Consider the following 45,962-nt stretch of genomic DNA (forward strand, 5'->3'; position numbering starts at 1 on the left):
GCCCTGCGCGAAGGCTATGACAATGTGGAACATGTCAAGCGCTACACGACCGGCGGCATGGGGATCGATCAGGGCAAAACCGGCAATATTAACATCATCGGCACTGTTGCGATGCAAAAGGGTGTGCCGCTGCAAGAGGTTGGAACAACCACCTTTCGATCCCCCTACACGCCTGTTTCGTTTGGTGCGATTGGCGGATTACGGGAAGGCTGGCGGCTATTCCCCTATCGCCATACCCCTGTAACCCAATGGAATAAGGACAACGGCGCTGTGATGTATGAAGCCGGCGCGCGCTGGCGGCGTCCGGGCTATTTCCCAAAACCGGGTGAAGGCCTGCAAGAGGCGGTAAACCGCGAATGCCGCGCTGTCCGTGAAGGCGTCGGCGTCTATGACGGCTCGCCTCTTGGCACGTTTGAACTGAAGGGGCGGGACGTTCCGAAATTCCTAGATTTCATCTACTCCAACATTATGTCCACGCTGAAACCGGGTGACGGGCGCTATGGATTGATGTTGTCTGAAGATGGCTTGATCCTGGACGATGGCGTGGCCTTCCGGCTCGATGAGCACCGCTGGATGATTTCAACCTCGACCGGTCACGCGGATGCGGTGAACCAGCATATGGAAAAGCTGTTGCAAACCGAATTCCCCGACTGGCAGGTGCTGATTACCACTGTCACCAGCCAGTGGAATAATACCACTATCTGTGGTCCCAAGGCGCGTGAAGTTTTGCAGGCGGTAGGCTCGGATATCGACCTCGCGCCCGAGGCGTTCCCTTTCATGTCTTTCCGCGAAGGCACCGTCGCTGGTTTCCCGGCGCGGGTGGTGCGGGTGAGTTTCACCGGTGAACTGTCCTATGAGGTCAACGTCGCCCCGCGCCACATGGCGGCCCTGTGGGATAAGGTGATGGAGGTTGGTGCGCCCTTTGGCATCCTGCCTGTGGGTTCGGAATCCAGCCATGTGCTGCGGGTCGAAAAAGGGTTCCTGTCGTTGGGGCATGAAGTCGACGGCACGGTGGATGCCTATGATCTGGGAATGGGATGGGCGATGTCCAAGAAGAAGCCTGACTATCTGGGTAAACGCTCGGTCCAGCTGCGCAGGTCAGGCGGCGGTACCCGGCGCGAACTGGTCGGAATTCTGGCGGATGATCCCAACCAGCAAATCCCCGAAGGTGCACCACTGACGCCCGGAGGTCGGAAAGAAGCCACCGACGGGTTGGTCACTGCCTGTGTATGGAGCGTGGTAAACAACCGCTGGGTTGGGCTGGCGTTGCTGGAAGATGGCCACGCGCGGCAGGGTGAAACCGCCCATGTCCGGCTGAAGGATGACGTGATCCCGGTCACAGTCACGAAACCGGTCTTTCACGACCCCGAAGGTAAATTGCTGAGGTCCTGAGATGAGTTATGACGTCACAATTGAACGGTGCGGCCTGAAGGCTCTGTTCGACCTCAAAGGCGCGCCAGACGCAGTATCGAAATGGGCTGGGGACGCTTTACCTAGTTTGCCGTACAGCCCTAACAGCCGAGCAGAAAAGGACGGTGTCGAACTGTTTCACATCGGTCGTGACCACTGGATCACCCGCGCCCCTCTGGCGCAGGAAGACGCGATGGAAGCCCGGCTGAAGCCCACGGACAGCCCGGCAGATATCAGTATTGTTCGGGTCTCGGACACGATGACCTTCTTTCGCATAGTCGGCCAAGATGCAGGTCAGGTGATGTCAATTGCTTGCCCGATGGATCTGCATGACAGCGTGTTCGGGACGGACGCGGTTTCCTATACCGAAGTATTTGGCCTCAAGGCTTTGGTGATGCGGTGCCAGGATGGTATTGAGTTCGCGGTCGAACAAAGCTTTGCGGATATGGTCGAAGACTATCTGATCCGCGCAACGACTTGAGGGGAAGATCGGCATGGCGCGAACGCACATCCACAAGTACCAGACGCGCTATCACGCGAAAGCAACCTATTCCAAGGCGATCCGCGCCCGGGGTGACTTTGTCTTCATGCAGGGTCAGGTCGGCACGCTGATGGATGGCACACTGGTTGGCTTAGGCGACCCGGGCGCGCAGGCAGATCAGGCCTGCCGCAACATCCAGCGCTGGATGGAAGAGGCCGGGGGAAGCTTGACTGATGTTTGCAAGTTGACAGTCTACGTGACCGATATTTCGTACCGTCCAGCCGTTTACGAGGCGATCAATCGCTGGTTCGAAGGTGTTCATCACTGTTCGACAGGCGTAGTTGTGCAGGGGCTTGCCGATCCGTCGCTTTTGGTCGAGATCGACGCGATGGCTGTCATCGATGATGATGCTGATACCCCCGGCTGAAGGAGTCGGGTCTATCCGGCATCGCATTGCGTAGAAACGCCAGTCATGACAGTGTCCGGTCGAGCCGGTCCGGTTTTGTCTGCGAATTGTAATGCTTTCGACACTCACCTCGATACTGCCGATCTTTTTGATCATTGCGCTGGGCTTGGCCCTGCGCAAAGGCGGCATTCCCAGTACGGATTTCTGGAACCTGAATGACAAACTTGTCTATTGGGTTCTGATGCCATGCCTTCTGTTCAGCAAAATTTCCCTGTCGCCGTTGGACAAGTCAGCGCTGGGCCTTTACTCGGTTGCCATTCTGGGCGGGTTTGTTGTGGCGCTTCTGTTTGCGCTTCTTAGTGCTCGTTTGATGGGTTTTGCGCCTCCGCAGGCCACCTCGATCCTGCAAGGCAGCGCGCGACATAACTCATTCATCGGGCTTGCGCTGGCTGCCAACTTGTATGGGCCAGCAGGGCTGGATATCGCGATTCTGGCGACCGCAATTCTCGTGCCCACCACCAATATTGTTATGGTGGTTCTGATGGTTGGTGCGCTCAAAGGCGATCGGACCAACAGCCTGGCCGTTGCAATTCTGCGGGAACTCGCGCGCAATCCCTACGTGATTTCGATCTTTCTGGCGGTTTGTGCCAACCAGTTGGTCGGTGACAGGATAGCGGTCGTGCATGATGTGACGGATGTTCTGGGTGCAGGCGCTTTGCCGATCACATTGCTGGCTGTCGGTGCAAATCTGAGAGTCCGGGCAATGGCCGCAAGTGCGCTGCCCTTAATTCTGGCCTTCACGGGCAAGATGATTGTCTTCCCTCTGGCAGTTCTGGTGATCGGACTGCTGGTGGGGTTGCCACGGGAGGTTCTGCAGATCGCCGTCGTCTATTCGGTAGTTCCCACCGGCGCGTCTTCTTACACGTTGGCCAAGCACCTGGGTGGAGACGCGCCGCTGATGGCGGCCATTGTCACGTTGCAGACGTTGATAGCAGCCGTTAGCATTCCCGTATCACTTGCTTTGCTGCTGCCCCTAATTCCTTAAGCGGTCATTTCGACAAGTGTTCATGGGCCCAGACCGCGATGTCCAGCAGGCGGGCGTCATCACCCTTTCGTCCGATCAATTGAATACCCAGCGGCAGGCCATTCTGGTCGGTCCCGAATGGCAAAGCGACCGAAGGCACCTGCAACAGGTTCCACATCCGGGAAAAGAGAGGATCTCCAGTGGCATCCAAACCGGCGGGGGCTGGTCCGGGGGCCGACGGGACCAACAGAGCGTCCACATCGCGGAACATCTGATCCAGCATCGCGCCCGCCCGGTCGCGCAGGTCCAGCGCAGCTTGGTATTCTGCGTCGGTGACCGCCAGTCCCGCTGTGACAAGGTCATGAAATTGCGGGCTGATGGTGGGCATGCCGATAGCGTATTCCGCAGCGCGCTGCCGCGCGACCTCATAGTCCATGACGGTGATCTGAGCCTGTGTGAGTTCGGCAAAAACGGGTGGAAAGGCAATTTCTCCGGTCTCTGTCCCCGTTGCGGCAAGGGCAGCCAACGCGCGCGTGCATGTGTCCCGCATCTCGACCGAACCGTCCCGCCAGTGCGGGCCGCGCATTAGGCTGATCCGAGGCAAAGCTTCGTCGAACTTAGCTGGCGGTGCGGGGTCAGTTTGACACATTACGGCATCGGTCAGCACAAAATCGCGGGGATCACGAGCCAGAAGGCCGAGTGTATCCAGGCTTTGGGACAAGCCCATGACACCCGTCAGATCGTATCGCCCGGTGGTTGGCTTGAACCCGCAGACTCCGCAATACGCTGCTGGTCGGATCAGCGAGGCTGCGGTTTGCGAACCAAATGCGAGCGGAGCCATGAAATCGGCCACAGCTGCGGCAGAGCCGGATGACGAGCCACCCGGCGTATGCACGGGATTCGCCGGATTGGCAGTTTTACCGGGTTTGAAGTAGGCGAATTCGGTGGAGATGGTTTTACCGATTGGGATCGCGCCCGCGTCCAAAAAAGCCTGAACGCAAGCTGCATTGCGGTCGGGGCGGCGTCCGGCATACAGGTCGCTACCCCATCCTGTCGGCATGTCATCGGTGTCGATGATATCCTTGATCACAAATGGCACGCCATGGAGCGGCCTACCAACGGGGAGAGTATCGGCGGCCTTGGCACGCTCTATGGCGCGGTCCGCATCGAGGGTTTGAAAAGCCCCGATGACGGGTTCACGGTTCGTGATCCGGTCCAGGTGGGCCGCCATCACCTCGGAAGGCTTCACCGCACCTGCGCGGATCAATGTGGCAAGTTCATGGGCAGAATGATGGTTCAACCCAGTCATGTTTCCAGCGCTTTCAACGCGTCGGCAAAGGGGGCGACTGGCATGTCGTAGATGCCACCGCCCAAGCGCCCGGCCTTGCCCAATCGGTCAAGAATGCCCAACCCGATCATAGGTCCCGACCCTTGTTCCACAGCGCCACGCGCGGTGCTTCCCAACTGCACATCCAATGCCCGGAAGTACGGATGCGTTCCGACTGACAGACCTGACATTCGCGCTTGAGCGTCGTCGGGCAGATAGGCACCCAGACCCTTCTTTTGTTCAGGGCTCAGATCTATGGCCATTGCCCCCAGCCCGAATGCCTCGACCACGGCACTGTCCCCGACCGCTCCGAGGGCGCGGTCCTGCGGCAGATCCACGTCAAACGCCCCTTTGGGAGGGCTGGCCGGGGTTGTGAACCAACGGCCCGGCAGATCCGAGATCTGGATGCCAACTTCGCGCCCATTACCGCCTGCAGTGGTGACGAAGCTTGATCCTTCAATACCCTCCGCCAGTTTCATCATGCATTTGGTCGCCGCCATCCAGAGGTTTAGAAATAGTGACGGCGAGCTGTCCATAAAGGCCAACACGTCGTCATCCGTGATCCCGCTGGTGGTGCGATCCTTGAGTTCAGCAATTAAGGCCTGTGCGGCCACGGGTGTGCGGCCATGGCAATCATCCCCACCCATCAGGCCGATCACGGCCAGCGGGACCAGAGCGATCCCTTCGGCAACCCCTTTCTCTAGAACGTCAAGAAACCGGGTGTTGAGCCAGCGAACGTGGTTGAGCACCGCCTCGGACCTCAGCCCCAACCGCATGGCCGGGCGGCTGCCTGCATTGATCGGCGCGTAAACACGTTGTTGGCCACGCCACGCGTCATAGACGGTGTGCAGGGGCATATCCGCCGAGACCACGGCGGCCAGAGGTGTCACGATATCGTGGTCTTGCGCGGGTTTCAGCACGATCTCGCCTGCGTTAATCATCGCCTCGGCCTGATCGAAATTCTGTGCTAGCCCTTGCCAGACTGCAGCGACACAGGCCGAGTTCAGGATCGGCGCGGTGATCTGATCCGGGCTGGCGAAGGCGGGACCGGCATGTAGCAGGACATTTTCGTCCAACCTCAGCGCCTCGGACGCAGTGTTGAACCGGTTCCAGACCGGTTGTGTCACCATGGCCTTGTCGAACGCCAGCTGATCAGCCGGGTGTAGCATCAAGTATTCTCCGGTGGGATGATCCATGTTTCCGAGAAGTAGAGGAAGGCTGTCGTCGTCTCATACCCAGCCTGCACCCGTGTGCCCAACTTGCCCGGCAATGCGTGACCATTAACGATGATCTGGGCCGAATGTGCGGGCACCAGAAGCGAAAACATGTTCTGCTCGCCCGAAGCGACCTCGTGCGGAGAGAGCTCCAGCGCGCGAGGCGGCTCGAGCCCTTCCCAGACCAGTTCAACTGTCAGGTTTTCTCCGGCGATGGTTTCGGTATAGCGGTGGCTCATTGGATCGCCCGAGGATCGGACGACCTGCGCGCCTATCTCGGGCAGGGAGGCAAAAGCGGGAGCATTTGCGAAAGCCGCCAGTTTGCTGATGAAATTGGTCTTCAGAAAGGCAGTCAGATCGGGATTGTCGCTCAGGATTACGTTCGGTGCCTCGGGCGGTCCGTCCACTTGATCTGGCGTTCCATACAGCAGCAGCACCTGACCCTGACCAACCGGAGACCATGCCACGCGAAAGAACAGCGCCATAGCGGTGAAATTGTTGTTGTCGTCTTTCAGCAGAATGCCGGGGTTCTCGCCTGTCCAATCGACGGTTCCGGGGGTGATCGGTTCGTTCAACGGCATCACAGATCCTCCTGTGGGGTCACCCAGGTTTCGGAAAAGGCCAGAAAGGCGGTCGACATGGTGCGGCCAAAGAACTGGCGGCTTGCGACCTGACCGGGGAGCGGGGTGCCGTTGATGACGACCTGTGCCGCGCTGGCTTCAAGGAACACAGAATACATCTCATGCTCTTTGGTTGCCGAGTTTTCCTTAGTGACCTCAACTGGCAAGGGTGGGCCCATTTCCTGCCAGATCATCTCGACCGTGACGCCCGAGCCGCGCAGGGTCTCGGAATAGCGCGATCTCAAATCGCCGGGGCGTTTTTCGACGCTGTCACAGTCCAGCCAGCTCATCGCGTCGAGGCCTGGCTTTCCGATGAAGGTGGGCATCTTGGTGACCCAACCATCCACGATCCAGCGCATCATGCGTTGATTGTCCGTCATGATCAGATTGGGTGCGTGCGGCCAACCCTGCGCTTGATCCGGTGCGCCCAGGATCAATGCAGCATGGCCCCGACCATAGGGCGACAAAACCACCCGGAAGAACAGCGCCAGCGTGTCATAGTGGTCCTGCGTCGAGCTTTGTTTCAGATAAATGCCCGGGTTTTCGCCGGACCAGTCGACCCGGCCCGGATTATGAGGAACACGATTTGTCATGACCAGCTTGCCTCGTATTTTTTCAGCGCATCGACTATGAGCGACTTACGGGCCTCGCCCTGCAAATGGTCGCTAGATTTGTAGATCTCAGCCACCTGATGCGAGATTTCCTTTAGCACAGCACCATCGTCGCGGCCGTCCTGAAGCGGGATGCGCAGCATTGTATCCCCGGCATAGGTCGGTATCACCTGACCGGCAAAGCTATCAGTCGGTTGCGGAGGGGACTGACCGTCTTTCAACGCGCGAATGGCGTTGCGCAGCAGACGGCGTGCCTTGGCCACACCCCGATCCGTAAAGCTGAGGTTTTCGCGGGCATGGATGTTCCGCGGCCCTTGACTGATCCAGGCGTCATAGTCGCCGGGGTCCCGCTGGCGCATCTCATAGGGTCGATCGGGATCCTGGCCATAGAAATCGGTCATCCCAAAGCCCACTTTGTTTTTGTCCGTTAGGCCCTTTGGATCGTCATTCGCCGCCGCATCCCGGAAGTGGCGCCATGCGATGACCATCGTGTTGGTGTCGTCAATCGGGGTTATCCAACGCGACAGCCCGCAGCGCCCAAAATAGCGTGACCCGTCTGGCACCGGGAAGTGGCCGCCATTTTGCGTGAACGACGGCAGCATATGGTCATGTATGCGCACCCAGACGATATCTTCGACACGTCGGACATTGGTGTAAAAATCGCCCGTTTGACTATCGTGAAACTCGATCATCGGCATCTCGGCAAAGGCGTCGATGAACTGGCTGCGTACGGCCAGTGTATGCAGGTAGACAACATGGAACGGGTCCCATGCGTTTTCCATCACCTGAAGCCAGTTGCACGGGGATTTGATGAGGTAAGGCACCAAATCGTCGCCATCTTCGTCAAATGTGTCCATTACTGGGAACGGGGGTTGCTCGTCGGGGGGGCCCATAAATGCAAAGGCCAAACCCTTGTATTCGATCACCGGATAAGCCCCCAGACAGGCCTTTTTCTTGACCTGTGAGGCGGGCGGCTCACACGGGGTTTCCAGAATGGTGCCGTCCAAACCGTACTTCCAACCGTGGTATGAGCATCTAATTCCACCTTCCTCAACGATGCCAAACTCCAGGCTCATGTTGCGGTGGCAGCAATGCAGATGGGTCAGGCCCAGCTTGCCCTCTTTCTTTTCGCGGAACAGAACCAGATCTTCGCCCAGAATACGCAGGCGATAGGGCAGGTCGCCAATCTGATCGGTCATTGCAACCGGCATCCAGAACCGGCGCAGGTATTCGCCGCACGGAGTGCCGGGGCCAACCTCGGTCAGTTCCGGGTCAGGTTGCTGTTGCCAGACTTTTTGTTGGTCGTGACCGCGGAAATTGCCCTTGGGGGCTGAGAAATGATCGTTCATGCCGTCCTCCGTGCGTATCGGTGGTCAGGGAAACGGATCGGGCACCGGCGTGGTGCCGGTCCAGATCGATTTGACCTGACAGAAATCCCTTATGGCGTCCGGGCCCAATTCACGCCCGTAGCCTGACAGTTTGATCCCACCAATGGGGCAGGCAGGGTCAACGCTGCGATAATGGTTGATGTAAACAGTGCCCGCCTCGATTGCCTCGGCTACCCGCGCGCCCTTGTCGGCATCGGTGGTCCAGACACCGGCAGCCAGCCCGTAGTCGCTGTCATTGGCCAGCGCGATGGCTTCGTATTCGGTGGTGAAAGAGGTGACGGCCAGAACCGGTCCGAACACTTCTTCACGCCAGAGCTGCATGCCGGGCGTCACATCGTCGAAAACCGTTGGTCCGATATAGAACCCATTCCGGCCTGCAGTTGTGGCGGTGCCGTTCAATAAGCAAATCGCACCGTCGGCTTTGGCGCGTTCGATCATTGCCGTAACCTTTTGCAGATGCGGTTCATTGGCCAGCGGTGCGACCTGAGTATCCGGGTCCATCGGATCCCCCATCTGCAATGCGCGGGCGCGGTCGATCAGGCGGGATAACAGCCTGTCCTTCAGCACGGCCTCAACGATCAGCCGCGATCCGGCGACGCAAGTCTGGCCATTTGACAGGAAGATGCCGGACAGAATTCCGTTGACCGCATTGTCCATGTCACAATCGGCAAACGCCACTTGCGGAGATTTTCCGCCCAGTTCCAGCACCGCCGGGATTACACCGGCTGAGGCAGCCTCAGCCACTTTTCGTCCGCCAAAGTCCGAACCGGTAAAGGTGACCTTGCGTGTTAGAGGGTGGCGGACCAGTGCTTCGCCGACCTCATGACCGAGTCCGGTGACAACGTTGAGCACCCCGGGCGGTAGTCCCGCCTCATGTGCCAGCCGTGCGAATTCCAAGGTCGAGGCCGAAGCCATTTCCGAGGGCTTCACTACAACCGTATTGCCAGCTGCCAGTGCCGGGGCCAGTTTCCATGCAAGGATCATCAGCGGAGAATTCCAGGGCGTGATGGCGACCACGACGCCATAGGGCCTAAAGTGGCCCACGCTATGCACGCCGGGGATGGAATTGGCCTGAGGTTCGGGCTGCAGCTTGCGTGCCTCTGTCGCAAAAAATCGAAACCAGCTGTGCAGCCCGGCAAACTGCCCGCGCACCTCAGTAATGCGTTTTCCGTTGTCGCGAATTTCGGGTGTGACAAGGTCTTCCCACCGGGTTTCCAGCATGTCAGCTAAACGGTCAAGCATATCCGCCCGTTCTGTCGGCCCAGCTTTGGCCCATGGCCCGCTGCGGAAGGCCTGGTCGGCGTCCCGGATGGCTATGTCGGCGGTCTGTGCGTCGCTACGGGCGATCATGCTCCACACCTGACCGGTGGCGGGGTCGATACTGGCCAGGGTTTCACCGTCCCAATCGACAATGGCACCGGAAATGAACGGTGAATAGGTTTTCATTCAACTTTCCTCGGACAGAGGTTGAGCCACCAATGCCAACAGATCGCCACGGCGCACCATGCCACGATTGCCATGAGCCAGAACGTGCCCGGCTGTGGGAAATTTAAGTCCGACAGCCGAGCGTTCCGGTTCGGCGGGGAAATGCAGCGTGCCTGCCAGATCGCCTCGTTTAACCTGTTGTCCTGCGGAGCAGCGTCGGTCGAACAGTCCATCTGCGGGTGCATGGACCGAATGCGATGGATCGGCGATTTCGATACATTGCGTCGGAACAGGGTCCGGAGCACCGCCGGGCAAGATACCTAAATGCTTCAGACAGCGTTTAAGCCCGGCTTCGGCAAGGTCCGCGGCATGCGGATCGACACCACCTCCGCCGCTGAGTTCAGCCGCGATCATCGGGACACCAACACGCGCGGCCGCGGCATTCACACTTCGGTTGTCGTTATGGGCGCCTAGCACCCAGATCAGAGGCAACCCGAAAGCGCGTGCCAGTTCCATGTTGGAAGCAGTCAGGTCCGTGTCATTCCCCCGCGCTGCCAAGGCGCAGGGCTCGAATACAGACGCCTTGCCACCCGAGTGCAAGTCAATAGCGGCATCCACGCGCGGCAGCAGTATAGTCTCAACATAATGCGCCAGCATCGCTGTCGGACCTCCATTCGCGGCGCCAGGAAAAGCCCGGTTCAGGTTTTGCCCATCCAATGGCGAAACCCGCGATGAAGCCAGAAACGCGGGGGCGTTCAAGGCCGGGATCAGGATCACCTGTCCGGTCAGGTCAGATGGGTTCAGCTGGGCCGCTAGCCGCAGGATCGCAGCGGGTCCTTCGAATTCGTCTCCATGAGTGCCGCCCAAAATTAGAACAGAAGGTCCGGGTTTCCCACGTAAGCTGATGACCGGGATCGGGTGGTATCCCAACGGTACGGCATTGTCGGACCATTTCAGCATCAGATCACCGGACTGTCGACCTGGCGCATCCAGATCGATGGTCAGGTGAAGCCTGCTGGGTTGGGGTGAAAGCGTATCGGTCATCCAGGTTCTTTTGCTGAGTCACAGTCTTAATAACATAATTTTTTTGAAAGTGAATTGCTTAAACCACGACTCTATGTGATATATGGTGAAAATTGCCATTACCGCCCTCTGGCGGTGCCGGAGGAGTTGGATGGGCATTACCCTCGCAAAATCAGGAATAGGCAGGATCAAACCTCATATGGTTGGTGGAGTATCTGCTGACGTTCCACCGCCTGCGATTCTTTTGAACTCGAATGAAAGCGTGTTTGGTCCCAGCCCGTCTGCCCGCGCTGCTGCTTGTGCGGCAATCAGCAATGTCGAGCGTTATTTGGAAAACCCTGACGATATCCTGGCCCCGGCGATTGCTGCGCAGTACGGGTTGGATGCGGCCCGGATCACCACCGGACAGGGATCGGACGATCTGCTGGCTCGTCTGGCCCGCGCCTACCTAGGGCAGGGCACCGAGCTGATCCGCAGCGCCAATGGCTATCTCAAGGTGCCCAACTATGCTTTTGCCAACGATGCCGAGGTGGTGTCGGTGGCGGATGACGCATTCAAACCTTCGGTCGACCGGATGATCGATGCGTTGACCGAACGAACCCGGATCGTCTACCTCGCCAATCCGGAGAACCCGGCAGGCACCTATCTGAACGGCGCAGAGCTGCGGCGCCTGCATGCCGCGTTACCGGAAAACGTTCTGCTGATCATCGATGCTGCCTATGAGGAATATGTCGATGCGGCGGATTATGAGCCCGCGCATAAGTTGGTAGAGGCTGCCAAAAACGTGGTCATGTGCCGGACGTTTTCCAAGATATTCGGGCTGGCTGGGGCGCGTGTTGGTTGGATGTACGGGTCCAGCGATGTGGTGGACAATGTACGCCGGATCGGCCTGACCTTCCCGGTGGCGTCCTCTTCGGTCGCAGGGGCTGTTGCGGCGCTGGAAGACACGGCACATACCTGTTTCGTGCGAGAGACCAATTTGAACAACCGGGCCTGGATTAGCGCCGCGTTAGTGGAAATGGGTCTGCATGTTGTCCCAAGTCAGGCCAACTTCGTGCTGGTTCATTTTCCGAACCCCGGAAAATCTGCCGAAGCAGCCGATCTTTTCCTGCGCGGACAGGGGACTGCTGTACGCCGGTTCGCCTCACCCGCCTACCGTGATTATATTCGCATCACCATTGGTCACAGGCATGAACTGCAAGCGGCACGGGATGGGCTCGCCGCATTTCTGGACGGAGGTACCTGATGGTTGCGTCCCCCCTACCGACCGAATGTACGCCGCAGGTCAAGCATCCGTCCGGTGCGGCTATCATCGCTGCTATCAAGGCGGCGGGTGTCGGCGAAATCGTAGCATTGCCAGATATCGTTACCAGTGACGGGCTGCTCTGGCCGATCTCGCGAGATCCCGAATTTCGCCTGACCCGTATCTGCAAGGAGGATGAGGGCGTCAGCATCTGCGGGGCGATGTCCTATAACGGCACGCGCGCGATCCTGATGATGCAGCAAACAGGGCTGATGGATTCATTGAATGCGATCCGGGCCATTGGCGTCGATTATGAACTGCCGGTCGTTATGATGGTCGGTCTGCAGGGTAAGGAGCCACATATTCACCCCGACCAATCTGCCTCTTACGGGGTGCGGATTGTTCGGCCAGTGTTGGATGCGATGGAACTGTCACATTCCCTGATCGAATGGCCAGGGCACGAGGCTCATATCCCGCAGGCGATTGAAGCGGCATATGCAACTTCAAGACCCCATATTTTCCTGATCGGCCGAGCACCGGAGGCATCATGACCATGCACCGCGACGCAGCGCTTAAGGCCCTGATCCCTCATATCCTCGAGGACGATATTGTTGTTGCCGTGTATCAGAGCTGTTTCGACTGGCTTGCCTTGAACCCGCGCTACCTTAATTACGTGGCCGTCGGGGCGATGGGGCAGGCGTCGTCCCATGGTCTGGGTCTGGCGCTGGCCAACCCTGACAGGCGGGTCATCGTTCTGGATGGCGATGGCAGCCTGCTGATGAATCTTGGGACATTGGTGACGATTGCCAATGCAGGGGTGACGAACCTCTATCATTTTCTGTCGGCTAACCGGGTCTATGAAGTGAACGGGTCGCATCCCCTGCCTGGTGCGGATAGGGTTGATTTCGCCGCCATGGCCTGGGCCGCCGGGTATGCCAGTGTGCAGCGCTTTACGGAGCTGGATCAGTTTTCAGCTGCGGTGCCTCAGGTTCTGTCATCCACCGGCCCGCAATTCGTCTCGATGGAACTGACGGCAGGTGCCCCTTACCCTCGGGACTACGCCTATATTCACAGCGCGCAGGCGCGAGCCAGTTTTCGCGAGGCGCTTAATCGTCGCTGATCTGCGATTGCACGATCTTCAAAAAGGACTGTCCCACAGCAGACAGGGGTTTGTTCCTGGACCAGAACAGGACTGCGCGAAACGTCAGAGGCGCCGCAAAAGGCAGCGCGACACAATCGGGAATGGTTTTGAGATAATCCAGACTTGCTCCGACAACCGAAACTCCTAGACCGCGCGCGACCAGACGGCACACCGCGTCGGTGGTGCGGGTCTCATACTGCATCTGACGTGAGATGCCTTTGGCCTCAAAAAACTGGTCAATCTCAAACCGGAAGCGCGACGATGGCATATATGAGATGAAGTTCTTACCCGCCAGGTCCTGCGCCTGAACTATGGTTTTCTCTGCCAGAGGATGGCCGGTTGGAACGACGCAACAGACGTCGCTGTTCCGGATAACCAGACTGTCAAAGGATGGGTTGGCGGGTTGGGTTGTCGTGATCCCGAAATCGTAATTCTGCGAAACCATCCATTCGACGGCATCATCGCTGGGCGCGATTTCCATTCGGGCCATGGCTTTTGGCCAAGTGGCAGAAAACTCCTGAAGCAGATCCGGAGCTAGCTGAGAAGACACCCCCGGGGTGATCACCAGGTTAAGCCGCGCGTGACCGAACTTTCCAATGGCTGTGGCGGATTCCTTTATGTGCTCCATGCCGCTGACGGCCTGCCGAACTTCTTCCACGAGCAGACGTGCCTCATCCGTTGGTACCAGAACCCGGCCCGAGCGCTGAAACAGCTGAAAACCGACTTCGGCCTCGAAATCCGAGAGCAGGCGGCTGACCGCGGGTTGTGAGATTCCCAGCATCGCTGCTGCCTCAGTTACAGTTCCGGTGGAGACGACGGTTCGAAATGCATCAACCTGTTTGAACGTAATTTTCATGGGGGCTCAGTGCCTGATTGGGATATGCGGTCGGATAATTCATAGTTTCACATAATACAAGAATATGAAACGGTCCGGATAGGTTATACGACCTGAGGGTGCCAAATCACGGTCTGAATTTACTGCGGGCGAGTTGATACCGTGATGAATTCGATCTCATCCGACACGATCTTGCAAAACCCGTGACGCAGCTTGGCATCGAAGCTTAGGGTATCGCCAGTTGCCATAACAAAATCCTCGGTGCCACACCTGTATATAGCGTCGCCCATTATCATGTAGAGAAAAACACTGCCTTCGTGCTGGTAACTGGGCAAGGTCCCAGATTGGTCCTTTGAAATGGTGATACGGGCAGATTGAAACAGACCTCCCGGCCCGCCATGTTTACCAAGTAAAAGGTAGTTATGCACGTGGCCCTGCGTAATACGCCGGGACATGAGACCTTCGCCTGCTTTGACGTGATGTACGTCGGCCGAAACTTCGGTGTCCGCAAACAGGGCCATCAGAGGAACATCCATCGCGTCCGCCAAAGCCTGTAGCGTGCCAAGAGACGGAGAGACGCTACCGTTCTCAATACGGCTGATCATCGAGGTCGAGACCTGCGATGTTGTCGCCAGCTCAGAGAGGATCAGATTGCGTTCCTGCCGTAACCTTTGCAATGTTTGCCCGACTTCACGCTCGATATCTCTTTGTTTGATCACGGATTTCAGTGCCGATACTGCTGTTGTTGCTTAGAAGATTGTTTGCTTTAGTTGTGTCAGTTTTTTGCATTCAGTCAATTGGTCTTTGTCAGGTTATTGAAGGCCGTTCAGCAGATTAACGATACACCATTCTGAAATTACCTGACTTGTCCCGCAGAGTTGATCCTCCGTTTCCTTACTATTGGGGTGGACCATTTCAGTGGAGGAGGATCAGACGGCAAGGGTACATTGAACCCCCACGCGTATGATAAACCCGTCATGACAAGGCTTTAGGACGTGACTGAAGACGCGACAGGGTTAAGCTGGGAGCTCTAGACCAACCGGGTACGATACGGTTGCTGATGCTATGCCTCAAGAGCAGAAATTAGTGCGCGCGTAACATCTGGAAGAACGAGTTCCTGTGAGGCATTGGCCTCTGTGTCGATGAATGGCCGGTATGCATATTGGGTCAGAATTACTTGACGTTTGGGTCAGAATTGAATGACGCGATTTACCGATTTATTGAGGTTTTGGTTGTCAATTGAGCCAAATATTCGTGATGTTCTACATTTACTATGTGGCGACAAATAGTTTTGCTTTTTGCGACAGAAATTTTCCTTTGCGCCGCATAGCTTTGCCTTCTGCCAATTGGTTGCGTTGAGCATGTTTCCCCATAAAAACTGGTTTTGAGCGAAGCCCTTGAGGGCGCTCGTCTCCAAAACCTGCTCCCAGCGAGGGTTGGGTGTAGCAAGTGCAAAACAATTCGACAGGGTGGTGCGCCCACAGGCGTTCGCCGAGGACACGGCCCTGTCTAATTGTATTGCGGGCGCGGGGGGCGACGTCCCCTAGTTCTGCTGTATTGCAGGTCGGGCGGAAACCGGTCGTTCGCTGCGGTGCAAAGAAAATGCTACACTACTCCAAATCAGTCATTGAATCGGACAGACTGCTCAAAAGACCCGGATGATAGTGATCTATCAAAGTTCGCTTCATCTGTTCTCCTCGCATCGAATAAAGCCCGATTTTTGTCTGTGGCAATAGGCCCATTGCCGGGCGTAAAAACAATCGACCCGTTTTCGCGAATCCAAATTGAGTGGCTGCGACGGCGGGGAGTTTAGTAGTAAGCGATCTTACAGGAAATGATATCGGAGAAACGATACTCGTGTCGGAAGATCACAAAGCGTGAATGTCGACTGGATCGGAGAAGCCCTTGATCTGGGTCCCGCCAAATGTCTCCTGAATATCGACCCCGTCGAGCAGATCCAGGGTCTCTTGATCAACCAAAATCCGGCTTCCTGTGTTCTGGGTTTCCGCTTCCAATCGGGCTGCGAGATTTACCGCGGATCCGATACAGGTATAGGTCGCCCGGTTGTCAGTGCCGGCATAGCCCGCGACGACTTCGCCTGTGGCGATACCGATCCCGATCCTGAGACTCCGTTCTCCATCCGCGAGCCGGTCATGATTCAGCATCTCTATCATGCTATGCATTTCATGCCCCGCAGCTACCGCGCTTTGCGCGGTATTGTTCAGAGGTTGTGGAACACCGAAGAGAGCCATCAACCCGTCACCAAGCATCAGGCTGACAATGCCGCCATTGCTGGTCACCGCCTCGAACATCAACGTGTAGAAGGTGTTGAGCAGATCAATTGTTGCCTCGGGCGCGAGGTTTTCCGAAAGGGCTGTGAAACCGCGAATGTCGCAAAAAAGAACCGATGCGTTTGCACGTTTGCCACCGATGGCAAAGCCAGACTCTTGCAGGTCTTGCGCAACTTCGGAGGTCGCGAAACGTTCGAGCAGGCGTCTTTGTTCGTCCCGCAATCGCTTCTTTTCGAGGCCGCTGGAGACGCGGGCGCTGAGAAGCGTCTTGTTCACCGGCTTGGGCAAGTAGTCTTCTGCGCCTAACTCGATGCAGCGCACAATATTGTCGAGCCCTTCGACAGAGGAGGTCACAATCACCGGCAATTCGCGCAGGTCGGGGTCCGCATTGATTGCCTCCAGAACCTGAAACCCGTCCATTTCCGGCATTTCGATATCGAGTAGAAGCAGGTCATAAGACTGACTCGACAACATCTCCATCGCGACGAGGCCGTTTTCCGCGACAGAGGCTTTGTGCCCCAACAATTCAACATTGCGAGACAGGAGTAGCCGATTGACTTTGTTGTCATCAACGATGAGGAGATGGCCGCGTGTATCAGTCATTGTTCAGGGTCCGCAGGGCCGCAGCAGCTTTGGCGAAAGCGGCCTCCAGAGCTTTCGCATCTGTAAGGTCACCAGTCGCTGGTATGTCCCCGAGCTCGATTTTTCTGGCCAACTCGGCCAGTGCAGTCGCACCAAAGGTGTTTGCATTCGACTTAATGGAATGAGCCGCGCGGCGATATCCATCAGCGTCAGACGCGTCGGCAGCCGCTTTCAATTCGGCGATCATGCCAGGGGCTTCGTCGAGGAAGGTGTTCACAAGCTCGGCGGCAAATTCGTCGCCTGTCGCGTCCTTGAGTTCAGCGAAGATATCAAGATCAATTGGACCGTTTGTCATGGATTACTTGCTTTTCCTAGGAACATTCAAAAGGGCTTCGATAAGAATAGGCAGGCGGATCGGTTTGGCGATGTAGTCGTCCATCCCGGCATCTAAACACATCTCGCGGTCGCCTTGCATGGCGTTAGCGGTCATGGCGACTATACGCGGTCGGTCTTCTCCGGGAAAATCTTGGTTTATGCAGCGTGAGGCTTCGAGCCCATCCATTTCGGGCATCTGCACGTCCATCAATACGACATCGTATGCTTGCCGGTTCACGCTTTCGACCGCCTCAGCGCCGTTGCTGGCCAGATCAGCGCGATAGCCCATCTGTTCAAGCAGGCGAAGCGCAAGTTTCTGGTTCACCAAATTATCCTCAGCCAACAGAATACGCAGAGGGTGGCGTTTTGCCATCTCTGGATCGGTCTGGGGTTTGTCTACGGGCTTGGCCGGCTTCACTGGGGTATCTTCGGTTGAAAACAACGTGACCAGAGTGTCAAAGAGATGCGACTGACGCAGCGGCTTGGTGAGGTTGGCAGCAAAGAGGCCGTCTTCGAGGTCAATGTCGCGCGGACCAAGAGAACTAAAGAGGATCAGCGGCAAGTCCGGATGCTTGGCCCGAATTTTCCGGGCAAGTTCCTCACCATCCATTTCTGGCATGTGCATGTCGAGAATTGCCAGATCGAACTTTTGAGCCTTCTCGAGTGTGGCCAGCGCATCGGACGGGGTTTCGCAGGTAGTGGTTTTAGTGCCCCATTTCTCGGTCTGGAGCGACAAGATTTTTCGGTTGGTGGCGTTATCATCCACCATAAGAATGCGCTTGCCTTCAAGCTCGGACTGAATGCCTACCAGATCGCGCGACGACGATTTGACCAGTTTGGAAGGTTTGGTCTGGATTGTAAACGTAAAGGTCGAACCGTGCCCCTCGCCGTCACTTCGTGCCCACATGGTGCCGCCCATGAGTTCCGCAAGACGTTTGGAAATCGCCAGACCAAGACCGGTGCCGCCATATTTGCGAGTTGTTGAGCTGTCTGCCTGACTGAAGGACTGGAACAGACGGCTCATTCCTTTTTCGCTCAGGCCAATACCTGTGTCGCGGACTTTGAAAGTTAGCTCAAGCGATCCTCGTTTCTCGGTGGTTTGTTCAACAGATAAAACCACTTCCCCGCTTTCGGTAAACTTCACGGCGTTTGAAAGCAGGTTCAGCAGGATCTGTCGCAACCGGGTCAGGTCAGCACTGATCGCAAGGGGCAGAGCGTCGTCAAATTCATAGGCCAGATCGAGCTGCTTTTCGGCGGCCTTGCCGCTGATCAGATCTAGCGCGCTTTCGATACATTCACGCAGGTCAAACGGATGGTTCTCGATGTCCATCTGCCCGGCTTCGATTTTCGAAAAATCGAGAATTTCGTTGATGATGCCAAGCAGCGCGTCGCCACTGTCGCGGATCGTGTTGGCATAATCGCTTTGCTCGGCATCTAACTCGGTATCCATCAGGAGCCCACTCATCCCGATAACGGCATTCATCGGTGTACGGATTTCGTGGGACATGGTGGCGAGGAACGCGCTCTTCGCTTCGTTAGCAGACTCGGCCACCTCACGGGCCTTTTCGGCCTCGCGGAAAAGGCGCACGTTCTCAATGGCAATAACAGACTGATCCGCAAAAGACTCAGCCATAGCAATATCGTCGTCCGAAAACGGTATTTTTGATTTCCTGATGAAATAGAGTCCGCCCAAACACTTGTCTCCGCGCATTAACGGTATGCCAAGAAAAGCTTCAAATCCGTTTTCTTCGTGAAGCTTCTTGGCCAACCGCGGTAAGCCCTGTGACGTCAAATCGTGTACATGCATGGTTTTCCCGGACAGTAACACGGACGACAGAAAATTATCCTTCGGGTCCAACGGGTGTCGGGTTTGTCCGAAATCACGTAATAGGCCTTTTGGCGTCGCCAAAGCCACTTGCCACCAGAAACTGTCATCTGACAAAGCGGCGCCTGCCATGTCGCATGAAACAAGCCGTGTCGCGGAATTTACAATCGCCTCAAAAACAGGTGTGGTATCTGAAGGCGATTGGCTGATCACCCGCAGTACATCAGCACTGGCAGTCTGTCGCGCTAAGGAAGCCTGAGTTTCATTGAACAGACGCACGTTTTCCAGCGCGATGATAGCCTGATCCGCGAAAGATTCGGCAATGGCTACTTCGTCATCACTGAAAGCCTTCGACGTTCTCCGAATAAAGACGAGAGTGCCGAAACATTCTTTCCCTCGCATCAAGGGTACCATCAAGAACGACTTGAATCCTTGTCGCTCAACGATTTCCGTGTCCCGCGGAGATAGTTCATCAAAGCGCGTTTCATCCAATTGCAGCGTCTTGCCGCTCTGGATGACGCGGGATGGCAGGTTGTCGTCGGGATCAATTGGCAGGCGCTCAGTCCAAGTGATTTCCTCTAAACCATCCGGAGTTGCGGCCGCCACTTGCCAGTATTCAGTTTTGTTAGCCTGCATGGCAATCGACAAGTCGCAATCGATGAGAGCTGTCGCCAGTCCGACAATCTTCTCAAAAACCGGTTTGGTATCTGTCGGGGATTCCGAGATCACTCTGAGAACATCCGCACTTGCCGTTTGGCGAGAGAGTGCGACTTGCGTATCGTTGAACAATTTAGAGTTTTGAATCGCTATGATCGCCTGCGAGGCAAAAGTCTCCATCTGCTTGATTTGCTTGTCCTCAAAGGCGGCTTTATTTCGGCTGCCCATACTGATGACACCAATCGTGTCACCGTCGCGTATCAAAGGTACAGAGAGAACCGACCTGTATCCTTGCAAGTTGGACCTAAGGACCGGATCATAGTTAGGGTCCGCTTGAGTATCCTCAACGTAGTCGGCGCGCCCATATAAAAGCGCCCGGGCGGTCGCCGACGTTTCGCCCGGTTCAAATGGATGCGACTCGAGGAATTTGGCAAAACTCTCTGTGAGATTGTGCCCGGCAAAGAAATGGAATTTTCCGTCCTCGGGTTTCTTTAGCGCCACAAAAGCATCCTGTAGGCGGCAGATGCGCGACGAAACCGCTACCAACGCTTCCAAAACCGGCTCTAAAGCGTCAGGGGAACGGGAAATAACCTCGAGCACTTCGGATGTCGCCTTCTGATACCCCAGTGCCTCTTCAACTTCTGCAGTGCGGGCCTGCACTTCTTTGAACAGTCGCGTATTGTTGATGGCGATCACGGCCTGAGACGCGAAGGTTTCCAGCAGGCTGACTTGTTTGTCGCTAAACGCAGCTGCCTGCCGATGCGCCATAACAATAACGCCAACGGTTACGCCATTGCTGACCAAAGGGACACCAAGAGTAGTAAGATAGTCCCCGATCTCAGCCGCTTTTTTCCATGTGTAAGTCGGATCTCTACGGGTGTCTTTTATATAGACCGTCTTGCCTTGCAGAGCCGTGCGCCCGATGCAAGACCCCTCTTCTGGCGCGATAGGGTTGTCGGACAGGAATTTGAGAAAAGCATCACTCACATTGTGGGACATGGCCACGCGGTATAGGCCATCGTCAGCATCCTTCATTGCAAAGAACGCGTATTCCGGTGAACAGATACGCGACGAGACCTCCAGGATCGCGTCCAAAACCGGTGGAAGATCGTTCGGTGAGCGCGAGATGACGTCGAGCACTTCGGACGTCGCCGTCTGATACTTCAGCGCCTCCTCGACTTCAGCAGTGCGTTCCTGAGTTTCCCGGAATAGCCGTGCGTTCTCGATGGCGATGCTGGCTTGATTGGCAAAACCCTGAACGAGCTCGACGCTGTTTTGTTGCGGCGGTCCGGCCTCGGCCCAACCGACAATTATGACGCCCCAAATCCGCGCCTCTGCCCGGATCGGTACGGCCATCAAGCGCCGATACCCAGCCTTTCGGGCAAGCTCTGGACTGAAATACTCGGGCCCCCGCGCATCCGCTAGATGCTGGACTTCGCCGCTTTCAACGACCAATGGAGCCAGATGACCCTTGGAAGCTTCCAAGGGATAATCCGAAGTCAGTGCCTTCAAAGTAGTCTGCGGAAACCCGTATTGTGCGCAGAAATGATAGAGATTGCCGTCAAAGCGTTCGAGGACGCAGAACTGCGCTCCACAAAGTTCAGCGGATTTTTGCACGACAAGGTCAAACACAGGCTGGATGTCGGAAGAAGCTTCGTTGATCAGTTGCAAGATTTCAGCACTGGAACGTTCGCGCACCAATGCGTCTTCAACTTCGGTCGTACGCGCCCGTACTTCCTCGAAGAGTTGAGTGTTATTGATGGCAATCAACGCTTGCGAGGCGAACGTCTCCAACAGAGATATCTGTTTTGAATCGAATGGTGCGACTTTGTCGTGGCAGAGCACGATCACACCGACCACAACCTTATCCTTGACCAAAGGGACACCCAGAAGCGAGCGATACTTGCCAATACGCGCGGCTTCCTTCCAGGCGTATTCGTCAGCTTCAGTGTCCTCGTAGTAGACTGTTTTGCCGCGTGAAGCTGTTTGGCCAATACCGCTTCCATGACCTGCCGGCACTGGGTGTGCTTTCATGAACTTCATGAAATCACTGTCAAAGTCGAGCATGATGTCAGTATGGTAAAGGTTGTCTTGCGGATTCAGGATCGAGATCGCAGCATATTTTGGCTCGCAGATCCGGCCGGCGACTCTCAGTATCTCTTTCAGCACCGGCTCCAGCTCATTCGGAGATCGCGAAATCACCGACAATACGTCTGACGTGGCGGTCTGATACTCCAGCGCCTGCGTGACTTCTTCTGTCCGCTCCTCCAACTCGTGGAAAAGGTTTGCGTTGGTAATCGCGATAACCGCCTGATCCGCAAAAGTTTCCAGCAGTTTGATCTGTTTGGCGGAAAAACCCGAGACCATTGGCGCCCCAAGAGAGATAACGCCTACGACTTCGCCGTTTTTGACAAGCGGAAGTCCAAGCAATGATTTGTAATCACCCACGCCGCTTTCTTCCAACCAGGTGTAGGTGTCGTCCGCTTCGACATCTTCGACATAGCTTGTGCGTTTCGACAGGATCGCACGCCCGCTTACACCGTTCTCCGCTGGTGAAATCGGGTGAGCTTTGACGTACTCTGCAAAGGCCGTGTCTTGTGTGAGCGTCGAGTGCACATGAAAAAGCCCATCGTCCGGGTCGAGCATTGCGACATAGGCATCCTGCAATTCGCAGATGCGCGACGCTTCTTTAAGAATGGCGTCCAGAACGGGCGACAGTTGATTGGGAGACGCTGAGATCACACGCAGCACTTCGGATGTTGAAGTCTGATACTCCAAGGCTTGCGTGACTTCCGCCGTACGGTCCTGCACCTCTCGGAACTGGCGTACGTTATCCATTGCGATCACGGCTTGGGCCGCAAAGGTTTGGACCAGAGCGACATCATCATCCGAAAATGGCGAAACTTCACGGCGATAGAGAACGATCACCCCAAGACCGGTGTCGTCTTTCATCAACGGCACCGCAAGGACCGAGCGAGCACCTTCAATCTCAACCATCTGAACCCGTTTTGGGTCACGGTCCCGGTAGTATAGTGGATCATCGGCGATATCGTCTTGGCGGATAACTTGACCATCGATCATTGGTCTGATCGCAACCAGTTCAGTGCGCGTTAATGGCTCTACGAAATCTTTGAGCGCTTCATCAAAATCAGTTCTCGCACCGATATTGGCTGGAATCGTTGCGTGCCCTTGTTCGTGGTCAGCGACACACAAGAAGGCCAGCGGTGCTTTGCACAAACGGCTTGCGTTCTCGAGAATGCTATAAAAGACCGGTTTGTCGTCATCGCGGCTGCGGCTGATGACTTCGAGTATTTCACGCGACGCTTCTTCCCGTTCAAGTCGTTCCTGAACTTCACGAAACTGGCGCGTGTTTTCGATGGCAATGACTGCATGTTTGGCGAATTCTTCAATCAACTGCACGTCAGGGTCAGCAAATGGCCGCACCTCCCGGCGGCTAACTGCGATGGCTCCGATGGCCTGATCTCCTTGCATCAGGGGGACTGTAACGCGTGACCGAATGCCTTCGATCTCAACCATCATGGCAGCTGTAGGATGGCCCGAGCGATAAAAATCCGTGTCGGTCAAATCATCGATGCGACCAACCTTACCTGTTCGTATCGCAGTGGCTATTGGAATCGATTCGTCCAACTGCCACTCGTCTCCAACATCAAATTCGGTTCTCTGATGCCCCCAATTCGCCGCCAACCGCCCGTGGGTCCCTGCTGCGTTAATCAAAATAAGGACCGCCTGATCTGCATCACATACCCTGGTGGCCTGCTGAAGCACTGAATCAAAGACGCGCGCATCGTCATCACGGCTTTGGCTAATGACCGTTAGAATTTTCTGTGTTGCCGCCTGACGCTCCAACTGCGTATGCAGTTCATTCAATTGTCGCGTGTTATCCAAGGCGATCACGGCTTGGGCGGCGAAGCCCTCAACCAGAGAGATCTCGTCGTTTGTAAATGCGCGAACCTCACGTCGGTAAATCCCGATGACGCCCACGGGCGTGCCATCTGCCGACATTAGTGGGACCGTCAGAAATGACCGGACACCTTCTTCGTCTACAAGTTGACGGCGCCATGGGTCGCCTTTGATATACTGGTCAGTCAGGCGCAAATCTACATTGTGAATAACGCGTGCCTCGCGAACGGACTCCGCAATCTGGAGATGTGAGTCCAGTGACCAACGATCTACGCCAACCTCGTAGGTCGCCAACTGATCACCGAAATGGGCCGCATATTCGAGGTGGGTTCCTGCCTCATTCAAAAGGCTCAATGTGGCGACATCCGTTTCGCAAAGCCGGGCTGTGTTTTCCAGGATCGTCTGGAACACCGGCGTCTCATCTTCCCGCGATCGGCTAATTGTCTCGAGAACTTTACGCGTGGCGCCTTCGCGTGCCAGACGGATCTGCAATTCGCGAAATTGGCGAACATTCTCAATGGCGATTACCGCTTGGGCGGCAAAGTTTTCGACGAGCTTGACCTGATCGTCGGTATAGGGCCGGACCTCGTCTCGCGCCAACATCAAGCATCCGATTGCACCGCCATCCACCTTTAGAGGAACAAACAGATTGCTGCGGCACCCATGCTTGTCGACAATCAGCTTGAACCGCTCATCGCCGGATTTGTGGAAATCAGTGTCTCCCATATCCACAACGCGTTTGGTCTCGCCGCTGAGGATTGTTTCAGTCACCAGAGAATTGCCCGGCTCCATCGTGTATTTGCCGTCGCGCCAAAGCTGCTGAATGTCAGGGTGCAGGTTAACACTGGCCACGAGCCGCTGAAGTGTGTCGCCTTCCTGTCCAAGAACCAGACCAGCAAAAATAGCGTCGCAAAGGTCTTTGGCAAGCTCAACAATCAGATCGCAAACCGGCTGAACGTCGTCCTTGGTCACAGAGATCGCCTGCATCACCTGAGCGGTGGCTTCAAACCGCGCCTGTTGATCAGCTGCGCTTAACTCCGAACTTGGCGCAGATGATGGCGCGGGGCTTATCGAGGTCCCTGATGCCTTTTTGTCGCCCAACTGCGCCCAAACTCCCACGTCAATTCTGACTAACAACTGTCCGGAGTTTAGAGAGCATGTTATAGAAGTCACTGGAATTCTTTACCGATGATGCCCTTTGCATTCATGCACGCGAGCACGGCCCACTTAGCTCGGATCATCCGGCTGGTCAGCGCGATGAATCAACAGTGTAGTGCCAAGGCGCTGGATAGACTTGTAGGCCTTACTGTTCTGGCACTCCATATGCGCCTCGAAAACGTCAGGACGTTCGATCTCTGAAGCGCTCCACCGAGCGTCATTGCTTAAACCCAGACTTCTGTTGGCGAAAGGCAGCATGTGCTGGACACGCAAGCCCCTGTGAACTCTCTGGGAAGATGCACTGCGAAGTGTACTGCTCGCTTAAAAGGACGGCAGGCATGTTCCCATCTCGGCCATCGAAGCAAAGGAAATGTTGCAAATGTCGGAACGGCCGCTTTCAAGAAGCTGATTAGTTAATCATGATTCAAGCTCAATGTCCGGTTTGGGCCGGTAGGTCTGGGCCAAAAAACGACGTTTACAAACGCCTTAACAGTTATCAATAAGCGCGTTAGGCGGGCTGTTCCGATAGGATTTCTTCCGCGATCTGAAGCACATCGCGGAGGAACCGGTCTATGTCCTCGCGTTGGGTGCGGTGGTTGTTGAACGCACAGCGAAGCCCATGTTTGCCTTTCACCGTTGTGTCCGAAGGCATAGCGAGCCCGCGCTCCTGAATCCGAAGCATGATTTCGGTGTTAAGTGCTTTGGCTGCGTTTTCGTCTGCCGCTAGATGCCGGAAACACACAATGTTGAGCTCGACAGGAGCGACAAGTTCCAGAAGCGGATGCGCCTCTACTTGCGCGGCCATGTAGCGCCCAAAGCCTATGTCTTGCGCAATGAGCCGCCCGAACTTCGTCGTACCCTGTTCCTTGAAAGCCATCCAGATTTTCAACGCGCGAAAGCTGCGGCTAAGATCCAGACCGTAGTCAGCGAGGAACTTCCCGGCAATCATTCCGCGCTCCTGGAGTTGCAGGTAGGGGCCGTGCATCTCGAATGTTCTGAAATGCGCATCGGGGTCCTTGATCAATACAGCGCCAGCGTCAAAGGGAGTGTGCAGCCATTTGTGGGGATCAATGGAAACGGAGCCGGCGCGTTCGATCCCGGCGACCAGATGGGCGTGGTCGGGGGCAAGACGCAATACACCGCCAATGCACCCATCAACGTGGAACCACAGGTCCTCACGCTCACACAGCGTGGCGATCGCGGTCAGATCGTCAATCGCACCGGTGTTTGTCGTTCCAGCCGTTCCAATCACGCAAACAGGTTGCATCCCGTTCGCGCGATCTTGCTTGATTGCCTCTTCCAGCGCATCGAGCCGTATTCTTTGGTAGTCATCGCTCGCGATCTCTACCAGCGCCTTGGCGCCGAGGCCCAGCGTCTCCAACGCCTTCTGGTGGCAACTATGGGCCTGATCGGAGGCGTAAAACCTAATTGGCTTATCCAGCGCGGCAATACCATCCTGGCGAACGTCATATCCGGCGGTGACATTGCGGATCACGGTATGCGCCACAAGATTTGCCATTGAACCGCTGCTGGTTAGAGTGCCGCTCGCACACTTGGGAAACCCCGCAATTTCCTTTAGCCAATCGACAACTTGCTGTTCGACCTGCGCCGCTCCTGTGTTGCCACCCCCAAGATTGCTGCCCTCTATGGCCGCAAGAAAATCACCCAAAGCGCCGGTGAAGTTGCTGGCACCCATATACCACCCCCAGAAACGTGGATGGATATTGCCCATGGGATATGCGCGCACGGTCGCCCGATATTCATCGTAGACCTGCTCCAGAGACGAGGGATGTTCCGGCAAACCAGACTGGAACGTGGTATGGACATCGTCGGTCATAGGTCTCCAAACAGGACGCTCTCGCACCTGTTTCAGATGCTCGATGGCCTCATCGACCATCCTGTGGGCGAGCGCGCGGCTGGCCTCCCAATCGTCCGGATCAAGAGTTAATCTATTGGATTTCACCATCAACAGCGTCCCTTTTGTTTAGAGAAAAAAGGTGCGCGATAAACGTATTCAGTGCAACCGTTCTACGGCCTTGTTGAATCTCCAACAGATGGATATTTCTGTTGGGGCGATGGCGGATCGGAAGGCCTTTGCGTGCGCCTCTTTTTGATTGGCGAAACAGCTTTGTTGTCCGCAGAGCTACCACCCGATCATGGAAGATGCTGCACTTGCGCCTACGTCCACTTCTAGGAACGATGCAATGCAGTGATGGAGGCATCGACGACCGTCGGCTTTGGGCCGTGCTTGAGGTCATCAAAATGGTGGCCAGGGGCCTTGCAGCGCTATCTCTGATGACGGCTTTGGAACCCTGAGCTGCCGTAATCACACTTCGATCTTTTGCAAGTGCGGCACGTCGCGATCCGCGCATTCCGGACGTTTAGAACGAGTTGGCAGGAAGCAGGTGAGCGGAGGAACACAGACGTTCGGCTGAGTTCATATGTGAGAAAAAATGAAGACGAATTTCGTTTCTGCGCCTTGCGTCGGGCGATTGAAAGTAACCGCTTAATTGCTTCTGCAAAGGTAAACCGATGGCGAGAACAGCGGAAAATAATGTACTTTGTCAGAAAGCCAATTTGCTGATGTGAGGAACGTCGTGACCTCTGAGAACGCGCTAATTTATCTGTCTGACAAGGATCTCGGGGGTTTGGGCATCCAAACTTCTGAAGTTGCCGATGCCATCGAATCCGCCCTAGTAGCCAAAGTAGAAGGAAAGCTTCGCGCTTCTCCGAAAACAGTCATCTTGCCCGGCGACGGGCGCTACGCAATGTCTACCTTAGCAATGGGAGATGATGGTTTCATCGTGACCAAGCAGGTCACAGTGTGTCCGGAAAATCCGGCAAGTGGTCTTCCCGCGATTAACGGTGCAATCATGGTTATGGATGCGCAAACCGGACTACTTCGCGCGGTCTTGGGAGCGAATTGGATTACAGCAGTCAGAACAGCGGCTCTGTCAGTGGTGGCGGCGCGTAGGCTTGCTGACCCTCATGCCGAGACCGTGGCTTTTGTGGGCGCGGGTGTGCAAGCGCACGCCCATCTTGCTGCGTTTTCAGATCTATTTCCCTTGAAACGAATCCGCGTGTTCGGGCGAGGTAAGGAGAATGCCGACAAGCTTTGTCGTTATGCACGAAGCCTGGGACTGGACGCTGAATCATGCACCAGTGCAAAAGGCGCCCTGAATGATGCAGATCTGATAGTGACATCGGTAACTTTGGACTACTCAATCGAACCCTTTTTGGACGGCCGATGGCTGAAACCGACTGCCTTTGCGGCGATAACGGATGTCTGCATTCCGTGGATTCCAGCAGGTATGGCTGCTTTCGAAATGGTAATTGTCGACGACCGGCTACAGGAATTGGAAAGCGACAAGCCGATGTTGCCATATAAGAAAATTGCTGGCGATTTGGCGGAATTGGTCACCGGTAAAGTCGACATTCGCCTGCGCAACAAACCGGCCGCTTTTGCATTCAGAGGGATTTCATTGGGGGATTATGCTGCTTCGGTTCTCGCGGTTCGCCGGGCCTCCGAAATGCCCGTGAAGTGATACCAAAGACATAAATATGCACTTTGAAATAAAAGTTGAAAGGCTCGCTTTGGGCGGTCGTTCTCAGCAATCTGACTTGTACAGCAAATTCACATTTTGTGCCTTTGATCTAGTAGTCAAGATCTCTCATAAACCGGTGGCGACGCATCGGGGAAACAGGCCAATCGCGTTTCATTCGCTTTGAACAGCGGATGTCACGTCTCCGACGACTCCGGGTTTCAGGGGCGGATGCAAACCCAAAAAAAATTGCGTCGAGCGTACCGGGTGACTGACATATGCGACGTGACATTGCAGGTTCCTTTTGTGTATGTGTCAAGCTTGGCTCGTCTCAGGGAACTCGGCCACGGACGTGATCCGCCTGAACCCGTAAGTCATCCATAAGTCGCTTGGGCAATCACCCAATTTTAGGCATATTGATAAGCAGCGGCACGACCATTTCGGAGACAACATGACCGCCCCTTCGTCCATCTTCGCCGACAAGCTTCGAAGCCATCGAGCTCGCAACGGTATCGACGGCCGCATGTCACAGGAACAATTGGCTGCTTTGCTGGGATTAAGTGTAGATGCGGTCAGCAAATATGAGCGATCACTGTCGTACATCCGAGGTGACCTGGAGCACCTTTTAGTAGAAAAACTCGGATGGACGCGGGATGAAGTTGTGGCTTGCCGCGAGGATTGGGAAAGCCGTTCGAGTGGAACGCATGCGTCCTACCGGGTTCTTCGCGAACATGAAGTGGCGCTGGAATACGGATCTATCGAGTTTGCCGATGCCGCCGTTCAGGCCTTGGAACTCGAAGGTGCTCATGAGTTTCCCGACGGGTTTTCCGCCTGCGACCCCATCTGGGCGGAGATCTTAAAGGATGGGGCGATGTCCGGCGTATATGTCATGATTGGAGATGAGTTGGCCGCTCATATCTCGCTTATTTTCCTGGATGAAGACTTGGAAACCAAGTTCCGTGAGTGCCGGCTGGTTGAAGCTGAATTTAGTCTGGAATCCCTTCGACGCCCGGTTCTTCCTGGCGACTATTTCGGCTATTGCGCCGGCGTCTACATCGCGCAGGGGCATCAAAATTCTGCGCTTCATCTGCTAAATGGGTTTGTGAAAGTACTCGAAGATCTCGTGATAAGGGAAGTCTATCTAAAAGATCTAGCCGCCATCGCCGCAAGCCCAATAGGGCATCAGCTGTGCAAGGATCTGAGTTTCCAATTCATCGGCCCACACGTTGACGCTACAGGTCTCGAATTCTGGCACCTCGCCGGGGAAAACATACTCTATTCTCTCTTTGCTCGACGCAGCCCTATGCTCAAGAAGGCATATGCTGACCGTTTCGAAAGTACTTAACTACCGTCTGACAATTTATCGTATCGATAAAGTCCAGCTCAACGGTTCAACCCTAGGTGTTTCGTGAAACAGCATTTTGTGAAACGCTACGTTGATGTGGCCAAAAAACCGAATGTCCGGTTCGGGCTGACTGCGTGCGTGGGTCGCCGTAGGCCCAATGTCAGGTTGTTCGCGGTCCAGACTTCGTTTGGCCTTCCTGCTTTGCGCTTGCAGCGAATGTCTCCTTCTGACGGTCCGCACTGCAGCATCGCTAATCCTCGGGCAATGGCAGCAATTGGCCGGAGCATTATTGCATCAGGCATCTGTCATATGCTGGACCAGTGAGGTCAGCTGTCTGTCGCAGTAGCCATCGTCCCAAGCCGTTTTGGTGCGGTCATGCATCAACTGGATGAAATCAGCGGGCGCATTAAGTGAGAGATAGGTCTTCAACGCATCCTCTTGCGCCATCGCGTAAACCTTCAGGGAAGCTTCCGCACTGTCGTAATCCTCAAACGGAACAGTTCTGGCAAAGAGATCATGGTAGTCATTGACCAGTTTGATCGTGGCAGGGAGTTGGTCGGCATAAACCTGCATCGGGATGCCCGCTTTTTGGCAGACAAGTGCACCGTAGATCATTCCGAACATGAACCCCTGTCGAACCGTGAAGAGGCCGGCAAAGAGCGCGGCAAGTGCAGTTGGTTTCTCTCCGACATGGGCGGACTTTCCACCCAGTTCTCTGATGATACTGCCATAGCGGTCCCAGGTTCCGGCACTGCCCACCGTAAGGATTGTGGTTTCGTCACCACCAATGCCGGAAGGGTAGGCATTGATCATGCCCAGCATGTAGCCAGCCCCCTGTCCCTCAAGGATGGCGACCAGTCTATCGGCATCCGAGGTATCGCCCGTGCTCATGTCACAGATGGTCTTACCCTTTAGCGAGACGCTCAGCCCGTTGACCAGTTCAATAGTTTTCTTGTGGCTCTTGATACAGATGATGACAAAATCAGACGCCGCAATAGCATCATTCGGTGAAGAGCAGATCGTGGCTCCAGCCTCAGCAAAAACCTCTACCTTTTCCGATGTGCGGTTCCAAACGCTGACTTCGTGGCCTGCCTTGAGCAAGCAATGCGCCAGCGCTGAGCCCATATTGCCCAGTCCCAAAACAGCAATTTTCATGATGTTTGTCTCCGATGGTCGCCAATGAATTACTGCACCAGCATGCGCCGGCATCGGGGGATCACATAGTTGTAAATTATTCTATATTGTTAGATGATCTTACTTATGGATTGGCGCACACTTCCCTCTTTGACATCTCTCAGAGCCTTCGCCGCCGCTGCCGAGTTTCGAAATCTGACCCGGGCGGCAGAGGCACTGAACGTGACCCATTCCGCAGTCAGCCAGCAAATCCGCGGGCTCGAACAACATCTCGACACTCGGCTTATCACTCGTACCCGACATGGCATTTCTCTGACATCGCAAGGCGAATTCCTGTCAGCTGGCCTGCTTGAAGCCTTCGCTGAAATGGCCTCCGTGACCGAGAGCGTGTCGAGTGCAGAGGCGGTTCGACCGTTGGTGGTTAGCGCGACTCCGATGTTTTCAAGCGCGTTCCTTATGCCGCGTCTGTCGACGTTTATTGACGAATTCCCCAATATCGAGTTGAGGATCGATTCAACGATCCAAGCTGTCGACCTCAAGCCGGGCGGAATTGATATGGCCATACGATATGGAACAGGTCGCTGGCAAGGGCTTGTCTCGCAGGTGCTGCTGCCAGGCTGTCTGACGGTCGTCGCGTCCAGCGAACTCATCGGAAACCGGGTGCTCACGAATCCTGCAGAATTGCTTGATTTCACACTTCTTCAGGAACAAGGGTCAGTCGAATTTGACCTGTGGTTAGAAAAAGTCGGAATTCCGACCGACGCCGACCGGAGAGTTGTCCGCGTGCCGGGCAATATGCTGCTGGATGGCATCCGTCGCGGTGATGGTATCGGGGCGACGGTACCGGCTTTTGTTTCTGACGAGTTGAAGTCGGGACAACTCGTGGCGCTGTTCGACGATCCAATACCGCAGATCGGCTACTACCTTGTCACGTTGCCGGGCCCGGTCCGACCAGCGGCAAAGCTGTTCATGCGGTGGCTCTCGAAATCAATTACCGAATATGAGAAAAGCCTTTTCCGATGGACGCCCTCTCACTTGCTGTAGGCAGTAAAGAGCACCGACTACAGTCAAATTGGGTCTGACATACCGTATACGACTGTGCGTACAGGGCGCGAATTGGCGCCGGATATGATCATGTTCCCGCAACTTGGCGTTCATAATCCACACCATCATACCAACCGAGCGATTTGGTGACGTTCAGGTTGTCGTCTAAGTCCCATTCTTCCCAGCCCGAGAAACGAACATGGTTGCCAGTCTCTTTATGATGGCCTTCGAAAGTCCACGCATAGACCATATGGTGATCGGCGACGAGAACCGCGTCGAGGCTAAGAACGAGGTCAGGGAAGTCAGCCATAAATCCCGCCGCCATGTCGCCAATCTCCGCCTGGCTCTCCATTGGGTCGCCACCGTTCATTATCATGATTGTATGTTCAGCATATCTTCCGGCGACATCGCCAGGTGCCCGGTTTGTCCAAGCAGCGCAATGGTCTTGAGCTATGCGGTGGGCGGTTTGTACATCAGGTGTCATCTATATCTACATGTCCTAAAAATCGCGAAAAATATGGTTACAGAAACGTTAGTCGGGTCTCTGAAAGCAATCAAGTTTGCTAAACAGCGCTTCTCAACGTTTGCAGGTTTGTTTGCCTCACTGCCATCCGCTCATTGAAATTTCTGCGTTTTGAACGAACGGCAGCTTTCGGGAAGCCGATAGGTGAACTCTGAGAGATATCGAATGTCGGCTGTGGGCCGCCAACGAATGCGGCCCGTAGTAGTCAGATTTCAATGGCCTCTGCTATGGCAAGTGCATCCTCAAGCTCAACACCGAGATACCGAACGGTGCTGTCCATCTTAGTATGCCCAAGCAAGAGTTGTACCGCGCGCAGATTGCCTGTCTTCGTGTAAATTTGAGTGACCTTTGCCCGCCGCATTGAATGTGTGCCATATGCGCTTGCTTCCAAACCTATCGACGTGACCCAATCACGCACGATCCGCGCACACTGGCGCGTTGAAATGTGTAAACGCTCATGGAAACGCCTTGGCCAAAGGTATTCAGATCCGACCATGAGATTGTCTTCCATCCACCTTTCGACTGAGCTTCGAGTTCCTTCAGAAACCTCGAAACGGACCGGCTTCTGAGTTTTGCTTTGCAACACCGAAGCCCGCTCCTTGACCTGACTAGAAGCCATGATGTCTACGACTTTCATTTTCACCAAGTCACAGCCGCGCAACTTACTATCGATGGCCATATTGAAGAGAGCGAGGTCGCGATGGTTCACTGCGAGTTCTAACCTTACTCGAATTGCCCAGACGTGTTTGGGTTTCAACGGCCGTTTCTGACCGACGATGCGTCCCTTGTTCCAAGCTGGGCGAAGAGCGCGAATGGCAGGTAAGTTTGGTGTGTCCATAACTGATCCTCCGATCCGCCATGCCCGCCCACAACGACAACCCGACGTTGACGAAAGAGGATATCACAAGATGCCGCGTTGCCGCCGAGGTTGGCCGTGAGCCCTACCTCTCAAATGCCGCAAAGTGAAATTCTGGTAGGTATGCCAATAGCAGACCATGGTCGCAGTAAGGCATGCTTATCACCGCAGATTATACAGGACAGAGTTACTTACGCGCTGCGGGCGCCAGCGTCAAAGACGGAGTACATGCACCGAACATTGAGCGTGTCGAACGACGAAAGCGGCTGTTGAACCCAAAAAGAACTCTTTCATTCCAGGTTTGTGCGAAGCAAGGACGATACAATCGATGCGATGTTTGTTTGCGTACTCGGTGATTGCTCGGCCAGCTGATTGGCTCTCGATCAAGACCGAAGAGATTTCTGCTTCTTCTTTCAGGCGTTCAGCTAAGCGTGTCTTTGCTTTTTGAAAGGATTTTTCTGCAATCCCTTCATCCATATAGTACATTACTTGTCTGTTTGGTGGTTCGTGAATATGTGCTGCTGTGATTTTTCCGCCTTCGGATACAAGGGCATGTGCCGCGGACAATGCATGTTCACTGATGCCGTGTTCCAGAGACAGCGCGACTAGGATATTTTTGTACATTTCAGACTTCTATTTTCAGATTTAGGATTTCCGCTGCGAACTAGTCTCTCCCACGTCATGGTTGAGAGAGCGCCCTTGCACCCCAATCATTGGAGTGGGGTGCGTGCATTTTGTCTTGTGCGTTGGCGCTTTCCGCCCATTATCTGCTGAGCAGGAGGTCAGGCAGGAAGAGGGCTAACTCTGGTACAAAAGTTGTCAGCATCAACGTCGGCAGCCAGGCAAAAACGATGAACACCAAAGTCGGCCAAAGCATACGCGAAACCGGTTCATCGCAGACCTGAGCGCCAAGATAGAGAAGCGGCGCTGTAGGTGGAGTGATGTTGGCCATAACCAGGTTCACGCCGATCTCAGCCGCAAAATGGATCGGGTCCATGCCAGTGCTCTGTGCAATGGGCAGCAAGATCGGTGTCGCCAGAAGCAGACCCGAGATATCGTCCATCAGCATCCCGATCAGGATCAACACGATGTTGATCATCAACAGAACCACAATCGGATTTTCAGATACTGAATAGACCATTTGTTTTGCCAGCTGTGGCGCACCTTGCGCAATAAGGTTAAACACGAATGGCAACCTTCGCGACCATGCGGAACTAGCAGCAATCTGTTGGGTGCAGTGTATGGATTTTTTCCATTGGAAGCGCGGGTTGCCAAACAGGGTGGATCGTGAGACCCAACCTGCGTCATGTCGGCTTCACAAGCTTATTGGAAAGTTTGATGTATATTTGTGGATGTCTCGATAAGTGCTTGTTCGATGGTTGCTCTTTGCCGTGCAAATCGTGTCGTTGGCACTGGAATTGAGATCGCGTGCAGATCTCCGACCCAGTCAACGAAAGAAAATCCGATCGCCGACACGCCGACAGAATGCTCGTCCAAATCATAGGCAAGGCCCTGTTCGCGGACCGTATTCAGTTCGGAAAGGAAGTCATCCAAATTCCTTTGGATACCATTCCGTTCCCATTCGTTTTGAATGAGTTTTGTCGCATCTCCTTCATCGAGCTGAGCGAGACAAGCTTTCCCATTCGCAGTGGTGGTCAGCGGAAAAACCTCGCCCACTTGCGAAACGGTCGTCAATCGATAGACGCCTGGGACCTGATCTAAGAAAACCATGCCGATACCGCGCATGACGGCGAGGTCTGTGGTTTCCCCGGTCTTTTGGGTCAGCTCCGTCAAAAGCAGCCGGCAATGTTCGACGATGCTGTACTGCGCAGCACCCGCGAGAGCGCTTAGTTCGGGGCCGAGCCTCAAGCCACCCCCGTTTGCATCTGCTATGACAAGTTTTTCTTCAGCAAGTGCGCTTGTGATTCTCTGTACCGTAGAGCGGGGCAGGCCAACACGCTCTGCAATTTTCCCCAAGCTCATTCCGGATTGATTTTCTTTCAGAACACGCAAAATCGAGGCCGCTCTGGAAATGACCTGAATGCCACCTTTATCCGCTTTTTCAGACATTTAACCTACCTAATCCTGTCCTGGCATCGTAATTTCGGATACCTGGTAATTTATTAGTGATGTACCACAATGTGGTGCAAGTCAACCGTATAGTGAGTTTTTAGTTGACCGTAATGCGGTGCGCATGCATCATCATACGGGACAGGTGGGGAGGCCACCCAGATATTAGAAAAGCGAACACCGCCGCGTTGTCGGCGAACAGAGGAGATATGCCCAATGGTCGAAATCCGCGGCATTGAGTTTCAGGCAAACACTGACAATGACATGGGGCTTGAGTTTTACAACCTGAGCCACAGATACGGGTTTCAGTGCCCCAACTGGCCGTATTTCAAGGACGTCCAGATCGACCGAAAGCACTACATGGCCAAGTCAGGCGTGTTGTCTCAGACGATTACGACGACCATGCACGTGACCACTCATATTGATGCACCGGCCCATGTCGTTCAGGGAACGCCGTTCATCGACGAGGTGCCGCTGCCGCATTTCTTCGGTACGGGATTGGTCGTCTCGGTTCCCAAGAAGAAGTGGGAGCAAATCACGGGAGACGATCTGGAGAAGGCTTGCGGGCACGCAATCCGCAAGGGCGACGTTCTGATTATCAACACCGGTTGGCATAAGCAGTACGAAGACGGTGACTACTTTGCTTATTGCCCGGGTCTCGTTCCTTCCGCTGCTGAGTGGATGATCGAGAAAGGCGTGAAAGTCGTTGGCCACGACACCCAGGCAAACGATCACCCTCTGGCAACGGCCATTGGCCCGCAGCGTAACGGTCCGATCCTGCCGCACCTTGAGAAAGAGTATCTTGAATGGTCAGGCGGCACCCCCTGGGAGGTTGACTTCCCCGAGTGGGAACCGGTTCACAACATGCTTTTCTCTAAGGGTATCCTCGGCATCGAAAATGTCGGTGGTGATCTGGATGCGGTGACCGGTAAGCGTTGCACCTTCGCGTTCTTCCCTTGGAATTGGGACCGTGGCGACGGCTGCATTATCCGATTGGTTGCGATGATCGACAAGAACCAGTCCTACCGTATCGAGGCTGGCGAAGAGTTCTGAACACTCACGGACCGGTCGCCGGTATTCCGGTGGCCGCCACTAAACCTGAGCGGAGACGGATATGTATCTGAAGCGTTTTCAAGACGCCCAACCCTACGAAGCACCGAACCACATTGGGTGTCATGGGCTTCGCTTACAGGGGTTTGAAGAAGGCGGGCCGACAAATCAGTGGATTGGCTTGAGCCAGTTCCTACCAGGCGGAGGTGCCGGGCCGGACTCTACGCCTTTTGAAAAAGTCTACGTCGTTCTGGAGGGTGAAATGACTGTCATCGTTGACGGCACAGAAACCATCCTTGGGCCCATGGATAGCTGCACGATCGCACCGGGCGAAATACGCAAAATTGAAAACCGCACCAACCACACCTGCAAAATGCTGGTGGTCATTCCGTATCCGCCAGAAAGCTGAGGACGAAAAGAATGTCTGATCCACTCAAGATGTTTGACGTTAATGAAAACGTCGCGCTGATCACCGGAGCCTCGGGTGCGTTTGGCATGGTTGCTGCGCGCGTTCTGGCTAGCGCTGGGTGCAATCTGGTTCTGGCTGCGGGCAATCAGGACGCGCTCGACGAGATTGCCAAAGAGTGCGAGGCGCTTGGTGCGACCGTCGTTGCGGTGAATACGCGCCCGTCCGATGAGGCGTCATGCGACGCATTGGTCGATGAAGCGGTCAGCACCTTTGGCAAGCTGGACATTCTCGTCGTCGCGTCCGGCATGAACAAAGTCGCTCCAATCAACGAAATGGCTCCCGAAACCTTCGATGCCGTGATGGATGCCAACGTCAATCAAAGCTGGTTGCTCGCGCGTTCGGCTGCGAAACAGATGAAGGTCAGCGAATACGGCAAGATCATCTTCGTCAGTTCCGCTCGCAGTATCCTTGGCCACCCGGCTGGCTATACTGCGTATTGCGCCTCAAAGGCTGCAGTAAACGGGATCACCAAAGCCTTGGGGTGTGAGCTCGGGCCGACTGGAATTACCGTCAACGCGATTGCTCCGACAGTGTTCAGGTCTCCTTTGACAGCTTGGATGTTCGAAGACACCGACGAAGCGAAGGCAGTGCGCGATGGCTTCCTGACCCGTGTTCCCAAAGGACGACTAGGTGAGCCAGAAGACCTGGCGGGTCCGCTTTTGTTTCTCGCGTCGCGAGCATCTGATTTTTACACCGGGCATATCCTTCATGCCGACGGCGGATATACGGCGGGTTAAAGAATGGTGCGCAAGAAACAGCGGATAGCAGTAATTGGCGCGGGGCTTATGGGGCACGGTATCGCCCTGACCATAGCAAAAGCAGGTCAATACGTTGCCATCACGGATCCCGTTGAAGAGGCGCGAGCCACCGTGCCCGACCGCATCCGCGCCAGCATGGCCGCGATGGGGGATGACGAGGTTACAATCACAAAAACCCTAAAAATGATTGAGATCTTTGCGACGACTGAAGGTGCGGTTCGAAACGCCGATGCTGTATTCGAAGCGGCGCCGGAAAAGCTGGAGCTTAAGCAAGCGATTTTTGCTGAGATTGAAGCGCACGCACCAGAGACCTGCATTCTCGCATCAAATACTTCGGTCATGCCGATCACTCAGATCATGTCTGGGCTGCGGCTAAAAAACAGGGCCCTCGGAACACATTGGTGGAACCCCCCGCACATGATCCCGTTGGTTGAAGTCATCAAGACGGAATGGACGGACCCCGAGATCGCACAGACGATGTTCGATCTGCTGAAGGACGCTGGAAAGACTCCGGTGATGGTCGAAAAGGACGTACCGGGTTTTATTGGCAACCGCCTTCAGCATGCGCTGTGGCGCGAAGCGGTCAGTTTGGTTGAAAACGGAATTTGTGACGCGGAAGCTGTTGATACTGTGATCAAGTCCAGCTTTGGACGGCGGCTGGCGGTCCTCGGGCCGTTAGAGAATGCTGATCTGGTTGGCACCGACCTGACGCTCGATATCCATGAGAATGTATTACACGACCTTGAGACGCAAAAAGGCCCTTCATCCTACCTGAAGTCGCTTGTTGCAGCGGGCAAGCTAGGCATGAAGTCAGGCGAAGGCTTTAGGAAATGGGCCGAGGGCGAGGCGGATCAGGTTCGCCAGCGCGTTGCGACACATCTGAAAAATCTCGAGAAGACTTTGTAAGATCAATCAAACACTGGCGGGAGGCCGGTGAAGGGAGGACGTAATGACAAGGACTTTCAAAACGGCCACGAGGCGCAGTTTTATTGCCGGGGCTACGGCGGCAATCGCTGCTCCGGCCATCCTCCGGGCAACGCGTGCCTATGCGGCAAACCCGACGCTAAGGATTGGCAATGTCAGCCCACGTACTGGTCCACTGGCTGGTTTCGCGGAGGCCGACGAATACGTGCTTCAAGCCATACAGCAGGTCTTTTCGGCTGGGTTGGATAACAATGGCAAGACCTGGAATGTCGAGATCATCTCGAAAGACAGCCAGTCCAACCCGAACCGAGCAGCCGAGGTCGCGGCAGATCTGATCTTGGGTGATGAAGTTGATATCATCGTGGCGGCGTCAACTCCGGACACAGTAAATCCTGTCGCCGATCAGGCAGAGATAAACGAAGTTCCTTGCATCACGACCGACTGCCCGTGGCAGCCTTACTTCTTTGGCCGCAATGGTGTTCCGGGTGAGGGGTTTGAAACGACCTATCACTTCTTCTGGGGCCTAGAGGATGTGATCGCAGCGTTCCTTGATATGTGGGACAAGACTGGCGTGACCAAGACCGTGGGCGGTCTTTTCCCCAACGATGCTGACGGTAATGCTTGGGGCGATGCGGAACTGGGACTGCCAAAACCGCTGGCCGCCGCTGGCTACACGCTGACCGATCCCGGTCGCTATCAGCCGTTATCCGACGACTTCTCAAACCAGATCGCTTCGTTCAAGGCTGCTGGTTGCGAAATCGTCACTGGCAACATGATCCCGCCAGATTTCGCTACGTTCTGGAGCCAGGCTGCCCAGCAAGGGTTCAACCCAAAGGTCGTTACCATTGGCAAAGCACTGCTGTTCCCATCGGTCATTGAATCGCTTGGCGACCGTGGTGACGGGTTGTCGACCGAGGTCTGGTGGTCTCCGCATCATCCTTTCTCGTCCTCACTCACCGGCATTTCTTCGAAAGACCTTGCCGAAGGTTACACGGCGGAGTCGGGCCGTCCTTGGACGCAACCGCTCGGCTTTAAGCACGCACTGTTCGAGGTCGTCGCAGATGTCATCAAACGGGCGGATGATCTGGAAGACCCGTCTTCGATCATTTCCGCAATCACGTCCACGAACCTAAACACAATCGTCGGGCCGGTGAACTGGGGTGATGGACCCATGAACAACGTCACCAAAACTCCGCTGGTCGGCGGTCAGTGGCAAAAGTCCGGCGACGGGTATGAGTTGCAGATCGTTGCAAACAGCACTGCGCCCGAAGTTCCGATCACGGCAGATATGAAGCTGTTGGGCTGACTAGACGTTCGGCGCCGATCTTGGCGCCGAACCCTCTATCCGAGAGAAGCATGACGACAATCTTGAGAATCCAAGACCTGAGCAAGGCATTTGGCGCGGTCACTGTCGCCGATGCTATGAGCTATGAGGTCCAGCAAGGCGAGGCACTCGGGGTAATAGGTCCCAACGGTGCCGGTAAAACCTCGATGTTCAATCTGATCACTGGGACGCTCAAATCCAATTCCGGGGTGATAGAATTCAGTGGGCAGAACGTCACAAAATGGAGCGCCGCAAAGCGGAGCCATGCAGGCATCGCGCGTTCTTTTCAGGTTCCGCAGCCGTTTTCGGGAATGACTGTTTTCGAAAACGCAATGATCGCAGCCACGCAGTCGGCCGGCTTGCATGGGCATCAGGCTGAGCGCTTTTGTCTGGAGATTTTGGACCAAACGGAGCTTATGCCCAAGGCAAACGTTCTAGCGGGCAGCCTGACTTTGTTGGAACGCAAACGCCTGGAACTGACACGCGCGCTTTGCGCTAAGCCCAAACTTCTGTTGTTGGATGAGATTGCCGGTGGTTTGACCGAAGCTGAGTGCAAGTCACTGGTTCAGACCATCAAGGACATCCACGCGTCTGGCGTCACCATTATCTGGATCGAACATGTCGTTCATGCGCTGCTGGCCGTTGTTGACCGCCTGATCGTTATCGACTTCGGGAAGAAAATCGCCGAGGGCGCGCCACAGGCAATTATGGAAAGCGCTGAAGTCAAGGAAATCTATCTGGGGATCGAAGCCGATGCCTGACTCAATTCTTCAGATACGCGGTTTGAACTCCTACTACGGCGATTTCCAAGCGCTCTATGATGTCGAATTGGACGTCGGCGAGGGAGAAGTTCTGGCAATCATTGGTGCAAACGGCGCAGGCAAGACGACCCTGATGCGGTCAATCACCGGGTTGCTGACGAACGGAGTGGATCAGATTCACTATCGAGGTCAGGATATCAGCCGGCTTCGCGCAGACGAGGTTGCAGAACTTGGCCTCGCCATGGTTCCAGAAGGTCGCCAGTTATTCCCTTCTTTGTCAGTCAAAGAAAACCTGATGATCGGAGCCCAAGTTGGTCGCTCGGGCCCTTGGGATCTGAAAGCTGTCTATGATCTGTTTCCGATCCTTGAGGAGCGCAAAGATCAGGCATCAACATCGCTTTCGGGCGGTCAGCAGCAGATGGTCGCCATCGGGCGCGCATTGATGGCCAATCCTGATCTGATCCTGTTCGACGAAATTAGCTTGGGGCTGGCACCGATCATCATCAAAGACATCTACGACGCTTTGCCCGGCATTATCGGTGAGGGCATGAGTGCGATCATCGTCGAGCAGGACATAACGAGGGCACTGTCGGTCTCGAGCCGGGTCTACTGCCTGCAGGAGGGGCGCGTTTCGCTGGAAAGCACGTCTGACACCGTATCGCGTGAAGATATTTCACGCGCGTATTTCGGGATCGAATAATATGGAATGGCTGAACGCTATCGTGCAGGGAACACTGCTGGGTGGGTTATACGCGCTGTTTGCCGCGGGTCTGTCGTTGATCTTTGGGGTCATGCGGCTCGTCAATATCGCCCATGGCGATTTGATCGTGCTGGCCGCGTATCTCGGGCTGACCGTAACGACCGCGACAGGGATGCACCCGATTGCCGCGTTGGTGATTGTCGTTCCCGCAATGGCGCTGATTGGGTATACCCTTCAACGCGGTCTGCTTAACCAAACTCTGGGCGAAGATATTCTTCCACCGCTGCTTGTGACATTCGGGCTGAGTGTAATTATCCAGAACGGGTTGCTTGAGATCTACACTGCCGACCCTCAAACATTGAATGCTGGCACCCTGGAAACAGCAAGCGTCGCAGTGGGCGGAGTGACCCTTGGGATATTACCGCTCCTGACCTTCGGGATTGCGATCGCGGTGATCTGGGGGCTGCAATGGACCTTCTATCATACAGCTTTGGGACGTGCATTCCGGGCCGTTTCAGACAATCAAGACATCGCCCAGCTCATGGGTCTCAATCGTCGGCACATCTTTGGCTTGGCCATGGCGCTGGCCCTCGGTGTGACAGCGATCGCCGGTATTCTGCTTGGCATTCGGACAAGCTTTGATCCTTCAATTGGAGGCGGTCGCCTGATCTTTGGCTTTGAGGCCGTTATCATCGGTGGGCTTGGCAACCTTTGGGGTACATTAATTGGCGGCGTTATCCTTGGCGTCGCGCAAACCATCGGAGCCAAGATTGATCCGGGTTGGCAAGTGCTTGCCGGACATATCGCTTTCCTTGTCATTCTTGCCGTTCGTCCGAACGGCCTCTTCCCGAGGGTTTCTGGATGAATCTGCAAGATTATTCCGTATCTCGATCATCAAAGGCAGCGCGAGCTGCCGCGATCCTGGCCGCAATCGGTTTGCTTGTTCTGGTTGCAGCGCCCTGGTGGGCAGGCCGCGCCGACATGCGCTTGATGGGAGAGCTGTTTCTCTACCTGTCCCTCGCCACTCTTTGGAACCTCATGGCGGGTTACGCTGGTCTCGTCTCGGTTGGTCAGCAGGCCTATGTGGGCTTCGGCGGCTATATGCTCTTTGCGCTTACAATGTTGGGCGGGCTGAACCCATTGGTTGCTATCGCAGCCGCAGGCGTGCTGGGGGCTTTGATCTCGATCCCGGTTGCTGTTCTGATCTTCAGGCTTCGGGGCGCATATTTTGCCATAGGTACCTGGGTCATCGCTGAAGTCTTTCGGCTGAGCTTTGCACAAATTTCTGCGCTTGGCGGGGGATCGGGATCTTCGCTACCCGTCGCCATCGTCAAATCTTTGGCGTCCGGTCGCGCGATGCGAGAGGCGCTGAGCTATTGGCTGGCGCTCGGAGCCGCTGTGCTGGTGGTGACGGCCGTGTATCTCTTCCTGCGCTCGCGCCAAGGTTTGGCGTTGACGGCAATTCGCGACAACGAATTGGCCGCCGGTAGCCTCGGCATCGATATCTGGCGCACGAAGTTCATTGTTTACGTCGTCACGTCGGCGTTCACGGCGATGATCGGCGCGCTGATCTTCTTGCAAAAGTTGCGCATTTCGCCGGATGCGGCGTTCAGCGTCAACGACTGGACCGCCTTCGTCATCTTCATCGTCGTAATCGGCGGCATCGGTACCATCGAAGGACCGATCATCGGCACACTCGTCTTCTTTGCGCTGCGCGAAACGCTGGCCGACCTTGGGACAACGTACCTCATCGTTCTCGGAGTGGTTGCGATTGTCGTCATGCTCAAGGCGCCGAAAGGCATCTGGGGCGTGATCCGTAGCCGTTTTGATCTGCAACTTTTCCCGCTGGGCTATCGCGTAAAGCACATCGGACAATCCAAGGAAAACTGAACTCATGGCCCGTCAGAAAAAGACTATCATTACATGTGCTGTAACAGGAGCGATCCACACACCAACGATGTCGGATGCACTCCCCTACACCTATGATGACATCGCACGGCAGGCGATCGAGGCCGCCGAGGCCGGAGCGTCGATCCTGCACCTGCATGCGCGCGACCCAAAGGACGGTTCTCCATCGGTTGACCCGAATGATTTTGCGCCTTTCCTGCCGCGCATCAAACAGGCTACCGACGCAGTTGTGAATCTATCGACCGGTGGATCGCTGACTCTGTCTATTCAGGACCGGATCAATCCGGCTAAAACCTTCAGTCCCGAAATGTGCTCGATGAATATGGGTTCGATGAACTTCTCGTTTCACCCATTGGCCAATCGGTATGGCGACGACGACTGGAAGTTTGATTGGGAGAAAGACTATGTCGCGAACTCCGATCAGAACATCTTTCGCAATACGTTCCGGGACATTCGCGAGGCGGCGGAAACGCTTGCGCCTCATGACATCAAGTTCGAACACGAATGCTATGATGTCGGGCATTTGTACAACCTGAAATTCTGCATGGATATCGGACTGTTCAAGGCACCTATTTTCATTCAGTTCATCTTTGGCATCCTCGGCGGCATTGGACCCGAAGTCGACAATCTGATCTTCATGAAACGCACGGCAGACCGTCTGTTCGGTGACGACTATCGGTGGTCGGTCTTGGGCGCAGGAGGAGCACAGATGTCCCTTGCCACGACGGCAAGCCAGATGGGCGGCAACATTCGCGTCGGTCTTGAAGACAGCCTGTTCATCTCTCGTGGAAAACTGGCCGAAAGCAATGCTCAGCAAGTCGCCAAAATTCGAAGTATTGTAGAAGATTTGGGCAGTCAGGTCGCAACTCCCGACGAAGCGAGAGAAATTCTGGATTTGAAAGGAGGAGACCGCGTCGCATTCTGAGGCTAGGGTGACAGGCATCAACTCATATCGAGCGACTTGTTTGTTTGAAAATTTCGAAACACCGAGGAGATTGAGCCATGCGACTGGAGATTTTGACATTCAGCGCGCTTATGGCAGGATTTACGGCCGTTCAGGCTCCTGCGCAGAACGCAGCGGCTCAGGACATCACCGATCTTTTGCTCAGCAACCGGTCTGCCGACTGTGCGGACTATGCGGGCGTGTATTCCGCTTCAGTGGAAGACGTCACCCGCCAGCAACGTTTTAACTCCGAAATCGAAATCTCGTGTGATAGTCAGCACTGCACTTTCAAGACCAATGGCATTCCTAACCATGATTTCAATGGGCCTACAGCCAACTTCGCCAACGATGTGAGGGAATTGTCAGGCACATTCCGGATTCCTAGGAACCCAGAAAAAACGGACAGTCAAGCTGCGCTTTCACAACGTAGCTATGACGCATTACTGCTCAACGGTGTGCCGGTCGATTTGCTCTCGGCCGGGTGTTATCGCCCAAGCGGCCCACGTGCAGACAAGAATGGCAACGTCCTTGCAGGGTGTCGGGATACTGATCCCTGGTTGCTCGACCCGCCGTCTTACGATCAGTACTTTGGCGTAGACCTCCACAATGCCCACGCCCAGCCAGACGGCAGGTATCACTATCATTCCAATCCGAATGCGCTGTTTCTGGATCACGACCTTGATAAGCCGTCACCAGTTATCGGCTTCGCGGCTGACGGATTTCCGATCTATGGTACGATATTCAAAGACAGCGATGGTACTATAAGACCTGCGATTTCCGGCTACCAACTCAAAACCACGCCTCGGCCTGCGCCGCCTACCGGGCCGGGTGGTACTCCGGACGGGACGTATATCGACGATTACGAGTTTACCGGGACGGGCGATCTGGATGAGTGCAATGGCATGACCGTTGATGGCCAGTACGGGTACTATGTCACCACAAGCTACCCGTGGGTGCTCAACTGTTTGGTCGGAGAGCCTGACAGCTCATTCGACAAAAGGTGATCGTTAGTCCTTATTTCTGAGGCGCAGTTTCGGCCTATCCTGGATTTATCCAGACACCTGGTGTTTCCCCCGCGATACTAGCAATACGGCCGAATTGCTCGCAATTCTGATCTTATTGGGTTTGCCATCTGTTTAAAGCGGTCACAGTGGTTCATTTAATTTGCGACTGCCGCCTTGGCGCTTATGTCAGGTGTTCTTTGCAAGCATGGTCAAAGGATGAATTCAGGCAGGGCTAGGTGATTGTGCTGGCTATATACTGACAAGCTGACCACTCAATCAGAGAACGCTTCACATAACTCCCACAGGACGCTCGTGTTTCGGTGTTGTTCAGTAAACAGCCAGTGGTCTTGTACCCCGCCAATGAAGGCTTCTGTTAACGATGATGTCTTTTTTGCACCCAAGCCTTTAGCCAAGCGTTCCTTTCAGCTTCTCTGATCATGAGAGATAGAATACTGGGGCTTCAAATGACTTGGCCCCGGTAAACTGTGCGTTGCGACGAAGCTATGAAAACACAATGCTCGCTTCGCCGTGCGCTGTAGTTACTTCAGATAAGTGTTGAACCAATCAATGGTGCGGTCCCAGGCTAGGTTTGCCATTTCCTCGTCATAACGAGGCGTGCTGTCGTTATGAAAACCGTGGTTGGCATTTTC

40 protein-coding genes and 1 pseudogene (1 of these 41 only partly in view) are annotated in these 45,962 nt (G+C 55.1%); 21 read left to right on the forward strand and 20 right to left on the reverse strand.

The window, feature by feature from the left end; all coding sequences use genetic code 11:
• The 4 genes from AC2FGC_RS20990 to AC2FGC_RS21005 all read left to right on the forward strand — a co-directional run.
• Positions 1–1,392: the 3' end of a 2Fe-2S iron-sulfur cluster-binding protein gene (locus AC2FGC_RS20990; RefSeq protein WP_496783344.1), read on the forward strand. The gene continues 1,479 nt to the left of window position 1, outside the view; 1,392 of the gene's 2,871 nt are visible here — the last part of the coding sequence; its start codon lies off the left edge, out of view; its stop codon occupies positions 1,390–1,392.
• 1 nt (position 1,393) lies between these two features.
• On the forward strand, positions 1,394–1,891 hold the full coding sequence (locus AC2FGC_RS20995; RefSeq protein WP_496725720.1) for a sarcosine oxidase subunit gamma family protein: 498 nt from the start codon (positions 1,394–1,396) through the stop codon (positions 1,889–1,891).
• A 13-nt stretch (positions 1,892–1,904) separates the two neighbouring features.
• Entirely contained in the window at positions 1,905–2,318 is a 414-nt protein-coding gene (locus tag AC2FGC_RS21000; RefSeq protein WP_496725719.1) for a RidA family protein, read from the forward strand.
• 91 nt (positions 2,319–2,409) lie between these two features.
• Positions 2,410–3,342 (forward strand): AEC family transporter, encoded by a 933-nt coding sequence (locus AC2FGC_RS21005; RefSeq protein WP_496725718.1) that lies wholly within the window; start codon positions 2,410–2,412, stop codon positions 3,340–3,342.
• 4 nt (positions 3,343–3,346) lie between these two features.
• Here the strand turns inward: AC2FGC_RS21005 and AC2FGC_RS21010 are convergent, their stop codons facing one another.
• Genes AC2FGC_RS21010 through AC2FGC_RS21040 form a run of 7 tightly spaced genes read right to left on the reverse strand, consistent with a single transcriptional unit; the run spans position 3,347 to position 10,950 of the window.
• Complete coding sequence (locus AC2FGC_RS21010) at positions 3,347–4,630, reverse strand: amidase (RefSeq protein WP_496783346.1); 1,284 nt, start codon at positions 4,628–4,630, stop codon at positions 3,347–3,349.
• Positions 4,627–5,817, reverse strand: coding sequence for a YlbE family protein (locus AC2FGC_RS21015; protein WP_496783347.1), 1,191 nt, complete (start codon positions 5,815–5,817; stop codon positions 4,627–4,629). Before AC2FGC_RS21015 ends, AC2FGC_RS21010 begins: the two co-directional genes overlap by 4 nt.
• Positions 5,817–6,443: a hypothetical protein gene (locus AC2FGC_RS21020; protein ID WP_496783349.1), complete on the reverse strand. Its 627-nt coding sequence runs from the start codon at positions 6,441–6,443 to the stop codon at positions 5,817–5,819. Before AC2FGC_RS21020 ends, AC2FGC_RS21015 begins: the two co-directional genes overlap by 1 nt.
• The gene (locus tag AC2FGC_RS21025) at positions 6,443–7,075 is read right to left on the reverse strand and encodes a hypothetical protein (protein WP_496783350.1); all 633 of its coding nucleotides are present in this window, start codon (positions 7,073–7,075) and stop codon (positions 6,443–6,445) included. Before AC2FGC_RS21025 ends, AC2FGC_RS21020 begins: the two co-directional genes overlap by 1 nt.
• Positions 7,072–8,442 (reverse strand): Rieske 2Fe-2S domain-containing protein, encoded by a 1,371-nt coding sequence (locus AC2FGC_RS21030; RefSeq protein WP_496783352.1) that lies wholly within the window; start codon positions 8,440–8,442, stop codon positions 7,072–7,074. The genes AC2FGC_RS21025 and AC2FGC_RS21030 overlap by 4 nt, the downstream gene beginning before the upstream one ends.
• A 24-nt stretch (positions 8,443–8,466) precedes the next feature.
• The gene (locus tag AC2FGC_RS21035) at positions 8,467–9,927 is read right to left on the reverse strand and encodes an aldehyde dehydrogenase (RefSeq protein WP_496783353.1); all 1,461 of its coding nucleotides are present in this window, start codon (positions 9,925–9,927) and stop codon (positions 8,467–8,469) included.
• On the reverse strand, positions 9,928–10,950 hold the full coding sequence (locus AC2FGC_RS21040; protein ID WP_496783355.1) for a succinylglutamate desuccinylase/aspartoacylase family protein: 1,023 nt from the start codon (positions 10,948–10,950) through the stop codon (positions 9,928–9,930).
• Between the two features lie 130 nt (positions 10,951–11,080).
• Between AC2FGC_RS21040 and AC2FGC_RS21045 the strand changes: the two genes are divergently transcribed.
• The 3 genes from AC2FGC_RS21045 to AC2FGC_RS21055 are packed head-to-tail and all read left to right on the forward strand — an operon-like array spanning position 11,081 to position 13,292.
• Entirely contained in the window at positions 11,081–12,175 is a 1,095-nt protein-coding gene (locus AC2FGC_RS21045) for a pyridoxal phosphate-dependent aminotransferase (protein WP_496725710.1), read from the forward strand.
• Positions 12,175–12,723, forward strand: coding sequence for a decarboxylase (locus tag AC2FGC_RS21050; protein WP_496725709.1), 549 nt, complete (start codon positions 12,175–12,177; stop codon positions 12,721–12,723). Before AC2FGC_RS21045 ends, AC2FGC_RS21050 begins: the two co-directional genes overlap by 1 nt.
• Positions 12,720–13,292, forward strand: coding sequence for a thiamine pyrophosphate-dependent enzyme (locus AC2FGC_RS21055; protein ID WP_496783357.1), 573 nt, complete (start codon positions 12,720–12,722; stop codon positions 13,290–13,292). The genes AC2FGC_RS21050 and AC2FGC_RS21055 overlap by 4 nt, the downstream gene beginning before the upstream one ends.
• On the opposite strand, the gene AC2FGC_RS21060 is transcribed toward AC2FGC_RS21055, so the two are convergent.
• The 6 genes from AC2FGC_RS21060 to AC2FGC_RS21085 form a co-directional block, all read right to left on the reverse strand.
• Entirely contained in the window at positions 13,279–14,169 is an 891-nt protein-coding gene (locus AC2FGC_RS21060; RefSeq protein ID WP_496725707.1) for a LysR substrate-binding domain-containing protein, read from the reverse strand. The two genes, AC2FGC_RS21055 and AC2FGC_RS21060, sit on opposite strands and share 14 nt — an antisense overlap.
• A 119-nt stretch (positions 14,170–14,288) precedes the next feature.
• On the reverse strand, positions 14,289–14,867 hold the full coding sequence (locus AC2FGC_RS21065; protein ID WP_496725706.1) for a helix-turn-helix domain-containing protein: 579 nt from the start codon (positions 14,865–14,867) through the stop codon (positions 14,289–14,291).
• Between the two features lie 1,149 nt (positions 14,868–16,016).
• Positions 16,017–17,042 (reverse strand): adenylate/guanylate cyclase domain-containing protein, encoded by a 1,026-nt coding sequence (locus tag AC2FGC_RS21070; protein WP_496725705.1) that lies wholly within the window; start codon positions 17,040–17,042, stop codon positions 16,017–16,019.
• Positions 17,035–17,376: an Hpt domain-containing protein gene (locus AC2FGC_RS21075; protein ID WP_109310482.1), complete on the reverse strand. Its 342-nt coding sequence runs from the start codon at positions 17,374–17,376 to the stop codon at positions 17,035–17,037. Before AC2FGC_RS21075 ends, AC2FGC_RS21070 begins: the two co-directional genes overlap by 8 nt.
• 3 nt (positions 17,377–17,379) lie before the next feature.
• Positions 17,380–24,771 carry a GAF domain-containing protein gene (locus AC2FGC_RS21080; protein ID WP_496783358.1) on the reverse strand — a complete coding sequence of 2,464 codons (7,392 nt, stop codon included), beginning with the start codon at positions 24,769–24,771 and terminating at the stop codon, positions 17,380–17,382.
• Positions 24,772–25,465: 694 nt separating this feature from the next.
• A complete protein-coding gene (locus AC2FGC_RS21085) occupies positions 25,466–26,923 on the reverse strand; it encodes a pyridoxal phosphate-dependent decarboxylase family protein (RefSeq protein WP_496783360.1) in 1,458 nt (485 codons plus the stop codon).
• 631 nt (positions 26,924–27,554) lie between these two features.
• Here AC2FGC_RS21085 and AC2FGC_RS21090 point away from each other — a divergent pair.
• Together AC2FGC_RS21090 and AC2FGC_RS21095 are read left to right on the forward strand one after the other, a co-directional pair.
• Complete coding sequence (locus AC2FGC_RS21090) at positions 27,555–28,502, forward strand: ornithine cyclodeaminase family protein (protein ID WP_496783362.1); 948 nt, start codon at positions 27,555–27,557, stop codon at positions 28,500–28,502.
• A 448-nt stretch (positions 28,503–28,950) separates the two neighbouring features.
• Positions 28,951–29,844 carry a helix-turn-helix domain-containing protein gene (locus AC2FGC_RS21095; protein WP_496783364.1) on the forward strand — a complete coding sequence of 298 codons (894 nt, stop codon included), beginning with the start codon at positions 28,951–28,953 and terminating at the stop codon, positions 29,842–29,844.
• 294 nt (positions 29,845–30,138) lie between these two features.
• On the opposite strand, the gene AC2FGC_RS21100 is transcribed toward AC2FGC_RS21095, so the two are convergent.
• Positions 30,139–31,053: an NAD(P)-dependent oxidoreductase gene (locus tag AC2FGC_RS21100; protein ID WP_496725700.1), complete on the reverse strand. Its 915-nt coding sequence runs from the start codon at positions 31,051–31,053 to the stop codon at positions 30,139–30,141.
• Between the two features lie 51 nt (positions 31,054–31,104).
• Between AC2FGC_RS21100 and AC2FGC_RS21105 the strand changes: the two genes are divergently transcribed.
• Positions 31,105–32,022, forward strand: a complete 918-nt coding sequence (locus AC2FGC_RS21105; protein ID WP_496780737.1) for a LysR family transcriptional regulator — start codon at positions 31,105–31,107, stop codon at positions 32,020–32,022.
• An 88-nt stretch (positions 32,023–32,110) separates the two neighbouring features.
• Here the strand turns inward: AC2FGC_RS21105 and AC2FGC_RS21110 are convergent, their stop codons facing one another.
• The 5 genes and pseudogenes from AC2FGC_RS21110 to AC2FGC_RS21130 all read right to left on the reverse strand — a co-directional run bounded on the left by AC2FGC_RS21110 (position 32,111) and on the right by AC2FGC_RS21130 (position 35,471).
• Positions 32,111–32,506, reverse strand: coding sequence for a nuclear transport factor 2 family protein (locus AC2FGC_RS21110; protein ID WP_170337324.1), 396 nt, complete (start codon positions 32,504–32,506; stop codon positions 32,111–32,113).
• Between the two features lie 244 nt (positions 32,507–32,750).
• Positions 32,751–33,383, reverse strand: a complete 633-nt coding sequence (locus tag AC2FGC_RS21115) for a tyrosine-type recombinase/integrase (RefSeq protein ID WP_496725698.1) — start codon at positions 33,381–33,383, stop codon at positions 32,751–32,753.
• A gap of 231 nt (positions 33,384–33,614) precedes the next feature.
• Positions 33,615–34,025 (reverse strand): universal stress protein, encoded by a 411-nt coding sequence (locus AC2FGC_RS21120; protein ID WP_496725697.1) that lies wholly within the window; start codon positions 34,023–34,025, stop codon positions 33,615–33,617.
• Between the two features lie 139 nt (positions 34,026–34,164).
• Positions 34,165–34,581: pseudogene (locus AC2FGC_RS21125) on the reverse strand (TRAP transporter large permease subunit); the annotation flags it as partial.
• A gap of 143 nt (positions 34,582–34,724) precedes the next feature.
• Positions 34,725–35,471, reverse strand: a complete 747-nt coding sequence (locus AC2FGC_RS21130; RefSeq protein WP_496725696.1) for an IclR family transcriptional regulator — start codon at positions 35,469–35,471, stop codon at positions 34,725–34,727.
• A gap of 216 nt (positions 35,472–35,687) precedes the next feature.
• Here AC2FGC_RS21130 and AC2FGC_RS21135 point away from each other — a divergent pair, with 216 nt between their 5' ends.
• The 11 genes from AC2FGC_RS21135 to AC2FGC_RS21185 all read left to right on the forward strand — a co-directional run bounded on the left by AC2FGC_RS21135 (position 35,688) and on the right by AC2FGC_RS21185 (position 45,312).
• Positions 35,688–36,524, forward strand: coding sequence for a cyclase family protein (locus AC2FGC_RS21135; protein WP_496725695.1), 837 nt, complete (start codon positions 35,688–35,690; stop codon positions 36,522–36,524).
• Between the two features lie 61 nt (positions 36,525–36,585).
• The gene (locus AC2FGC_RS21140; protein WP_496725694.1) at positions 36,586–36,930 is read left to right on the forward strand and encodes a cupin domain-containing protein; all 345 of its coding nucleotides are present in this window, start codon (positions 36,586–36,588) and stop codon (positions 36,928–36,930) included.
• An 11-nt stretch (positions 36,931–36,941) separates the two neighbouring features.
• Entirely contained in the window at positions 36,942–37,727 is a 786-nt protein-coding gene (locus AC2FGC_RS21145) for an SDR family NAD(P)-dependent oxidoreductase (protein WP_496725693.1), read from the forward strand.
• Positions 37,728–37,730: 3 nt separating this feature from the next.
• Positions 37,731–38,654: a 3-hydroxyacyl-CoA dehydrogenase family protein gene (locus tag AC2FGC_RS21150; RefSeq protein ID WP_496783367.1), complete on the forward strand. Its 924-nt coding sequence runs from the start codon at positions 37,731–37,733 to the stop codon at positions 38,652–38,654.
• Between the two features lie 43 nt (positions 38,655–38,697).
• Entirely contained in the window at positions 38,698–39,978 is a 1,281-nt protein-coding gene (locus AC2FGC_RS21155; protein WP_496783369.1) for an ABC transporter substrate-binding protein, read from the forward strand.
• A 50-nt stretch (positions 39,979–40,028) separates the two neighbouring features.
• A complete protein-coding gene (locus tag AC2FGC_RS21160; RefSeq protein ID WP_496725690.1) occupies positions 40,029–40,757 on the forward strand; it encodes an ABC transporter ATP-binding protein in 729 nt (242 codons plus the stop codon).
• The gene (locus AC2FGC_RS21165) at positions 40,750–41,457 is read left to right on the forward strand and encodes an ABC transporter ATP-binding protein (protein ID WP_496725689.1); all 708 of its coding nucleotides are present in this window, start codon (positions 40,750–40,752) and stop codon (positions 41,455–41,457) included. The genes AC2FGC_RS21160 and AC2FGC_RS21165 overlap by 8 nt, the downstream gene beginning before the upstream one ends.
• 1 nt (position 41,458) lies before the next feature.
• The gene (locus tag AC2FGC_RS21170; RefSeq protein ID WP_496725688.1) at positions 41,459–42,322 is read left to right on the forward strand and encodes a branched-chain amino acid ABC transporter permease; all 864 of its coding nucleotides are present in this window, start codon (positions 41,459–41,461) and stop codon (positions 42,320–42,322) included.
• Entirely contained in the window at positions 42,319–43,347 is a 1,029-nt protein-coding gene (locus tag AC2FGC_RS21175) for a branched-chain amino acid ABC transporter permease (RefSeq protein ID WP_496725687.1), read from the forward strand. The genes AC2FGC_RS21170 and AC2FGC_RS21175 overlap by 4 nt, the downstream gene beginning before the upstream one ends.
• A 4-nt stretch (positions 43,348–43,351) precedes the next feature.
• Positions 43,352–44,290 (forward strand): 3,5-dioxohexanoate:acetyl-CoA acetone transferase, encoded by a 939-nt coding sequence (gene kce, locus AC2FGC_RS21180; protein ID WP_496783371.1) that lies wholly within the window; start codon positions 43,352–43,354, stop codon positions 44,288–44,290.
• A gap of 77 nt (positions 44,291–44,367) precedes the next feature.
• The gene (locus AC2FGC_RS21185; RefSeq protein WP_496783373.1) at positions 44,368–45,312 is read left to right on the forward strand and encodes a YHYH protein; all 945 of its coding nucleotides are present in this window, start codon (positions 44,368–44,370) and stop codon (positions 45,310–45,312) included.
• Positions 45,313–45,851: 539 nt separating this feature from the next.
• On the opposite strand, the gene AC2FGC_RS21190 is transcribed toward AC2FGC_RS21185, so the two are convergent.
• A partial coding sequence (locus tag AC2FGC_RS21190) for a dienelactone hydrolase family protein (protein WP_496783376.1) occupies positions 45,852–45,962 on the reverse strand: 111 nt, incomplete at its 5' end.

The sequence above is a fragment of the Ruegeria sp. CDSC054 genome, assembly GCF_059610645.1.

Coding starts and splice junctions, on each gene's coding strand:
- AC2FGC_RS20995 (WP_496725720.1), top strand. CDS start 1,394: ATGAGTTATGACGTCACAATTGAACGGTGCGGCCTGAAGGCTCTGTTC.
- AC2FGC_RS21000 (WP_496725719.1), top strand. CDS start 1,905: ATGGCGCGAACGCACATCCACAAGTACCAGACGCGCTATCACGCGAAA.
- AC2FGC_RS21005 (WP_496725718.1), top strand. CDS start 2,410: ATGCTTTCGACACTCACCTCGATACTGCCGATCTTTTTGATCATTGCG.
- AC2FGC_RS21010 (WP_496783346.1), bottom strand. CDS start 4,630: ATGACTGGGTTGAACCATCATTCTGCCCATGAACTTGCCACATTGATC.
- AC2FGC_RS21015 (WP_496783347.1), bottom strand. CDS start 5,817: ATGCTACACCCGGCTGATCAGCTGGCGTTCGACAAGGCCATGGTGACA.
- AC2FGC_RS21020 (WP_496783349.1), bottom strand. CDS start 6,443: ATGCCGTTGAACGAACCGATCACCCCCGGAACCGTCGATTGGACAGGC.
- AC2FGC_RS21025 (WP_496783350.1), bottom strand. CDS start 7,075: ATGACAAATCGTGTTCCTCATAATCCGGGCCGGGTCGACTGGTCCGGC.
- AC2FGC_RS21030 (WP_496783352.1), bottom strand. CDS start 8,442: ATGAACGATCATTTCTCAGCCCCCAAGGGCAATTTCCGCGGTCACGAC.
- AC2FGC_RS21035 (WP_496783353.1), bottom strand. CDS start 9,927: ATGAAAACCTATTCACCGTTCATTTCCGGTGCCATTGTCGATTGGGAC.
- AC2FGC_RS21040 (WP_496783355.1), bottom strand. CDS start 10,950: ATGACCGATACGCTTTCACCCCAACCCAGCAGGCTTCACCTGACCATC.
- AC2FGC_RS21045 (WP_496725710.1), top strand. CDS start 11,081: ATGGGCATTACCCTCGCAAAATCAGGAATAGGCAGGATCAAACCTCAT.
- AC2FGC_RS21050 (WP_496725709.1), top strand. CDS start 12,175: ATGGTTGCGTCCCCCCTACCGACCGAATGTACGCCGCAGGTCAAGCAT.
- AC2FGC_RS21055 (WP_496783357.1), top strand. CDS start 12,720: ATGACCATGCACCGCGACGCAGCGCTTAAGGCCCTGATCCCTCATATC.
- AC2FGC_RS21060 (WP_496725707.1), bottom strand. CDS start 14,169: ATGAAAATTACGTTCAAACAGGTTGATGCATTTCGAACCGTCGTCTCC.
- AC2FGC_RS21070 (WP_496725705.1), bottom strand. CDS start 17,042: ATGACTGATACACGCGGCCATCTCCTCATCGTTGATGACAACAAAGTC.
- AC2FGC_RS21075 (WP_109310482.1), bottom strand. CDS start 17,376: ATGACAAACGGTCCAATTGATCTTGATATCTTCGCTGAACTCAAGGAC.
- AC2FGC_RS21085 (WP_496783360.1), bottom strand. CDS start 26,923: ATGGTGAAATCCAATAGATTAACTCTTGATCCGGACGATTGGGAGGCC.
- AC2FGC_RS21095 (WP_496783364.1), top strand. CDS start 28,951: ATGACCGCCCCTTCGTCCATCTTCGCCGACAAGCTTCGAAGCCATCGA.
- AC2FGC_RS21100 (WP_496725700.1), bottom strand. CDS start 31,053: ATGCCGGCGCATGCTGGTGCAGTAATTCATTGGCGACCATCGGAGACA.
- AC2FGC_RS21105 (WP_496780737.1), top strand. CDS start 31,105: ATGGATTGGCGCACACTTCCCTCTTTGACATCTCTCAGAGCCTTCGCC.
- AC2FGC_RS21110 (WP_170337324.1), bottom strand. CDS start 32,506: ATGACACCTGATGTACAAACCGCCCACCGCATAGCTCAAGACCATTGC.
- AC2FGC_RS21115 (WP_496725698.1), bottom strand. CDS start 33,383: ATGGACACACCAAACTTACCTGCCATTCGCGCTCTTCGCCCAGCTTGG.
- AC2FGC_RS21120 (WP_496725697.1), bottom strand. CDS start 34,025: ATGTACAAAAATATCCTAGTCGCGCTGTCTCTGGAACACGGCATCAGT.
- AC2FGC_RS21130 (WP_496725696.1), bottom strand. CDS start 35,471: ATGTCTGAAAAAGCGGATAAAGGTGGCATTCAGGTCATTTCCAGAGCG.
- AC2FGC_RS21135 (WP_496725695.1), top strand. CDS start 35,688: ATGGTCGAAATCCGCGGCATTGAGTTTCAGGCAAACACTGACAATGAC.
- AC2FGC_RS21140 (WP_496725694.1), top strand. CDS start 36,586: ATGTATCTGAAGCGTTTTCAAGACGCCCAACCCTACGAAGCACCGAAC.
- AC2FGC_RS21145 (WP_496725693.1), top strand. CDS start 36,942: ATGTCTGATCCACTCAAGATGTTTGACGTTAATGAAAACGTCGCGCTG.
- AC2FGC_RS21150 (WP_496783367.1), top strand. CDS start 37,731: ATGGTGCGCAAGAAACAGCGGATAGCAGTAATTGGCGCGGGGCTTATG.
- AC2FGC_RS21155 (WP_496783369.1), top strand. CDS start 38,698: ATGACAAGGACTTTCAAAACGGCCACGAGGCGCAGTTTTATTGCCGGG.
- AC2FGC_RS21160 (WP_496725690.1), top strand. CDS start 40,029: ATGACGACAATCTTGAGAATCCAAGACCTGAGCAAGGCATTTGGCGCG.
- AC2FGC_RS21165 (WP_496725689.1), top strand. CDS start 40,750: ATGCCTGACTCAATTCTTCAGATACGCGGTTTGAACTCCTACTACGGC.
- AC2FGC_RS21170 (WP_496725688.1), top strand. CDS start 41,459: ATGGAATGGCTGAACGCTATCGTGCAGGGAACACTGCTGGGTGGGTTA.
- AC2FGC_RS21175 (WP_496725687.1), top strand. CDS start 42,319: ATGAATCTGCAAGATTATTCCGTATCTCGATCATCAAAGGCAGCGCGA.
- kce (WP_496783371.1), top strand. CDS start 43,352: ATGGCCCGTCAGAAAAAGACTATCATTACATGTGCTGTAACAGGAGCG.
- AC2FGC_RS21185 (WP_496783373.1), top strand. CDS start 44,368: ATGCGACTGGAGATTTTGACATTCAGCGCGCTTATGGCAGGATTTACG.